Here is a 57,671-nt window from a genome sequence, read left to right as displayed (position 1 = left end):
ACGGCCATGGACACCACTTTACCGGTAATAATAAAAGCCACAGGCAAAGAGTATGCTGTTATTAGTATTTTCAGTGGAATTATTCTTTCAGTATTGGTGCCGGTATTGGTACCCCTTTTACTGGGCAACTAGTTGATCTCTTTGATCCAGTTATCACTTACAATAGATCGTTAACCCCAAAGCTTCGGTATAGATAGGGCCCGCTAAAAAAGTCAAAAGAGCAGAATTTACAAACCGCCCCAATCGAAGGAGTATCTAAATACTTTGAGGTTGGGACGGTAAAGTAAATTTTGTTCTTTTGATTAGCCGTTTACTTGTATACAGGTGTAAAGGAATACGAGTATGCTGTGAAATAACCTTGCGCCTGCTAACTTTTTGATAAACTTTAATATTTTACATAGTTAACGAAATACGCGTTTTTCAGCACGCCCTAGATAAAGAACATGCCATATTGTACTGATAATATGAGCTTCAACCCGAACACATCTTTAATTACAAGCACTTGATATTTAATGCCTTACGCGAGCCCAGGCACGTATTAACAATCAAAGAAGATAAATTTTTTAAGAGAAAACTAAGCGAGTACTTTTTCCTCATTCACAAGATCGCTTTCAATCACACCGTCTCGAAGGCGTACAATCCTTTCCGCATGCTGCGCGATATCTTCTTCGTGGGTTACTAAGACAATGGTATTTCCTTCCTGATGAATGCGATCAAACAAACGCATAATGTCCACTGAGGTTTTACTATCCAGATTCCCGGTAGGCTCATCAGCCAGAATTAATGAAGGATTGTTAACCAGGGCACGTGCCACCGCCACACGCTGGCGCTGTCCGCCGGACAACTCATTAGGTTTATGATCCATCCTGTCAGCCAGACCTACATTTACCAATGCTTCTTTTCCTTTCTCGTTTCTCTCATCCTTCAAAACACCACCATAAATCAATGGCAAAACCACATTGTCAAGTGCTGTATATCGGGGCAACAAGTTAAAAGTCTGAAAAACAAATCCGATTTCCCGGTTCCTGATTTCTGCAAGTTTATCGTCACTCAGATGACTGACGTCGGTTCCATTTAACACATACCGCCCCATGGTTGGTGTATCCAATGCCCCAATCAGATTCATAAGGGTGGATTTCCCTGAACCTGAAGGTCCCATTATCGCTACATACTCGCCCTTTTTGATGGATAAAGAAACACCATTGAGGGCTTTCACGGTTTGAGTGCCTACGGCATAATGTTTTTGAAGATTCTCAAGAAAAATGATTGTTGACTCCATTCAGCAAGTTTTATTTGGCTGTTTTTTTTAGATCGGTGAGACTATAAATGGTTTAACCATCAAGGAAGATAAGATCAACAACACTGCAATGCATCAATGTCTGATAACATAATGCTGTTTGGTACATTCCTTTCTGAAGAATACAACGCCTATACGGTAAAGGTCGAGGGAAACTGTTACTTTTGGATGAGCTGCAATAACATCCCAGGCTTCCTCCATCGCCTCCGACCAGTGAATATCATCAAATACAAAAACGGAATCGTTGTGAACTTTTGAGAGGCACATTTTAAAATAGCTCAAGGTAGGTTTGTAACGGTGATCACCATCAAAAAAGACAAAATCCAGTTTATCTGTTTTGGCCAACTCCGCAGGCAACGCCTTTTCAAATGCTCCGTTAACGACATTAACATTCTTTACCTCCACAGTTTCAAAGAGATTCTGTGCAACACGGCAAAGCAGAGGATTTCCTTCAATGGTGGTTACCCGACTCCGTGAGTCAGGCAAAGCCAGAAAAAGCGTACCGTAGCCCGTTCCTGTTCCTAGTTCAAGAATATTGCGTGCTTCAAAATGATTGATCAACCTGAAAATAAACTGTCCATAAAATGTCGGGATGCTGCCCTGTCGTACAATTTTACAGACTTTCTTCCGGGGACTACTATCAACGGATGATGCACCCATCGTTTTACCCCCCACCTGTTCTTTCGACTTCAGAAGCATTTCCAGGGCAGCGTCTGTTTTCTTAAAAGCGTAAAAAGGCGTCTTCTCGAAAAGCAGTTCGCTAACCACGAAAAAAACAAAGGGAGAATGAATTCTATGTCCCTTCCAATACCCGGATTTAAAGAAATATTTTAAAAGGCTTCCAGCCCGGTAAAAAAAACACTTGATGTCCAACTCTGAAAAAATCTTTGGTTATTAGGCGTCAAAGATTGCAAAAATAAAGGCATGCTGCAAAATAAATTAATCAACCCAGGATACAACCGGGATTTGTTTGCAAAGAAGGATTGGATTATTTTTGGAGCCTCATATGTCAGATCTCGCAACACATAATATAATGTATCTTCAGGGAGTTGGCCCTAAAAGAGCTGAAACCCTGAAGAAGGAACTTAGGATAGTTTCTTATGAAGACCTGCTGTACCACTTTCCCTACAAGTATGTGGACAGAAGCCGGTTTTACACCATCGGGGAAATCACTGGCGATATGCCTTATATTCAGCTTAAAGGTCAGGTCACCTCGTTAAAAACAGTTGGAGAGGGGCGCGGAAAGAGGATGGTGGGAACCTTCAACGATGGCACAGGTATAATTGAACTGGTGTGGTTTAAGGGCATAAAATACATTAAAGGACAAATTAAACCTGACGAGACCTACATCCTTTTTGGCAAACCGTCCCGTTTTAATAATACCATTAATGTGGTACATCCCGAACTGGAGAAAGAACCCAATGGGAAAGGTAGCTTCATTGCCGGTCTTCAGCCTTTTTACAATACCACAGAGAAGATGAAAAGCAGCTATCTGACTTCGCGGGCTATTTTCAAGCTGGTTCAGAATGTTTTTCAATCTTACACTTCAGTCATTCCCGAGACACTTCCTGCTCACATCACCGGGCAACTAAAGCTCATGAAACTTAATCAGGCCCTTCGAACCATTCACATGCCCCCCAACTCGGAAGAACTTCAGAAAGCTTCTTTCCGTCTAAAGTTTGAAGAACTGTTTTACATTCAATTAAACATTCTGAGGCTGCGCAATCAAAGAACGTATAATTTAAAAGGACATATATTCTCAAGGGTTGGAGATTTCTTCAATCAGTTTTACTCGCAAAATCTGCCTTTTGAACTCACCAATGCACAAAAAAGGGTAATTAAGGAGATTCGAAAGGACATGGGCAGCGGGCACCAAATGAATCGGTTGCTCCAGGGAGACGTAGGAAGCGGCAAAACACTGGTGGCATTAATGGTGATGCTGATTGCCATTGACAATAAATATCAAACCTGCCTGATGGCTCCTACAGAGATATTGGCGACTCAGCATTTTGAAACCATCTCGGAAATGCTCAAAGGCATTGATGTAAACATCGGATTGCTGACAGGATCTACAAAAAAGGCCGCCAGAAATCAACTCCATGCAGATCTGCAATCCGGCAAACTAAATATTTTGATTGGAACGCATGCTCTTATTGAAGACAACGTTCAGTTCAACAATCTGGGTCTGGTGGTCATTGATGAGCAACATCGGTTTGGTGTGGCCCAGCGCGCCAGACTCTGGAAAAAGAACCTCTCCCCGCCCCATGTTTTGGTGATGACGGCCACTCCTATCCCACGAACATTGGCCATGACCACCTACGGAGATCTGGATGTATCTATTATAGACGAGTTACCTCCCGGCAGAAAGCCCATTCAAACTTCGCATGTTTATCACAAAAAGCGACTTGGAGTCAATAAGTTTGTCAAAGAGCAAATTGAGGCAGGCCGTCAGGTTTATGCAGTATACCCGCTTATCGAGGAATCCGAAAAAATGGATTTCAAAAACCTCACCGACGGCTATGAGTATATTCAGGAGGTCTACCCCAATTACAATGTTTCAATGGTGCATGGCAAGATGAAACCCGCAGAAAAAGATGCGGCCATGCAGGAATTTGCATCCGGGAAATCACAAATTCTGGTTTCAACAACTGTTATTGAGGTAGGCGTAAATGTACCCAACGCCTCGGTAATGATCATTGAAAGTGCCGAGCGCTTTGGTTTATCTCAGCTACATCAGCTCAGGGGAAGAGTTGGCCGTGGAGCCGATCAAAGCTATTGCATATTAATGACTGGCTACAAACTATCCAACGAGACAAGAAAGCGCATGGAGATCATGACACAAACCAATGATGGTTTTGAAATTGCTGAAGCTGATATGAAACTTCGTGGCCCGGGCGATTTGGAAGGCACACAACAATCGGGATTGCCTTTTGAATTAAAAATTGCCAATCTTGGCAAAGACAGCAGGATTCTTCATATGGCCAGAAATGTTGCTCAAGATGTTCTTAAAAACGATCCGCTTCTGGAAAAACAAGACAATGCTATTCTCAAACGGCAGCTTAAAAGGCTGGCACAACAGAAAATGAACTGGGCCATGATCAGTTAAAACAATACTCTACTAATATTTACAGAAATATTTCCTCAATATTAGATCGTCTAAATTAACAGTTTTAACATCTCCTATCATACAATCCAACAAGATGTTAATTCTTATTTTAATTTGTTCTAAACAAAAAATAGACCCCTTTAATATCCTTTCATCCCCAATTATATACATTTGTGGCCACCAAGGGGGAAAAACCATGTCGGAGAAAAAGCAAATAGAACACGAAGGCATTGTGGAGCAATCATATGGAGATCACGTTACCGTGAGAATTCTTAGCCAGTCGGCATGTGCTGCATGTCATGCCAAAGGTGTTTGTACAGCAGCCGATTTACAGGAGAAGCTCATCGAGGCCTCCTGCGATCGTCCTTACAAACATGGCGACCGGGTGAAATTAATTGGAGAAAGCAAGCTTGGATTAAAAGCTGCCTGGTGGGCTTACATTTTACCGCTGATTTTAATGGTTTTTACTCTTATCCTCACCTTTACCCTCACCAACAATGAAAATCTGGCTGGTCTGCTTGCATTGGGGATTCTTGCCCCCTACTTCCTGATCATCAAGATTTTCAACAACAATTTTTTAAAAACATTTTCTTTTACCATAAAACCATCTACGGAGTAGTGTTATGAGTGTTGTTTTAATAACCATACTGACTTTGGCCGGCCTTGGAGCCCTGGCTGCGGTCATTCTTTATCTGGCTTCCCAGAAGTTCAAAGTATTCGAAGATCCGCGCATCGATCAGGTTGAGGAAGCCTTACCGGCTGCCAACTGTGGCGGATGTGGATTCCCGGGTTGCCGGGCATTTGCGGAAGCGTTGGTTAAGGCCGACGATATTTCAGATCTGAATTGTCCGGTTGGCGGTCCCGATATCATGGAGAAAGTAGCCGATATTCTGGGCAAAGAGGTTGCCAAAACCGATCCCATGGTTGCTGTTGTACGATGCAACGGGACTTGTGAAAACCGTCCGAGAGTCAATCAATATGAAGGAGCTACCTCTTGTGCAGTTGCAGGAGCACTCTACGGTGGCGAAACCGGTTGCTCTTATGGGTGCTACGGACTAGGCGATTGTGTGGAAGCCTGTGATTTTGATGCCATGTATATGGATAAAGAAACCGGGCTGCCTGTCATCATCGAAGATAACTGTGTAGCTTGTGGTGCTTGCGTTGATGAATGTCCCAAGGACATTATCGAACTGAGAAAGAAAGGCCCCAAAAGCCGTCGCATTTTTATCAGCTGTGTCAATCAGGACAAAGGAGCTGTTGCCAAAAAGGCTTGTAGCGTGGCCTGTATCGGATGCGGAAAGTGCGTTAAAATTTGTCCGTTTGATGCCATTACCATGGAAAACAATCTGGCTTACATCGACTATGAAAAATGTAAGCTTTGTCGCAAATGTGTTCCTGAATGTCCGACTAATGCCATTCATGAACTTAACTTTCCTCCCCGCAAACCAAAACCGGAGAAGAAAGAAGCCCCTGCAAAGTCACCAGAGAGTAGCAAATAAATTTGATCATCTTAAAATAAGATATAACCGTGCTTAAAACATTTTCAATAGGAGGAATTCATCCGGCCGACCGCAAATTATCAGCCGGTAAAAGCATTGAAATGCTTCCTCTTCCCAAAAGAGTAGCGGTACCTATAGCTCAACACATTGGCGCTCCGGCAAAACCTGAAGTAAAAAAGGGAGACCTTGTTAAAACCGGTCAGGTAATTGCAAAAACCGGAGGCTTCGTTTCGGCCAATATTCATAGTCCCGTTTCAGGAAAGATTTTCAAACTTGATGAAGTAGTTGATGCCTCGGGATACAGAAAGCCCTCTATCATCATTGATGTAGATGGTGATGAATGGGACGAAAACATAGATCGCTCTGAAACACTCAATACAGACATCACCCTTTCATCCGAAGACATCATCAAAAAAGTGGGTGAAATGGGCATTGTTGGAATGGGTGGAGCTACTTTTCCTGCTCATGTCAAGCTTTCGCCTCCTCCGGGAAAGAAGTGCGATATTCTTATAATAAATGGTGTGGAATGTGAGCCATTCCTGACTTCAGATCACCGTGTGATGCTTGAAAAAGGGGATGAACTGATTGTTGGCATTCGGATTCTCATGAAAGCACTGAAAGTTGACAAAGCAGTAATTGGCATTGAGAACAATAAACCCGATGCCATCCAGCACCTGAAGAAGCTCACGTCACAAAAGTCAGGCATTGAAGTACAACCATTAAAAGTTCAATACCCGCAGGGTGGAGAAAAGCAATTAATTGATGCCGTTATTGGCCGTCAGGTGCCTTCAGGCAAACTTCCTATCGAGGTGGGTGCTGTAGTTCACAATGTTGGTACTGCCTATGCTATCTATGAAGCGGTTCAAAAGAACAAACCCCTTGTGGAGCGTGTAGTTACGGTAACTGGTCCCGGTGTTACAAAACCCGGTAATTTTCTGGCTCGAATCGGAACTCCCGTAAGCCAACTTATCGAAGCCGCCGGAGGTTTGCCCGACAATACAGGCAAAGTAGTAGGCGGAGGCCCCATGATGGGAAAAGCACTGACCAACCTTGACGTTCCGGTAACCAAAGGAAGTTCTGGGATTCTAATCCTCCCTCACGAAGAGGCACACCGTAAGCCTGTTGAAAATTGCATTCGCTGCAGCAAGTGTATCTCTGCTTGTCCTATGGGCCTTGAGCCTTATTTGCTCATGATCGAATCAGAAAAAGAGCTTTTAGACCGCGCAGAAGATGACAACATCATGGACTGCATAGAATGCGGATCTTGTAGCTTTACTTGTCCGGCCAATCGTCCGTTACTGGATTACATCCGACTAGGGAAAGGCAAAGTGGGCCAAATTATTCGAAACAGAAACTAATACAAAGTATCAGATAAAATGAACCAAAAGTTAGTCGTATCTCCCTCCCCGCATGTTCATGGTGGTGATTCAGTGCCCAAGAACATGTATGGAGTGATTATCGCACTCATTCCTGCCCTGGCAGCATCGCTGTGGTATTTTGGACTGGGCGCTTTAATCGTTTCTCTCACGGCCGTGGCCGCTTGTGTTCTTTTTGAGTGGATCATCCAAAAATACCTGATGAAAACCACGCCTTCCATATCTGATGGATCGGCAGCTGTAACAGGTCTTCTATTAGCGTTTAACTTACCAACGAACATTCCCCTGGGATTAATCATCATCGGGGCGGCTGTTGCCATTGGCATTGGAAAGATGACATTCGGAGGACTGGGAAACAACCCGTTTAACCCAGCGTTGGTTGGAAGGGTATTTCTATTGATCTCGTTCCCTGTTCAAATGACCAGCTGGCCGGTTCCGGTTGAGTCCAGATTCCAGTATCTGGACGCATCTACAGGTGCCACACCGTTATCAGTAATCAAAGAAGGAGTAGCCTCGGGAGCATCCGTTTCAGATTTGATGTCAGAAATACCCTCCTATTTGAACCTGTTCCTTGGGAACATGGGCGGAAGTGCCGGAGAAATGGCGGGTGTCGCCTTGATATTGGGAGGACTCTACATGATTTGGCGAAAAATCATTACCTGGCATATCCCTGTCAGTGTTCTTGCTTCAGTAGCTGTTTTTACCGGTATTCTTCATCTTGTTGATCCGGAAACATATGTTGGTCCCCTTTTCCACCTGCTTACCGGAGGAGTGTTACTTGGCGCCTTCTTCATGGCAACCGATTATGTAAGTTCCCCCATGTCGAGACAAGGCATGTTACTATATGGTATCGGAATTGGCGTAATTACCGTTTTGATACGTGTATACGGAGCTTATCCCGAGGGCGTATCATTTGCCATACTCATAATGAATGGTTTCACGCCACTTATCGACAAGTACATGAAGCCAAAAAGATTTGGAGAAAAAGTTAAAACAGCCAAAGTCCAAAACACTAAATAGCAGATTCAATGGGCAAAAAAGTATCATCACTATCCAACATGGCGCTTACGCTCATCATTATCACTATGGTGTCCGGAGCTTCACTTGGATATATCTATAAACTGACCAAGGGCCCCATTACGGCGGCTAAGGAGAAAAAGCAACAACAGGCAATTCAGCTTGTTGTTCCAGACTTTGATAACAATCCCACTCAGGAAATGTATAAGATAGCCGCTGAAGACGGTGATTCTCTTAAAGTTTTCCCGGCCAAAAAAGACGGCGAAGTAGTAGGAGTTGCTATTGAAAGCGTTAGCCACAAAGGGTTTAGCGGAGATGTAAAAATCATGGTTGGCATTCTGCCGGATGGAAGTATCAAAAACTATGATGTTTTAGAACACAAAGAGACTCCCGGACTGGGAACCAAAATGGCAACATGGTTTAAGCCATCCGATGAAGAGGGATCCGGCTCAGCTTCCGGAAATGCTTTCTTTAACTGGATGTTTGGAATAAAGAGTGGAGGCTCAGGCGGCAATACCAGTATTGTTGGTGTTAATCCTGAAAAAACCGACCTTACAGTTTCAGCTGATGGCGGGGACATTGATGCCATTACTGCAGCCACCATCAGCTCAAGAGCTTTTCTGGATGCAGTACAAAAAGCCTGGTCAACATATAACGAAAAAGCAGACTCATATAGTTCTGCAACAACCAAAACTAACAACACAGAGGAAGGAGGTCAGCAATGAACCAGTGGAAAAACTTTTCAAAAGGATTCTTTAAAGATAACCCGGTATTTGTAATGCTGCTGGGAATGTGCCCCACACTGGGGGTAACATCATCAGCCATTAACGGACTGGGAATGGGACTGGCCACCACTTTTGTATTGGTAATGTCCAACATCGTAGTGGCACTTGTAAAGGATTTCATTCCTGAGAAGGTACGTATTCCTTCCTTCATTGTAATTATTGCCTCATTCGTAACAGTCGTTGAAATGGTGATGCAGGCTTACTTACCTGCCTTGTTTGAAGCATTGGGCTTATTTATTCCCCTGATTGTTGTAAACTGCTTGGTATTGGGACGTGCAGAAGCCTTTGCATCCAAAAACACACTCGGCTCCTCTGTAGTTGATGGATTAGGCATGGGATTAGGATTCTCAATGGCACTTACGATGTTAGGCGCAGTAAGAGAGTTATTCGGAAGCGGCAAGATATTCGGTCTTTCATTGTTTTCGGAGAGTTACGGAATGTTGATTTTTGTATTGGCTCCCGGAGCATTTATTGCGCTAGGTTACCTTACTGCTTTCATCAACAAAGTCCGAAAAGCCTAGCCTAATTAATCTAAGACAACAAATTGTGATAAAACATAAAATATCATGACCTATTTTATCATCATAATATCTGCAATATTTGTCAACAATATTGTACTAAGTCAATTCCTGGGTATTTGTCCCTTCCTGGGAGTTTCCAAAAAAATTTCCACCGGAATCGGGATGACCGGAGCTGTGACCTTTGTAATGGTCATTGCTACCATCGTGACATATTTCATTCAGGAGTTTATTCTTGAAAAGTTCGGAATCACCTATCTGCAAACCATCTCCTTTATCCTGGTAATTGCAGCATTAGTGCAGCTGGTTGAAATTGTTCTGAAAAAGGTAAGCCCGCCTCTTTATCAGGCTTTGGGTGTATTTTTGCCGCTTATCACTACCAACTGTGCCATTCTTGGTGTTGCCATTATGACTGTAAGTCGTGACTACAACCTGATCGAAGCCGTAATATTCTCCGCATCCTCAGCTGTCGGTTTCGGTCTGGCATTGATTACTTTTGCAGGAATCCGCGAACAACTTGATCTGGTAAATGTACCAAAAGGCATGCAGGGAGCACCTATTGCCCTCGTGGTTGCCGGATTGCTGGCCATGGCATTTATGGGATTTGCCGGACTTGTTTAAGACTTTCTGAAAAAAGACATAAAATAAAGAAACCCAAAGATGCTTACAGCGTAAAGTTCGTTGTAAGCATTTTTTTTGTCCGCATATTTTTTAAATTTGCGGTAAACAATGAATTTCGAAACGACTTGAAGGGAACCGAATGACTACCAGGAACAAACTCACAGCTTTTAAGTATGTATCAGGTACTGCTTTAGCACTCGCAGCAATTATGGCTTTTGGATTATTTACTTTTTCCTCAGAGCCTAAGACCAAAGAACCTACTCCAACACAAGGAGAACTATTTCAGGAAGAGTACAACATTTTTTCGCTTCCTGTACCCGATAATCCAACCTTTGCAGGTGAACCTGTTCCGGTTGAACGATCGTATATCCGGGAAAGTCTTGACCGTGAATTGCTGGTGAACACTTATTGGCAGTCTCAAACCCTGTTATTCATAAAGCGGGCTGCAAAATATTTCCCTGTTATTGAACCCATTTTAAAAGAAGAAGGTGTTCCGGAAGATTTTAAATATCTGGCTCTGGCCGAAAGTGGATTGATAATGCGGGCCCGATCTCATGCAGGAGCTGTTGGCCCCTGGCAGTTTGTTAGTGGAGCCGGACGCGACTACGGGCTGGAAATAAACAGTGAGATTGATGAGCGTTACCACCTTGAAAAAGCCACAGCAGCAGCCTGTCGTTTTCTTAAAAGCAGTCGTGAAAAGTTTGGCAGCTGGACACTTGCTGCAGCAGCTTACAATGCCGGAAGAAGTCGCATAATTCGTCAGCTTGACCGACAAAAAACCAACAACTATTACGATCTTCTTCTAAATGATGAAACAGGCCGGTATGTATTTCGCATCATTGCTATCAAAGAAATTCTTGAGGATCCTCAAAATTACGGTTTCCATGTAAAGAAAAAGGATCTTTATTATATGGAGCCAACATATACTGTTGATGTAGATAGTACTGTTAGGGACTTTGCAAGTTTTGCCCATGAATATAATCTTTCTTACAAAGAACTTAAGGATCTGAATCCCTGGCTTAGAGACGACAAATTAACCAACTCAAGGGGTAAAACTTATCAAATAAAAATTCCGGAGAAAGGTGCATTTCTGCGAAAAAATTTCCAGGAAACTGATTCTCTGGCAGCAGAAACCCTGGAAGAAGCAAGGCTCCAATAACATATACACTTGGAAAGACTGATTTCGGACAGGCAAAAACCGGAAGTTTGAGGCCAAAAGCAAATAAGAAATGTTGGTTTTAACTCTTCTATACTTTTGCTATCTTTGTGGGTTCCAAAAAATTGATAAGTGAAGCCATTGAAAAACGACACAATACCCATGGAGAGCGACCTGGAGCAGATTGAAGTTTTGGGTGCCCGTGTACATAATCTTCAGAACATAGACATTACAATCCCACGAAATGAGCTGGTAGTCATCACCGGGCTTAGTGGAAGTGGTAAATCCTCACTGGCGTTCGACACCATTTATGCCGAGGGGCAGCGACGTTATATTGAAACATTCTCGGCCTATGCCCGGCAATTTCTCGGAGGGCTTGAACGCCCTGACGTAGATAAGATTACCGGCTTAAGTCCCGTTATTTCCATCGAGCAAAAAACAACCGGTAAAAATCCAAGATCGACTGTTGGCACTACCACCGAAATTTACGATTTTTTCCGTCTTTTATATGCCAGAGCAGGTGAAGCCATCTCCTATGAGACCGGAGAAAAGATGGTCAAATACACTGACCGGCAGATTCTTGATTTGATTCTTTCGCAATTTGACGATAAAAATGTCTACATCCTTGCTCCTATGGTAAAAGGGCGAAAAGGGCACTACAAAGAATTGTTCGAGCAAATTCGAAAGAAAGGGTTCCTTAATGTCCGGGTTGATGGGGAAATAAAAGAAATAAAGCACGGGATGAAACTCGACCGCTACAAAAACCACTTTGTTGAGGTAGTAGTTGATAAACTAAAAGTTTCCTCCAAAGATCAAAAAAGGCTGGAAGAGTCGGTGGCCCTGGCAATGAAACAGGGTAAAAACATTATGATGGTGCTTGAAAAAGATGGCGACAAGCCTCGTTATTTTAGTCGTCAGTTGATGTGCCCAACCACCGGAATATCATACAACGAGCCGGCCCCGCACAACTTTTCATTCAACTCCCCCCAGGGCGCCTGCCCTAAGTGCAAAGGTCTGGGATTTGTTGATGAAATAGACACCGAAAAAATTATTCCCAACGCCAACACCTCCATTCATTCAGGAGGGATAGTGCCACTGGGACGCTATAAAAACAGCTTAATATTCTGGCAACTTGAGGCAATTGCAGAGAGACATGGCTTCACGCTCAAAACTGCCATAAAAAATATACCAGAGGAAGGTTTGGATGAGATTCTTCATGGCACTACCGAACCTCTCAGGCTGAAAAACACCCCGCTGGGAAACTCTTCCGGTTATGCATTAAGCTTTGACGGGGTCATTAATTACATTCATAATCAGCAATCGAACGACACCTCTCAAAAAGCCCGTAAATGGGCCAACCAGTTTATCAGGGAAACAGTTTGCCCGGCTTGTAAAGGACAGAGACTAAATAGAGAGGCTCTCCATTTCATGATTGATGGCAAGAATATAGCCGAAATCAGCAAAATGGATTTGAATGACCTTTTTGCCTGGACACAGGGACTGGAAGACAGACTGTCAAAAAAGCAGCGAACCATAGCCACTGAAATTCTGAAGGAAATTCGTTCCAGGCTGGGCTTCATGCTTGATGTGGGATTGGAATATCTTGCTCTTAATAGAAGTGCAATGACACTTTCAGGTGGAGAAAGTCAGAGAATCAGACTGGCCACCCAGATAGGTTCACAGTTGGTAAACGTTCTTTACATTCTTGATGAGCCGAGCATCGGGCTCCATCAACGCGACAACCACCGACTCATCGATTCATTAAAACAGCTTCGGGATACCGGAAACTCAGTTCTGGTTGTAGAACATGACAAGGATATGATGATGGCCGCCGATCATGTAGTGGATATGGGGCCTCATGCCGGGAGACACGGAGGTGAAGTAGTAGCCCAGGGGACCCCGATGGAAATTCTTAATGCGAAATCCCTGACCGCTGATTATCTGAAAAAGGTAAAAGAGATTCCGTTGCCTGCTGAAAGACGAACCGGAAACGGAAACCACCTTGTTATAAAAGGAGCATCGGGGAACAACCTGAAGAAAATTGATGCCTCCTTTCCTCTTGGAACATTAATTTGTGTCACCGGAGTTTCGGGAAGCGGAAAATCAACGCTAATTAATGAGACCCTTTATCCAATACTCAATCAGCATATTTACAATTCGGTAAAAGACCCTCTTCCCTATAAAAAGGTTGAAGGACTAGAGTTTGTTGATAAAGTAGTTGATGTGGATCAGGCTCCGCTTGGCCGTACACCAAGATCAAATCCGGCTACGTACACAAAGTTGTTCGATGACATCAGAAAGTTGTTCGCCGGCTTACCTGAAGCAAAAATAAGAGCCTACAAACCCGGGCGTTTCTCCTTTAATGTAGCCGGAGGACGCTGCGAAACCTGCAAAGGAGCAGGTGTCCAGGTAATTGAAATGAATTTCCTTCCGGATGTAATGGTGGAGTGCCCTGATTGCCGGGGAAAACGTTACAACCGTGAAACGCTGGAGGTGCGTTACAAGGGTAAATCCATCAGTGATGTTTTGAACATGACCATTAATCAGGCGGTTGAATTTTTCGAAAACATACCATCACTCATTCAGAGATTAAGTGTACTTCAGGAAGTAGGTCTCGGTTACATCAAACTTGGCCAGCCATCGACAACCCTTTCTGGTGGTGAATCGCAACGTGTAAAACTTGCTTCAGAACTGGCTAAAAAAGACACCGGAAAAACCGTTTATATCCTGGACGAACCCACCACCGGCTTACACTTTGAAGACATCAGGGTTCTTCTGGAAGTGCTAAACCGGCTTGTTGGCAGAGGCAACACGGTTATTGTAATCGAACACAACCTGGATGTAATAAAAACAGCCGACTACCTGATTGACATTGGTCCGGAAGGTGGAGCCCGTGGCGGAAAAGTCCTTGTAAGCGGGACACCTGAGGAAGTAGCCAATAGCAAAAAAAGCTTTACTGGACAGTTTCTGAAAAATGACGAAGGTCTGTAATACGGAATTTCCATGAAACGCTTCGATTACAATAGACTGATCCGGCCGAACATTTTTCCGGCCGGTTTTTTTACCCGGTGACACCTGACAACCAAACACATTCTATCTGCCACAATGATGCTTTCATCTATCAACTATTTCATCTCATCCTTTCATCCATTATTGTTTCAAAGGATTTTACTATTTTAGAGACAGTTCAAAATAAAGCACCCCATCAACACTTTTCAAAAACCAGATGAGAAGCGTTTTTTTATACCGGAATCGTTAATGGGGCTTAGTAACCGGACATAAAATAGAGGTTCCGGAATTTCTTTAAAATACTTCAAGAAAATATTATGGATAAATCAGTCAGAATAAAGTGTCTTAATAACGACAATTCATTTTTAGTTAAGCGCGGAACAACCCTTAAAGCAATAGCCAAACAACAAAACATAAAGCTGGAACATCCGGTTTTGGGAGCAATGGTCAACAATAAAGTCAGAGAATTGTCTTTTGAAGTATTCAATCCCAAAACCATTGAGTTCATTGATGTCACGCACAAAGATGGTCTCAGGATGTACATCCGGGGTCTCTCTTTTTTGCTATTTGCAGCAACTAAGGAGTTGTTTCCCAAAAGCAGGTTAAGAATCGATCATTCAGTAAGTAAAGGTTTTTATTGCGAACTGCATCATACCCCGCGGGAATTGAACATTGATGATATTTTTGAACTGGGCAAGATTATGCGGAAAATGGTGGATGAAGACCTTCCTATTGTCCAGCACAAAGAAGAAACAGATGATGTCATTGAATTCTTTGAAAACCGGGGATTGAATGATAAAGTAGACCTGTTACGACACAGAGGTCAATATTACTCCACTTATTACTCAATGAAGGACCACATCGGGAAATTCTATGGTTTTATGGTTCCCTCATCCGGTTACTTGAAAGTCTTTGACCTAAATAAGTACTTTAATGGCATGCTTCTTCAAATTCCCAATCAAAAAAAACCTGATCAGGTTCAAGAGTTGGTGAAACAAAATAAGATGTTTGAAATTTTTCGCGAATTCAGCCACTGGAATGAAGTCCTTGATGTGACAAATATAAGCGACTTAAACAATGCTTCAAACAACGGGGATGCCGAGCGGTTGATTAAAGTAAGCGAAGCTCTTCATGAGAAAAAGATTGCCCAGATTGCTGATGAAATAACCGAGCGCAAAGACGATATCAAGATTGTATTGATAAGCGGTCCTTCTTCAAGTGGTAAAACAACTTTCAGTAAACGCCTCGCCATCCAGTTGCTGGTCAATGGTATATGCCCTTTAAATCTATCACTGGACAACTACTTTGTGGATAGAGAAAAAACACCGCTGGACGAAAACGGTGATTATGACTTTGAAGCCCTGGAAGCATTGGATATCGAACTTTTCAATCAGCATCTTATTGCCCTGCTTGATGGGAAAGAAGTATCCCTGCCCACTTTTGTTTTCGAAACGGGAAAAAGAGTCTTTAACGGGAATAAATTGAAAATGGGCGAAAACAACATTCTTATCATTGAAGGCATTCATGGTCTTAATCCCAGGCTAACGCATCTTATCGACGATAAAAATAAATTCAAAATTTACGTTTCTGCCCTTACCAATATCAACATTGACGACCAAACCAGAATTCCCACAACAGATAACCGGTTGATAAGAAGAATTATCAGAGACTACCGTTATCGCAGTTATTCGGCACTGGATACCATCGCCCGATGGGACAGTGTAAGACGAGGAGAAGAAAAGCACATATTCCCTTATCAGGAAGAGGCAGATTTAATGTTCAATTCGGCATTACTCTACGAACTAGCTGTTCTCAAGCATTATGCAGAGCCTATTCTTCTGGAGGTTCAGCCCAACCAGAAAGAATACTCTGAGGCCAACAGGCTAATGAAGTTCTTTAGCTACTTTAAACCGATGCAGCACCGGGAGATTCCGCCGACCTCCATTCTCAGAGAATTTCTTGGAGGCAGCAGTTTCAGTTATTAAAACCGATAAAAAGGGTGCAGAAATAAGAATCCACATTTTCTGCACCCTTTTTAATCAAGAATAATACTGAATTTTTAATATTCGGTTTTTTCCAATCCTAACAGAAGAAAGGTACTCATTAGTGTCGGTCCATAAAGTACCATTTGCGTCGTTTGGCTTGCAACTGGAACTTTCTGACCAGACACATGACTAATATGTTTAAAAGCTGACTTTATAGACGGGCTGATTAGTGAATCATTTCTTCTTCAGTCCAAAGCATGCAGCCAAATACCTGGTTCTTGAGATGATTCCGATATAGAGCATTGCACAAATCACCAGGCTCCATATTACCAGGAGTATCGATTTTTCTATCACAGTTGTTTGAATTCCAACAACCCAAAATCCTACAACCAGAATGACCGGTTGATGAATCAAGTAGAACGGATAAATAGCTTTATTCAGAGGCTTTCGCAAGGGCTGATCCCTGTTTAAATATTTCCCTCCATATGCGAGGATGGTCAGACAAATGAACCAACTCATCAAAAGAGCAGTTACATCACGGGCCGTTTGAACAGATGAAGTACCTGAAAATCCTGACAGCTCAACCCAGGCAGCAAGTGTAAAAATACTGCCCAACAACCAGATTCGTCTTTGAATTTTGAGATTTTCAACAATCCTTAGGTTGCCCAGTAAAACAAAACCCAAAATAAAATAGATAAAGAACAGAGAAATATATCCCCAATCATTGAAAAAAGCATGTGTCTCTGTGGGAAAGTAAGGTCTCAACAATAGCCATGAAATAAGCATTGGGATAAATAAGATTCCAAGTCCTCCTTTCATGGCAGAAAGCTGCTCCAATCTTGGTTCAATAACATATTTATAGTAACCGGAACGAAACAAACGAATAAAAGGAATAAAGACAATGGATATAAAGTAGAGATAAACAATAAACCACAAGTGATGCCAACTGAAGTTTCCTTCGGGATAAACCCCGTCAAAGAAGTGAGTATAAAAGTCCCAGAGGCTTGAATAGGATGAAATTTTTTCGATGTATACCTGTACCGGAACCAATACAAATATTCCAAAAATCAGTGGTAATAACAATCTTTCAGATCTTTCAACGAAATAATTTCTTTTGGACCTATACCCCAATGCAAACCGGGTCCCTGCCCCTGAAACCAGAAAAAGCAAAGGCATTCTCCAGGCATGTAGCATCGCCATCCATGAGTTTAATGATTCTAGACGAACATCATTCTTAATGTGCCAGTCCCATCCATTAAAAACCATTCCAACATGAAAAAAGAAAACACTCAGAATTAAAGCAATTCTGATCCAGTCGATGTAATAATGTCGCATGTTCATAACGCAGATTGTTTTTCTGCAAATCAAGTCAGAAAAACAAAAAACCACGTATCTTTTGATCGGGAAGGCGTACGAGCCGATAAAACCGAACTGCAAAAACCACACCAATAAACTATCTATGGGCCACTTGAATCTCTGAACCCCGCAGGAGTCAACCCCACCAAATCTTTGAAAGCTTTATTAAAAGAAGACTTGGAATTGTAACCCACCATCTCCGCAACTTCTTCAATTTTATATTTCTCTTTTTCTTTTCCCGAAAGGAGTTGTTTAGCCTCTTCAATTCGGTATGACGCCAGCCAGTAGAAAAAATTCATTTCAAATTTTTCATTTATGACCTGAGAAACCCGGTGAGGTGTTTCTCCAATTCTTTCAGCGACTGATAAAAGAGATACCGTATTTTTGGTAAAATACTTTTCTGATTCCATCAACCCCTTTAGTTTGCTACTAATTTCATCTTTTTGCTGATCGGACAAGCTTGACTTACCATATTTTTCGGAAACTTTTTTAGGACTATCAAAAAAGAAAGTAGATCGGCGAATGATCATAAAACTTGTAAAGTATAGCATTAGGGCAATGTAGCTGGCTATGAAAAAGTCGCCCAAATCACGACCGAAACGAAGCTTAACAACTACAAAAATAATCAGTACAATGGTAAAATGAATCACTGAATTCCGATAACTTCCCAGTTCATGCTCTTTCAAAGTAAAAAACGAAATTCCTCTTTTTGTATACTCAACAAACAGGACCCTCAAAGCAAAAAACAGATAAACCAGAAAATGTAAAAGGAGTATTTCATTGAGATACCTTCGTATATACAACGGGTCTGCATTAAATACCGAATGGCCCTTCCCGTCCCACTGGTCAGGAAAAAAACTAAACAGGTAAGATTGAGCATGAAACTCAAGTGGCTGCAGAAAATAGAAAAGACTGTAGAAGAGATAAAAACCAAAGATAATAAAATGCACCCCCTCCCTGATGCTTCTATCAGGTCTCACCCCGGAATGAATGTACAAATAGAGCAAGGGTGCAATCACAAAAACCAGAGGTTCTGAGAAATTATCAAGAAAAATAACCCGGCTCATCAAACCGGTGTAGTTTAAAAGAATTTCAAGAATAATAGTTGCAAGAGCCAGCACAAACAATCCCAGAAAAAAATTGCGCCTGACCTTGCGGCTTTTTCTATTGAGCAAAAAAATGCTGATGAATAACCCCTGGAAAACCCCCAGTAGAATCAAAACCGCATATAAGTTTACTCTTAACTCTACTTCCTGCATGTAGGCAACAAAAATTTATTTAATGAATTATTTCTTCATTGCTAAATATATCGTAATTTCACGAATATAGAAAACAATGACCTTTCGGGGATAGCCATGAAATACAATTTTCAAAGAAAACACCTGGAAGCCTTTTTCTGGATTGTAGCCATCTTGCTGTTAGCCTTTACCAATCCCGGAGGAGCCGGCCATTGGTCACTTTGTCCTATACAAAATATGGGATGGGACTTTTGTCCCGGATGCGGCCTTGGGCATTCCATTTCATGGCTTTTCAGGGGCCAATTTGCGACTTCTCTGAGTTGCCACCCTTTGGGAATACCCGCCGTTTTTATTTTATTAGCAAGGAGCTTTACGTTGTTAAAATCAGACATTCATATTGAACATAAATTTAACCTAAAACACAAATGGAACGCATTTATAAAATGATGCCGGAAGTAGAAATGGAAGAAGCCTACTATCTGGACAATTTACTTAAAGAAAAGAGCGATCAGCAGGTAAGGGAATTCTTAGCTATTTACAGAACAAGAAGACGTGACCCCCAGTTAACACTTTTGACAGCTTTGATTGGCTTTTTAGGAATATCCGGAGTGCACCGTTTTCTACTTAATCAGATAGGCATGGGAATTTTGTATCTCCTTACAGCCGGTCTTTGTTTTATTGGGACAATTGTGGATTTGGTCAATCATAAAACCTTGACCCTTGAATACAATCAACGGATTGCGGGAGATTTAATGATTATGATGAGAGTTTAATCTGAATCATCAGGATATTCCTTATTAACTCAAAAAAGGCAGAAAGTTGTAGTAAAAAACTCTCTGCCTTTTCTTATTCAAAACAATCTAATACTAATAATTATTGCTAAAGTATTATATAGCGTTTGCAAAAAAACGACAATTGCTTCCCCGAAGGGTCGGGGTAAACTCAATGTTTGTCTTCAATACAGTCATCCCGAAGCATTCGGGACTCCTGCTTTTCAGACATCGCAAGCCTTGCACTTGACGCCCTCTTGCAAAAACAGATGAAAAACATGAGTTTTCTTGCTGGAATTATATATGAATCACCTCATCGTAAGCTGCAGCGGCAGCTTCCATCACAGCTTCTGACATGGTAGGATGTGGATGAACAGTTTTTATAATTTCATGACCTGTGGTTTCGAGCTTACGGGCAGCCACAATCTCGGCAATTATCTCAGTCACATTGGCACCAATCATATGAGCTCCAAGCACCTCACCATATTTATCATCAAAAATCAGCTTCACAAAACCTTCTTTTTGACCGGCAGCACTGGCTTTTCCACTGGCTGAGAAGGGGAATTTTCCTACCTTCAACTCATATCCGGCTTCCTTGGCAGCCTTTTCAGACATACCCACAGAGGCCACTTCAGGAGTGGTATATGTACAGGCCGGAATATTGCTATAATTCAATGGTTCCACCTCCATGCCGGCAATTTTTTCAACACATAAAATTCCTTCGGCAGAGGCAACATGCGCAAGAGCTTGTCCGGGTACAATATCTCCAATGGCGTAAACATTTTTAGCTGTTGTCTGATAATACTCATCAACTTTTACACGGCCTTTCTCTACTTCAACTCCGGCTTCTTCCAGTCCAATATCTTCAATATTAGGAGCAATACCAACAGCTGAAAGAACAATATCTGCTTCAATGGTTTCTTCTCCTTTTTTGGTTTTAACCACCACTTTCACTTTATCGCCAGTTGTATCTACACTGGTCACCTCGGAGCCGGTCATAACCTTAATGCCAGACTTTTTAAATGAACGCCCAAGTTGCTTGGATACTTCTTCGTCTTCCAGAGGCACCACATTGTCAAGGTATTCAACCAAAGTCACCTTGGTTCCGATAGAATTATAGAAATAAGCAAACTCACTGCCAATGGCTCCTGATCCAACAACCACCATTGTTTCAGGTTGTTTGTCCAAACTCAGAGCTTTACGGTAACCAATGATTTTTTTGCCATCCTGTGGCAAATTGGGAAGTTGACGGCTACGGGCCCCGGTTGCCAGAATAACATTTTTGGCTTCCACCGTTTCCTTCTTTCCGCCACTCTTCGTTACTTCTACCTTTTTATCTTTTGTCAGCTTTCCGGTGCCTTCAATAACTTCAATTTTATTCTTTTTGAACAGGAACTGAACGCCTTTACTCATGCCTGCTGCAACATCGCGACTTCGCTTTATCATGGCTGAAAAATCAGCAGTTGCTTTGCCATCTATACTAATACCATAATCCTGAGCATGGTTAAGATATTCAAAAACCTGAGCACTCTTTAACAAAGACTTGGTAGGAATACACCCCCAGTTGAGGCAAACTCCACCTATCTCGGCTTTTTCAACAATACCTACTTTCATTCCCAGTTGCGAAGCCCTTATGGCAGCTACATAACCACCCGGACCACTTCCTATAACAATGAGATCGTAATTCATAATTCTATTTACTTTGATATAAATATTTGAAATTGTAATTATTTCTGCTTAATTGGGTCGTAGGTTAAACAACTGATTGGAATCTTTGTTGAAAGCCCCTTAAAAATAGCAAACAACCTATTGGATCAACCGATGTTAGGCACAAAAACAGGCAGAAAGACCCGGATTCAAAACATCCTTTCTTTTTCAATATTACTAAATATTTGATTAATCCTGAAGTCAAGCAAAAACAATCTCAATACCTCTTACAATAGATCGTTAGATTTTTAGAGACCTGCCTGACGGCAGTCAGGTAAGATTTAAGACAAACCATATAACACTAATAACCAACACTTTAATTAATTATATATGTAATTCTACAAAAGTTGATTTATAGCCTTTTATAATCCCGAACCATCGGGATAACGGAGTATTATCTTACATATCCGATCAAAAAAAGCCGGATCGCTGCAATAACGATCCGGCTTCAATATTATAACAAAAGAGTAAGCTACAAGACTTCTTCCAGTTTTGTCTGTAATGCTTCTCCTCTAAGGTTCATTTCCACAATAACACCCTCTTTATCCAGAAGCAACGTAAACGGGATAGACTGAACGCCATACGTATTGGCAACATCTCCGTCTGGATCATGAACCTGAGTCCAGGTAATATTGTCTTCTTCAACAGCTTTCAACCAAGGCTCACTTGTTTTGTCAAGTGACACACCTACTATTTCGAAGTTTTCACCACCAAACTGCTTATAGGCCTTAACCATATTAGGATTCTCATTGCGACATGGCTTACACCATGAAGCCCAGAAGTCCAATAACACATATTTTCCTTCGAAGTCTCCAAGGCTTATCTCATTGCCATCCATATCGGTAAGGGTAAAGCCGGGAGCCTCTTTTCCAACCTGAATAGCAGTTTCAGCAGCTTCCTGCTTTTGCTTAGGCTCCAACATATCTTTAATTTGCTGAAGATAAGGGTGTCCCGGAATGCTCTCCTCAAATGAAGCCACAAGTTCTTCCAATTTAGCAACTTCAAGTGAATTGGCCATATTCATAGCAAGAAAAGCACCCACAGCATTATCGGTATTATCAAAAACAAAATCACGATAGTAATCCTGTTGCTTCTGCATGATACCCTGGTATTCAGCCGCTAATTGCTGCATCTTCTCCTGATCCCCGCTTTGACGGGCAGCCATAAACTCCTGCTGAAGATTCTGGGCTCTGTCATTAGAAGGAATAGAGTCGTTAAATTCATTAAATTTGGCATTGAGAGCAGCGCCCTGTACTTCGGCTTCCTGCATATTCTCAACATTAGCACTAATGCTTATTTCGCCCTGCTCAAGGAAAAAGGCTATAGGCATTTTGTTGTCATTCACATAAATCAGGTAAAGTTCGGGATGTTCCACAGTTCCTGAAAAATTAAAGGATCCATCCACTATTTCAGCAGTATCGACAGCTACCGGACCGGCAGTTTCAATCTTCTGTAAAACAGCTTCCCCTTCACTTACGCCGTCTAAATTACCAGACACCTTGTACTGGTTGTTTTTCCCGCAAGATGTCAGCATTGCAACGCAAATCAAAAACAAAAAAGCAAATTTTCTCATAAAAAAATAATCATTATAGTTTATCAAAGTATTTATCAAGTAATTCCCGTGCAGCAATGAATGAGCTGGTTTCATCATTAAGAACCTTTTGCTCATAAATGCCTAATTCATTCTTTATTTCTGAATGTTGATAAAAACTGTTTTTCAACTGTTCGTTGATTGTTTCAAACATCCAGTATTTTGATTGTTCTCTCCGGTTAGCTTTGAAAAAGCCATTTTCCCTGGTATTATTGACATACTCCAAAATCATATGCCAAACATCATCCACTCCTTCATCCAAAAGGGCAGAACATGTTTCAACCCGTGGAATCCATCCCGATTGAGTTGGTGGAAACAGATGCAATGCATTTCGATACTCGGTTCTGGCCATCTGAGCTTTCTGGACATTTTGCCCATCAGCTTTGTTGATTGCAATTGCATCGGCCATCTCCATAATACCTCTTTTAATGCCCTGGAGTTCATCACCTGCTCCTGCCAGCATAAGCAGAAGAAAGAAATCAACCATGGAATGAACTGCAGTTTCAGATTGTCCCACACCAACCGTTTCAATAAAAATGGTATCAAAGCCGGCAGCCTCACACAATATGATCGTCTCCCTTGTCTTCCGGGCAACTCCTCCAAGCGAACCGGCAGAAGGGGAAGGACGAATGTAAGCATTTTTTTCGGCTGACAATTTTTCCATGCGGGTTTTATCCCCGAGGATACTTCCCTTTGACCTTTCACTACTGGGATCGATGGCCAGAACTGCTAGTTTTCCACCATCATTAAGAATATGCATTCCCAGGGCTTCAATAAAAGTACTTTTTCCCGCTCCGGGAACTCCGGTGATTCCAAGTCTTACAGATTTCCCTGCATAAGGCACACATTTCTCAATTATTTGCTGGGCCACCGCCTGATGTTCAGGTTTATTGCTTTCGATCATTGTGACAGCCCGGCTCAGGATGGTCACATCACCATCCAAAATGCCTTTAACATAGTCCTCTACCTTCAGTTTGGAGCGCTTACGCCCCAAGAACCGCTTTGCAGCATCAGGATTAACTGAAGGCAAACTCTCCACTCCTTTATTGACATTGAGCCCTTTATAGGCAGGATCGTTTTCTATATGTTTTTGTCCGTCCCAGACATCCATTTTTCAAACTATTTAGTGCCCGTCTATAAAGTCGGGATAGTGTATTTGTTATCTCGTGTCTGATCAGAAAGTCACAGTTGCAAAGCCTGCCCAGATTTTTCTTCGGGGGCTAGCGAAGTCGCCAAAAACGAAGTCCCGATGCTTTGGGATGAGTATTTTGGCGGCAAGCGTAACGACGCAAATGGTACTTTATGCACAGACACTTCTATTTAATTGACATTGCAGGAACCACAAATATAAAAATCTGTTCGGGCAACGTCCAGTCATATTTTTCTTTTTACTCCTTTACAACAGATCCGGTTAATCTCAACAACAAGGTGCTTTTTTTCGGATCGTTGGAGTAAATAGTAACCGATTTATTCTGGCGTCCACTCATGCCCCTTGAATTAAACTGAGCAACAAGCTTGGTGCTTTCACCCGGTTCTATTACTTTTTTCTCAGGCTGAATAGCGGTACATCCGCATGAAGCCCTTATTTTTCTGAGAATAAGTTTAGAGTTCCCGTTGTTTTTAATCATAAAAGCATGGGAGACTTTCTTACCCTGTTCAATCTCACCAAAATCAAAGACACGATCGTCAATCTCAATAACAGGAGCTTTAGCCATCTCCTCGTCTGTCCATTTAGAAAAATCTTCCTCAATGGTAGCACTAACGCTTAGACGGTTTCGGCGATTGCTTTGGCCATTCATTTTAAGATAAACCTGATCCACAACAAAACCCCAGTCATTTTTTATGGAAGCATCGTAAGTAGCAACAATTTTACCTTCCTGTCCCGGGTTTAGAGTTTCAGGAACCATTTTAATTGACAAATGTTCAGGAATCCCCTCAAAGTCGACACGCACTTTTTCGTCAGAGCTGTTAACCAAATCTAATTCTTCAGTTTTCACTTCTTTGGGAGCTATACGGGTAAAAGAGAGATGTGAGGACTTTAAACGGATGTTTCCCATCTTCCTGGGGTAAATATCCTCAATTGTTTTTTCTTTTGGCAATACTTTTCCGGTTATCCGGAGTACAATGGTAGGTTTCTCTCCATTTGTGGTTACAATAACTGATTTATTAAAATTCCCCGGCCTGTTTCGGGGATCAAAAGTAGCTTTAACAAAGCCTTCTTTGCCCGGCTGAACCGGTTGCCTTGTCCAATCCGGACTGGTACAACCACAGGAAGCACGAACATTGTGTACAATTAAAGGCTGACCTCCTGAATTGGTAAAACTAAATGAGTGGGTAACCTTACCCCCATCTTCTTTAATTTCCCCAAAATTATAAACTTCCTCTTTAAATTCGGCCTGGGCCCTATCCTTTTGACTGAAGGCAGAAGCTCCCAAAAATGTAAAAATTAAAACAAGAAATAACTTATTCATTGTGTTTATTTTAATTATTGTACTTAAAAGGATTAAACATGCAACAAATCCCTCTAATTCTGGGCATTTTTATGTGTTTCCTTTCATTAAATAGTTTCGACTAAGTTTTTATTGCAGCCATAAAACAACTTAAAATCAAGCTACCTGAAATAAAACCAAAAATTGAATATTACAGTTTTAGGGTTTTCTGATGATTGCAATACCACAAAGCTAATAATAATTTTAATTCCTGAACATCTCCAAAATCATGCCAAGCCAGAGTCTAACACAGATGATTTTCAATTATTAACAATTATCTTCTTTTTTCTCAGAGTATATAACAATAGATCGTTAGATTTTTAGATATTAGATTTAAGATGAATCATATAGTGTTAATAAACAGGGCCTTAGAGCAATCATGCGTATAATTCCAAAAAGTTGATTTATAGCCTTTTAAAAACGTTTAACGGAGTATTGATATAAAACTCTGGCATTTTAAGCAATCATCAATTAGAGGTTTCTATCCTGATTTATTGAAAAATCAGCTACTACAATGTCCAACTATCTGCAAGACACCAGTGTCCTCATCAAATCAGACTTGAAAACAGGTTACTCTCTCCTGTTCCAAATTTGATTGCAGTTGCTTGTATTTTTTGATATTTGAACATTTCATTACGCAATAGATCGTTAGATTTTTAGATACCTGCCTTACGGCAGTCAGGTAAGATTTAAGACGAACCATATAACACTAATAAACAGGGTTTTAAAACAATAATGCTTATAATTCTAAAAAATTGTTTTATAGCCTTTTACAATCCCGAACCATCGGGATAACGGAGTATTGTTACGAAAACTCATGAATAAAACAAGTTATTCTGATATCAACCATCCATTTTTTTGGCATGAATAAGGCTTTTTATCATATCGTATGAAACCACTACCTTTGTGGTTATTCTTGCCTAAACAAATCATTAACTATCGAAAACATGAATGAAGTTCAGTTTTACCCCGACCTGAATAACCTGCCCCTAAATTGTTTCGGGGAAATTAAACTTTTAAAAAAGTTTTCACTGAAACTTAACAATCTGGGAGAGACAGAATTAATTGCTGAATTATCCGGGCTTAGCAATTTTTTGCCAATTTACTTTTGTCATTAAACAAAGTATTGGTAACAGACCTGAAGCTGACAAGGTCCATTGCCAATAACCCAAAAAAGAAATGCAAACAAGATGGAAGATTTAAAACAATCGATAAAAACGCTCACCAAAGAGAATCTGGAAAAAATTATAGCCCATCGCCGGCATATTCATCAGAATCCGGAATTGTCATTTGAGGAAAATGAAACTTCAGCCTATGTTTCTGCACAATTGACGGAAATGGGAATACCGCACAAAAAAGGCATAGCCGGAACAGGTATTTTAGCTACCATCAGCGGAAAAGGAGAAGGCAGAACCGTGGCGTTGAGAGCTGACATGGATGCTCTGCCTATTCAGGAAGATACCGGCCTTTCATTCTCCTCTCAAAACAAGGGAGTGATGCATGCGTGCGGACATGACGCTCACACTGCAGCTCTTTTGGGTGTTGGACAAGTCTTGAATCAGATAAAAGAGCAATGGAATGGGACAGTTCTGTTGCTGTTTCAACCCGGTGAAGAAAAATTCCCCGGAGGAGCCAGCCTCCTTTTGGAAGAAGGAGCACTTGATGACCCAAAGCCGGATCTCGTAATCGGCCAACATGTTTTACCCGACATGCCGGCAGGACAGGTAGGTTTTAAACCCGGCATGTACATGGCCTCAGGCGATGAGGTTTATCTGACAGTAAAAGGGAAAGGCGGGCATGCAGCTTTACCACACACCCTCAACGACAACATATTGATAGCATCAAACATCATTGTCTCTTTGCAGCAGATTGTTGCCAGGATGGTTCCGGCCAATATTCCCACAGTACTTTCTTTTGGAAGGATTGAGGGACTGGGCGCCACTAATATAATCCCCGAAAAAGTGGAAATTGCAGGGACCCTGCGAACCATGAATGAGGAGTGGCGGTCAAAAATCAAAGATAAGATCAGAGAAATGGCCTCCGGCATTGCAAAATCTATGGGTGCAGAATGTGTTGTAGACATAAAGGATGGTTACCCGGTGGTACATAACCATGAACAATACACCAAGGACGCACTGGGATTAGCAAAAGATTACCTGGATAAAGACTCAGTTGAAGAGATGGATATTCGCATGACAGCAGAGGATTTTGGCTATTACACACACCGGTTCCCATCAGTATTTTACCGTTTTGGTGTGGCGCAATCCGGAAAATCTACCGGGGCATTACACACACCGGGACTGAATATCAATGAAGAAGGCCTGGAAGTCGCTACCGGAATGCTTTCCTGGCTCGCTGTGAATTTCCTGAATAAGAAATAATTTATGAACATTCAATTTTCGATGTTTAATAATAGTCTTTTTTATAACTTTGTATGTTTTAAAACATAGTTATAGAACACAGACAGAAAAATGGGGACTAAAAAAGGGACACTCAGAGAACCTACAATCAAAGATATTCCTCAGCTGTTTAATGTGCTGACGCCCGAGGAACAAAAATATTTATTGACCAATCACACCACACTTCGATATCGTAAAAACCAAATAATTTATCAGGAGGGTGAACGGCCGACAGGGCTTTTATGCATTGGCTCGGGTAAGGTAAAGATTTACAAAGAGGGAATGATGGGGCGCGACCAAATCGTAAGAATGGCCAGTGGTCCCGGATTCATTGGCTACCGGGCTCTTTTTGCTCACGAAACCCACATTGCTTCAGCTGTTGTTTTCGAACCTTGCGTAATTTTCCATGTAGCCAGGGATGTGATCATGAAATTAATGAAGTCGAATAATGACCTCTGCATGAACATCATCCAATCATTTGCCACCGAACTTGGTTTTGCAAGATTCAGAACTGTATCTTTGACTCAAAAGCACATTCGCGGAAGACTGGCTGAGAGCTTATTGGTATTGCGTGACATTTACGGTTATGAAGCCGATGGACATACCCTTGGCATTTACCTTTCAAGGGAAGACCTGGCCAACTTCTCAAATATGACAGCTTCTAATGCCATCCGGACTTTAACCACTTTTGTAAAGGAGAAAGCATTAACTGTAGACGGCCGCATTATAAGGATCCTGGATGAACAGAAACTGGAGCGTATTTCAAGGTTGGGGTAGTTAAACGAAACCAAATAAGAATTAAACCATATGAGGCATTTTAGAGAAAAGAAGTTAGAGGTTAGGACATAGATGTTAGAAATAATTCATTGAACCTTGAATTATGTCCAGACCATTCGACAAAAGGCACAAAAGAGATCATAAGGCTTTTGAACCATATCAGCCTTAAAAGAACATTGAAGGATTGTTTGTGGCATAAGGCTTAAAAAAAGAAGATTGAATAGCTTGGTTACTCTCATCTTTCCCACTCACTCTTTAAAATAAACTCTTGAAACCCTTCTGGATATGCTGGTCAGAATTTCGTAAGGAATAGTATCCAGTTGCCTTGCCAGATTAGTGAGCGGATAATCGTCACCAAAAACAACCACCTCATCTCCTTCATCGGCCTGAATTCCTGTAATATCGACCATACACATATCCATGCAGATATCCCCTACTATCGGGGCCAGCCGTCCATTTACCATCATCTTTCCTTTGCGGTTACTCAAATGGCGATTCAAGCCATCGGCATATCCAACAGGAACAATCCCAATAAAGCCATCCCGGGGTAGTGCTCCCGAGCGGTTGTATCCAATGGTTTCATTACTGGCCACAGGTTTAATTTGTGAAATATAAGATTTTAAGGTCACGACATTCCTCAAATTCTCAAGCTCTCCAACCCCAAATCCATAGAGACCGATGCCAAGCCGGACCATATCGAATTTTGCATCCCGAAACCGCTCTATTCCTGCACTGTTTAAAATATGCATCCAAAAATCTGCATTCAGCTCTGATTGAAGATATTTACAGGCTTGCTCAAACTTCTGAATTTGCTGGAAAGTAAATACATCGTGAGTTTCATCACCACTTCCGGCAAGATGCGAAAAAACTGACTTAACCCTTAAAGCGGGCATTTTTTTCAATCTCCGGACGAGTTCTTCCATTTCACATTCAAGAAAGCCCATCCGGTTCATACCGGTGTCAATCTTTATATGAACCGGTACCAAACCAGGCCCATCAGACTCCACTACAGAATTGAACGCCTCAAGCACCCTGAAATTATAGATCTCCGGTTCAAGATTGTAATCAATCATCTGCCCAAAACTCTTTTCCTCGGGGTTCATTACAATAATGGGCGTAGATATGCCTGCCCGGCGAAGCTCCATCCCCTCATCCGCAAAAGCGACCCCCAGATAATCTACATTTTGATGTTCAAGCGCCGCAGCTATCTCGTAAGATCCACTGCCATAAGAAAAAGCTTTGACCATAGCTAATACTTTGGTTTCAGGGCCCAATTGTTTCCTGTATTGATTCAGGTTATGAACCATGGCATCCAAATTGATTTCCATGACCGTAGCATGACGTTTCAACTCCAGGCGATTGACAACGCGCTCGAAGCTAAACCGCCGTGAACCTTTAAGCAAGATAGCTTCGCCACTAAAATGAAAGGAAGGCAAAGCGTGAAGCAACTCTTCTGTAGTTTCGAAAAAGCCTGCACTTTTTTCAAAAAGAGAGGCATATTTCATTAATGAGGGCCCAACCCCAATAAACCGGTCAATCTGCTTCTCTTCTATAAGTGTTGAAACCAAAGGATAAAGTTCGTGATCCGGAATGCCTGTTTGTAACAAATCTGACAGGATGACGGTACGTGCCACTCCCTTTTTCCGGCTTTGCTGTACCAGGAAATCAAGGGCTACCTCCAGTGAAGTAAAATCTGCATTATAAGTATCATTAATCAACAGGTTATTATTGATTCCTTCTTTCTGCTCAAGCCTCATGCCTACCGCTACCACCGTGGCCATTCGTTCTTTTATAGTTTCTTTGTCATAACCCCTGTAAAGCAAAAACAAAATCACCGGTAAGGCATTCTCAACACTTACCCTGTCTGTGAATGGGATGGCTATTTCAAAATGCTCCTTTTTCCATTTTAGTCCCAACCTCATCTGATCCCCCACCTCAGCTTGGGAAATCAATTGCAGAGCAGCCTTTTCAGCACGCCCCCAGGTTAGCAGCTGTTTTTCAGAAAAACGAGAAATCATTCTTTCATCTACCATCTCCTGATCACAGCCATAGAAAATGACTTCCACACCTTCAAACAGATTTAATTTCTCCTCCAGTTTTTCTTCCAGAGACGAGAAGTTTTCCTGATGTGCAGGACCAAGAGTTGTAAAGAGTCCCAATGTGGGCATAATACTATTTTTCAACCGCTTCATCTCCCCCGGCAAAGAAATTCCGGCTTCAAAAATACCAAGTTGCGATTGTTCGTTTAAATGCCACAAAGAAACCGGCACCCCTACCTGACTATTGTAACTGCGCGGTGATCTGGCGATGAACACATCACTGCCCATCATTTGGGTAATCCATTCCTTAACAATGGTTTTCCCGTTGCTTCCCGTAATTCCTAAAACCGGGATTTTAAACCTTGAACGATGAAAAGCTCCCACTTGCTGAAGGGCATACTTTGTATCTTTCACTTCAATCCAATTGGCTTTTTCGGCTATGTCGGCAGGAATCTTTCCTTCTTCCACAACAAAATTGGGTACTCCCTTTTTGAACAGCTGCAGTATAAACTGATGTCCGTCGTGCCGGTTCCCTTTCAAAGCAAAAAACAAAGTTTCTGAAGCATCGTATACCGAACGGCTGTCAATTAGCAATCGTGACACTAAGGAGCCGGCATTTTGGGTCAATTGACCATTACATGCATCAGCAATTTGTTGAAGTGAGTATGTAATCATTTTTTAAAGTATTTATGATAACAGGCACGGCATACGGCTTCGTATGTGCCTGAAGCGCCGACTTCCACTAACTTATCGCTGGTCGAAGTACGTAAAGAATACTGTGCCAGATCTCCGCAATGCATACAAATGGCATGAACCTTTGTAACATATTCAGCACCAGCCATCAGATTTGGCATTGGACCAAAGGGCTGACCTTTGAAATCCATATCCAAACCGGCCACTATCACCCGGATTCCTTGTCCGGCCAATTGATTGCAAACCTGCACAAGACCTTTATCGAAAAACTGGGCTTCATCAATTCCAATCACATCTACATTGGAACTCAACAATAAAATATTGCCGGAACTTTCCACAGGAGTTGAGCGAATACTGTTTGAATCATGAGACACCACCGCATCTTCGCTATATCTGTTGTCGATCAGCGGTTTAAATATCTCCACCTTCTGACGAGCAATTCCTGCACGTCTCAACCTTCGAAGTAACTCTTCTGTTTTACCAGAGAACATAGAACCCGCAATAACTTCAATCCAGCCACGTTTTTCTGACTTATCGACCTTGTTTTCAAGAAACATTGAAAGAATAATTTATTTTCGCACTGCAATCACTACATTTGCAAATGTAACGAAAAATGGGCCTCAAGCTATTATGGAAAAAGATGCTCTTCTGGAAATATTAAGTCACGACCTCAAAGAGGTAGACAGTCTGATACAATCAGTAAAAGGTAACAAAAACCTTTCACAGGCTTTTTTTAAACTCAGTCGCAACAGAATTAAAAGCATCCTTGAAGAACTGGAAATGCTTGAAGAACTTTCCGGGGTGGAAAAACCAGCTGATGCAGAAATTTCCATTTCAAAAGCTTCAGCAAAGGTTAAGGATACGCCAAAAATTGAAGACAATCAACTTGTGCCAGATGAAGACGTTCCTCCTTTAAAGGAGTCGATTCCGGAAGTAACAGAGGATAAAGAGGCTCCTGAAGAACCAACTCAACCCATAGAAACACCGAAAGACACTGCAAAGGTTGAACCTAAAGAGGAAGAAAGTAAGCCGGGGCCAGAACCTGAGGTGGAACAAGAAACTTCTTCGCCAAAAGAGGAAATCTCAACACAGGAGCCTCCCAAAGAGGAACCCTCAGAAAAACCTCAGCCACAAAAATCCCCAAAGGCACAGGACTCCAAGAAAGAATCAAAAGTCTTGGGAGAAAAGCTAAGTACCGGAAAGTCTTCCTTTAATGAACGAATCGCCCAAAATCAAACCGGCAATGGCAAAAAACGTTCTTTTACTACACCTCCAATTTCAGATTTAAAGAAAGCATTGGGCATAAATGACCGCTTCTTTTTCCAGCGTGAGCTTTTCGGAAACAATACTGATTTGATGAACCAGACACTTGATCAACTGAACGAAATGAATGGCATTAATGATGCCCAGAATTTCCTTTTGGCCAACTTCAACTGGGATCCCGAAAATGAAGCAGTGCATAGATTCATGGAAATTGTGGAACGCAGATATTTCTAACATCCTGTTATGAGCCAATTATACGTTGTTCCTACTCCGATAGGAAACCTTGAAGACATCACCCATCGCGCTGTCCGCACTCTTAAGGAGGTGGATTTTATCTTAGCTGAAGATACCCGTACATCAGGAAAGCTATTGAAACATTTTGAAATCAACACCAAAATGTATGCCCATCACAAATTCAATGAACACGCAGCAGTTGAAAAGGTAGTTGGTCGTCTCGAAGGTGGTGAAACAGCAGCTTTAATCTCTGACGCCGGCACTCCCGCTATCTCTGATCCCGGATACCTTGTTGTAAGAAAATGCATTGATGCCGGTATTAAGGTAGAATGCTTACCCGGACCAACAGCCTTTGTTCCTGCCCTTGTAACTGCGGGATTGCCTAATGATAAATTTTGCTTTGAAGGTTTTTTACCAGTCAAGAAAGGACGCAAAACCCGTTTGGAACTGCTTGCTTCAGAGCCCAGAACCATCGTTTTTTACGAATCACCTCACAGGTTGATAAAAACAATTAAGCAATTGGGTGAAGTTATGGGATCAGGCCGCCAGGCAGCAGTTTGCAGAGAAATCAGCAAGGTGCATGAAGAAACTGTTCGTGGAAGTCTTAAGGAACTGGAAGAGCACTTCTCAAAAAATCCCCCCAAAGGTGAAATTGTTTTAATTGTCAATGGACAAAAAGATTAATACCTTTGTGTAAAGCGTATTGTTGTACTTAAAGATTTTCTTTTGGGGCCAAACAATATTCGGGATATTTTTTGCGTAATCCCATAACATATTTTCCATAAACTTAAACCTGGAAACATGAAAAAGGTAATTTTTATATTAATGATCATTCCTCTTTTCTGGCAATGCCACTCCGGACCGAGCCGTAAAGAGCTGAAAGAGCAAAATGATTCCCTGGCACAACTTTCCGCCAAAAAGGATTCGCAGATGAACCAAATGGTCAATACCATTAGCGACATTGAAGCCACCTTACGCGTAATAAAGGAGAAAGAGCAAATTATTGCGTTAAAGGCCCAACAGGGTGAATCGGGTGAGGAAACGGCCAAGCAAATCAACGAAGACATCAGATTGATTTATGATTTGATGGTTCAAAACAAAGAACGGATTGAAACGCTTGAAAAACAACTCAAACAGTCGGGTGTTGAAACCAGCCGTTTGAACAAATTGGTTTCTAACCTAAACGAAGAGCTCAAGCAAAAGAATGTAGAAATAAGGGAGCTTAATACTTTGCTTAAAGAGAAAAATGCCGAAATCGATGACATGAATTACGTGCTCACGGACATGGAAATTTCTCTGGATTCCATAAAAACGGCCAATGAGGAAGCCCGTTCGCAACTCAAAGAGACTAAAGATGATATGTACACAGCATATTACGCAATAGGCTCAAGACGTGAACTTAAAGACAAGAACATCCTCGACAGGGAGGGATTTTTATTCTTTGGTAAAACCGAATTGCTGAAAGATGACTTTGACAAAGAGTATTTTGCTGAAATAGATATCCGTCAAACGGACAGCATTCAGTTGTTTCAACCTAAAGCAGAAGTTCTCACTTCTCATCCTGCCGGCTCATTTTCAATCACAACGGAGGATTCCGGAAATCAGACTTTGGTAATCAATGACAAAGATGACTTTTGGAGTATTTCAAAGTACCTGGTGGTCGAGGCCAAATAAAAGCTCTTTTCTATACTTATTAAGGCCCCTCCGGAGTTATTCCTGCAGGGGCTTATTTTTTTATACACACAATCATGCCATACAAACATCTCTTTTTTGATCTGGATCATACTTTATGGGACTTCCACACTAACCAGATAGCTACCCTTAAAGATCTTTTTGAAAAGTATAAACTCAATCGAAACTTCAAAGATTTCAACGAGTTCTTCGAAATCTATATGCCCATTAACTTAAACTTATGGCATGAATACCAGCAGGGAAGAATTCCTAAGAAAGATGTTAAAGTAGGTCGGTTTTACCAGACTTTTTTGAAGGCAAATTATGACGATATGGCTACGGCTATTGCTTTTGCTGATGATTTTGTCAAAAACAATTCGCTTCAAACCAATGTAATTCCCAATGCTTTTGAACTACTTGACTACCTGAAGCAAAAAAAATATCATTTGTATATTATCACCAACGGTTTTAAAGAAGCCCAGCACACAAAAATGGAGCGCAGCGGCTTAACCCCCTATTTTGAAAAGACTTTTATATCCGAAGACATTGGAGTAAGCAAGCCGCACAAAAAATTCTTTGAACATGTGGTAAAAACAGTCAATGCCAAAAAATCTGAAAGCCTTGTAATTGGCGACAGCCTGGAAAATGACATCAAAGGTGCACGGGAATTTGGAGTTGACCATGTTTTTTTCAACCCAATGGAAACCGCTCATAACGAAAAAGTCTTTAAAGAAATCAAAGCTCTGAAAGAACTGATTGACTGGTTGTAGGCCCACAATTACCTAAAATGGCGCTTCTTTGTCAAACCCGGATGGCGGTCCGTCAAAACCTCCGCCGGCCGGAGGTTTATTATTTCCTGCAGGCCCTGCATCTTCCTCATTCATTTTAGAACTAAACGTCATCGGAGCCGATTCACCATTACCCGGATCAAAACCTTCACCAGCTGAGGGCAAACTTTGTAATTCAGGATCTTCAAACCGGGCCAATTCCTTACGGAACCGCAACCTGACATCTCCGGTGGCACCATTACGGTGCTTGGCAATAATTACTTCTGCCATTCCTTCAAGCGAATAACCATCGGCATCTTCAAACAAACCGTAATACTCGGGACGGTGAATAAAACACACCATATCCGCATCCTGCTCAATTGCCCCTGATTCACGAAGGTCGGCAAGCTGAGGACGTTTTCCTTCAAGCCCGGAACGGCTTTCTACTCCACGGTTTAGCTGGGACAGCGCCAAAATGGGCACATCAAGTTCCTTGGCAAGTCCCTTAAGCGAACGCGAAATCATACTTACCTCCTGCTCACGGCTACCCGGATTCATCCCTGCGGCACTCATCAACTGAAGGTAGTCAATAATAATAATTTGGATATCGTGCTGTTTTTTGAGACGTCGACATTTGGCCCTTAATTCAAAAACTGAGAGTCCCGGAGTATCATCCACAAAAATAGGCGCACCCATCAATGAGTGAATCTTAGAATCGAGTTGTTCCCATTCATAGGGGGCCAGGTTACCATTTTTAATTTTCTCACCGGGGATTTCCGTTTCCCCCACAATCAAACGGTTGACCAACTGAACATTAGACATCTCCAAAGAGAACAAAGCCACAGGTTGCTCGTGGGCAACGGCCATATTCCGGGCCATGGAAAGTACAAATGCCGTCTTACCCATCGCCGGACGAGCAGCAATAATAACCAGGTCTGAAGACTGCCACCCGGAAGTCATCCTGTCCAATCCTGTAAACCCGGAAGGTACCCCACTCAAACCATCAGTCCGCTGACCCGCCTCGCGAATTCTCTCAATAGACTCGGTAATAACAGGATCGATCTGGGTTACCTCCTTTTTCATGGTCCCCTGCGAAAGCAGATAGAAGCTGTTTTCAGCTTCATCAAGAAGGTCATTCACATCCAGAGATTCATCGTACGATCGGGTTTGAAGATCGCTGGAGATGCGAATCATTTCACGTTGTAAATACTTCTGCCAGATAATGCGGGCATGATATTCGATGTGAGCTGCAGAAGCAACACGGCTGGTGAGCTGAGAAACGTAAAAAGCCCCGCCCACTTCATCCATTTTACCGATTTTCTTAATCTCCTCCGTTACCGTAAGAATATCAACCGGTTGCTCGTGGAAGAACAGATTGGAAATAGCCTGAAAGATGTGTTGATGCGACTCGCGATAAAAGCACTCAGGCTTCAGAAGTTCGGAAACAGCAATAAATGCATCCTTCTCCAAAAGCAAAGCACCCAAAACCGCTTCTTCAATCTCTACTGCCTGAGGGGGCATCTTCCCCATTTCGGCATCTACCTGAGCCGGAGACTTTCCTTTATTGTTATTTCCGTAATTACTTTTCTGAGCCATGACAAATCTAATTCTGTCTTATTATAGAATATTCAATTCTTTTTAAAATGAGTTAGTGCAGTTCAATCACTCAATCTAACATCGCTTTCTCTTTATCTAGGGAGCGCTGAAAAACGCCTACTTTATTAGCGTTTAAAACTTTAAATCATATCAACAAACTCCTAAGTGCAAGGTTATTCCACATCAAACTCGGATTTCTTTGCAATTAATCATAAAAAAACAGCTAATCAAAAGAACAAAATTTGCTGCACCGCCCGAATCTCGAAGTATTTCAATACTCCTTCGATAGGGCGGCTTGTAAATTTTGCCCTTTTGACTTTTTCAGCAGTCCCTATCTAAAGATAAAAACAATCCCATACGAATTCTGCCAAAAGGGGAACAAAGTTAGAAAAAATTGTGTCAGCAAATAGTTTAATAATCTATGAAAATATGGATTTTGATTCTTATCGGCAGACACATAAAAACATACCAATTGATATCGACTACGAAATTATTCAGAGTAAGTTTTCTTATCAACAAGTGATCTTATTTCAGCTTTTTCCTCTCTAATTTTGAATGATCAGTTAAAAATCACTTGGCAGATGAACTAAGAAACAATCAGAATTTGGGAAATAAGGGCAGTAAAGCGGGCAAAATAGGTTTTAGTTCTAAAAATGGGAGACGAAAATAAGCACAACAGCCAATCCGGTTAGGAACAAACCATACCATTTTTTGGGAAGGGGGTATGGCTATTAAGCATTTTGGACCTATTAAAACAAAAAAGTTGCCGCGAAAAAAACCTGGTGTCAAGTCAAGTGTAGAATGTCGGTTAAGCTGCCGCTATTTTTCACCTTGTGCAAATCAACAAAAAAGTAAGCATAGCCGTAGCTATGTGAGTCTTTTTTTTGAGAAGCAAAAGGTAGAAAGAGCAAGGCTTGGGCCGTCAGACTATGCTTGACTTGACACTATCTTAACCTGTTGAATTCATTTTTATATTCAAATAGTCTCCGCGACAACTTTAGATATCAAATTCTACATCGCTTCTTTGAAGAGTTCTCCTGCCCTGGTTGGAGTATAATCCCAGTCTTTGATGAGCTGAGGCGACCAATCGGGATCAAAAACCCAGGCCACCCAGGAAATGCCTTTTTCTTCAAAATATGTGGTGATGGTATTGCCATATTCTTCATCACCCAGACAAGGTATATGGGCTCCTTTTTGCTCAGGATACATATAACCTATTTCTGTGGCAATAAGCGGGTAATTTTCTGCTACAAATCCAAAGTCTTTCTCCCATTTTTCGACCCACGGTTTTTCTCTTTTCTGCGGGTATGGATGGGCCACATAAGCAATATTCTCAGCCGGAATCGGGTTATCACTGACCGGTGTCAAATCATAAGCCCAGTTAAATCCTCCCACCAACGGAATGGCATCGGGACTATTGGCCCGAATCACATTGATAATATCCATCACCATATTACTCCATTGATCCCACGAAAGAGTTCCCAACTGACCATTAAAAGTCGTAGGTTCATTAAACACCTCGTAAAGGGCCACAGCAGGTTCGTCAGCATAACGGCGCGAAACGGTGTACCAAAAGCGAAGAGTTTCGCGCATGGAAGTATCATACATATCTGCCTGATATAGATCGGTTCTGAGGTTCCCAATCGAATGCCAGTCAATAATGACATATAGCCCTTCTGCCTTGGCCCATTCGATACCCTGATCCAGTAACTTCAGGTAATCATCACTCCCCCATTCTCTCCAGGCCCCGGGGTGAACCGGCAAACGTACAATATTGGCTCCCCATCCTGCGAGCTCTTCAAACAATTTCGGTTTCCATTGCCCCTCTTTAACCAAGCGATCAGGGTCGGCAATATTCAAACCTTTAAAAACGATGGTTTCGCCTTCTTCATTGACAAACTTATTGCCATCCACCGAAATGCGTGACAATTCATTTGTCCAGGCAAACGCTGATATGGCTATCACCAAAAGGGACAGAACCATAATAACTTTTGATCTTTTCATAAGGACTTCTAAATTAGTTGAGTGACAATTAAGTGTATCTAAAACACTTTAACAAATATAAACAATTTGAGGGGATAATAAAATTGATTTTTCACAAAAACTTCTATCTTTACTGAACCTAATTCAAATATTATGAAAACTATATTCTTAATTTTTTGCCTGAGTCTGTTTTCCTACGCCAAAGCCCAGGAAGCAAATATTTCTGATAAAAAAGTAGGAGTCTCTTTCACATTTGCCGGTAAAAATGATGTAATCAACACCGAAGTTCTTGATGGCGCCGGATCTACCTATGGGGAGGGGTTCTTCTCCATTGGCTTAAGCTATCAACGGGATATGGCAAAGGACTGGCTAAAATTCAAAACCGGACTGGAATATTCACATCAAAAGATAAGAAGTGAACCTGCTTTTAATCCCAACATTGAGCTAAGACCTACCTTTTCAAGCTTTTCTCTGATAACCATTCCTGCTACTTTTAAAGCCCGGTTTTTAAAATTCCTTTTCGTTGAAGGAGGTGGAATTATGGATGTTTACACCGGCCCTGACGCAAAAATTGACAGTCAGGCAGGCATTGGTTTTGAATTAGGGTACGGCCTTCAGCATGAAATAAAAAGCGGATGGACTTTTACCATTCACCATTATGCCAGAATGCATTCCTTGCTTTCATTTATGGGAAATGGTCAACAGCACGTCTGGGAAAACGGAATAAGACTTGGAATTTACATGCCGTTTTCGGTTTTTCCCGGGAAAGAAAATTAATTCTAAGAGTTACTGACTACAATTCCAATGTAAACACAGCAGGTTAATACTTTCAGCTCCAAAAAACCTCCAACATCCTGTATAATAACTTTTAAGACATAAAAGAGAATGTCTCAAAAGTCCAAATTAGCTGTCATTCTGAGCTTACGAAGAATCAGGTCGTTTGATAAACAGATGTTTCGACTATGCTCAACATGACAAGCTTTTAGGGTTCTATCCTTTTGAGACAGCCACTTTTTTTGCTTCACAGAACTCAAAAAATTAATTCTCCTTCTCAAATGAGAACAACCAGTCAAGCAATCCCGGCTCACTGAAGGCCGGATCCCAACTATTGTGATTGGCATAGGGATAAAAGGTATAACGGGTATCCACATTACATTTTTTCAATACATCATAGACCTGTCGAGAGTAAATTGGGGGAACCACATCATCCTTTCCACCATGGAAAAACCAGACAGGCACATGGCAATAAGTCTCTGCCAAATCCGGATCATGGCCACCGCAAACAGAGATAGCCGCAGCATATTTTTCAGGCCAGCGATAAAGAAATTCAAGGGTACCGATACCCCCCATCGACAACCCCATAATATACCTTCTGTCCGCATCCACCTTGCCCGAAGCTGTTAAATCTTCAACCAGCTGATTAACCATCAACGAAGGCCAGGGAGCAGAATCACCCAAAGGGAACCAAAATTCCCAAACGCCTTCGCTGTTCTTCTTTTTTTCACGGTTGGTCCACATAATACCGGGCGGACACTGGGGAAACAAAACGATGGCCTCACGGGTGGTATTCCAATTTTCATCTACAAACAAATCAGCTCCATGAGTGAGTTGTCTCTCATTTTTTACACCTCTTTCCCCTGCTCCGTGCAAAAACAGCACCAGCGGATACTCTTTATCCTGCTTCATCTCTTCAGGATAGAGAATCCGGTATTTTAAGGTATCACCATTCCGGATAAAATCTTTTCTTTCATATTTGCTATAGTTATCCTGGGCAAGCAAAGTACCTGTACCAGCCAATAGCAAAAGAGCAATAAAATTTGCTTTAAATAATTTCTCCATAGTTCAACATGTTTTTTTTGCTTGTTTTAATTTTCACTCTGTAAACCACAAACTGCCCCCCGTTGCAAAAGGGGGCAGCATCATGGCCCTGCATGAAATGTAAATGTCGCCAGGGCAGATTAATTCTTATATTACTCCTTAATCAGACCACGATCCTTATACTTCTGAATATAGTATTGATCCAATTCTTTGGAGTCTTTGTACTTCTTCCTGGTTTCTTTTAGTTTTTCGGTCAATTCTTTCACCACATCCTGATAATCCGGGTCGTTGTAAACGTTGTTCAATTCCATCGGATCATTCTTGCGGTCGTAAAGTTCCCACTCATCAATGTCGTAATAAAAATGAGCCAACTTGTAGTCTTTGGTTACAATTCCGTAATGACATTTAACCATATGAAAACCGGGGTATTCGTAATAATGATAATACACAGCATCGCGCTTCCATTTTTCAGGCTGGCCGGCCAGCAGGGGCATCAGACTCTCTCCCTGCATGTCTTCAGGTGCTTCAATTCCGGCGGCTTCCAGAAATGTCTGCGCAAAATCGAGATTTTGCACCATTTCATCAGTAACCGAACCTGGTTGGACTTTTTCAGGCCACTTGATCAGGAGTGGAGTCTTGAACGATTCTTCGTAGATAAAACGCTTATCGAACCACCCATGTTCACCAAGATAAAAACCCTGATCAGAGGTATAAACAACAATGGTATTTTCGCTTAATCCATTTTCATCCAGATAATCCAATACTCGTCCCACGTTTTCATCCACAGCTGCAATACATCCGAGGTAGTCCTGCATGTAACGCTGATACTTCCAGCGCATATAGGCAGAGTCGTTCATATTAGGATAGAGTTCACTGAACTCCTCGTTGATCGGGCCATAAACAGCATCCCATTCTTTCTTTTGCTCCTCGGTAAACCGGTTATACTTGCTTTTAAAGACCCTGAATCCCCATTCAGACATCTCTTCAATGCCCAAATCCTTAGCCAATTGGGGATAGATTTTATTATCTGCAGAAACAGTCATATGCTTCAGCAGATTCATTTCAGCTTCCTTGGCAGCTGTTCCACGCCCCGCGTAGTCGTCGAAAAGAGTTTCAGGCTCCGGGAAAGTGCGTTTGGTAAACTCCTTGTAATGACGGGGTGCCGGTAACCACTCCCGGTGAGGGGCTTTGTGCAGGTAGAAAAGCATGAATGGCTTGTCTTCTTCGCGGCGATTATCAAACCAATCTATCGTTAAATCGGTAATGATGTCCGTCACATATCCCATTATTGTAGTATCGCCCTTATCGGTTATAAACCTGGGATTGTAATAATCCCCTTGTCCGGGAAGTATTTTAAACTCATCAAATCCCTTAGGGTTATTGCCAAAATGGAGCTTTCCAAACATGGCCGTCTGATAACCATTCTCATGCAAAATCTGGGGAAACGTTACATTGGTGGTATCAAATGGAAAGACGTTGTCAACCTTGCCATGAATGTGTGTATGCTTGCCCGTGAGAATGGTTGCGCGGGATGGAGCACAAATAGAATTGGTCACTGAAGCATTGGTAAATAACATGCCTTCATCAGCAATACGGTCGATATTGGGCGTTTCAATTAATTTATCACTATAAGCACTTATGGCCTGGTAGGCGTGATCGTCGCTCATTATGAAGACGATGTTAGGCCTTTCCTGTTTGGTTTCTTTTGCCTTACACGAGAACATTAAACTAAGCATTGCTGCAAAGCTAAATACCGTCGTAACTTTAATTAAATTTTTCATCAGTATAAAATATTTTAAGTTATTGGATCCTGAAACTCTCTCTACCCCTCGTTTGCAACGAGGGGTTCATTAACTCTCGTCTTAGAAGAGTAATTATTTAAAATCATAGCACGTTTAGTCTCATGTCAAAACCGGAAATGGACATTTAAACAAACTGTCGTCACTGATGACTTGAAAACACCCCCTCGTTGAAAACGAGTGGGAGTAATGATCCTCTTTAGTCCACCTCAATTTCTTTACCATATCGCTTAAACCCAAGCCTCTTAAGGCCATTCAGAACATCTTTATTCTTCATAAAGTTTTCCCAAAGCAGCCCTGAACGATGGTTCTCAATCATGATGATAATAGGGCCCTGATCAATGCCTATGTATGTCTTGCGCACCTGATCTTCAGGGTTATCCGAGACATTTAGATTTATTCCATCATAAAAACCATAAGGTCCCCACAACTCTTTGCCATAGTTTCGGTAAAGGTTCTTCAGGACTTTCATGGATTCTTCAGGCGTATATGGCATAGAAGAAAGTGCGGCTGTTGGGGTAACCGTTCCCTGATCACGAATATACCCCGGCGCATGGGCAGTATACCCCTCAGGCACACGATCACCTGCTGTGAGCCCCCAGAAATCTTCGCCATAGCCTTTATAGTTATATGGATTATCGATGCAATAAGCACGGTTTATCAAGGTATGCCTGCGGTTTTGCACCCAGTAATTGGCGTATTTATCAGACAACCCCCTGGGATCGAGCCCCAGATAGGAGTAATGGGCAAAAAACAACGGTCCACCATACCAACGCTTGTTGCCTAGTGGCAGTATCATGCCAAAGTATTCGGTGTAATTGGCAAAATTGGGATTATCCCAGCCAGCCCAGCTTTTGTGGTAAGCTTCTTCGGGAATGGGGTGAGTAGGCGAACAAACTCCAAGAATGTAGGCAATAAGACATTCGTTGTAACCACGGATGCCATGATCCTTGGCAAAACCGTAGTCGGGCGACCAGTGCCATATCAACTTATTGCCATCGTTGGTGTACCAGTCCCATTCCATATCATGCCAGAGTTGAGTGATTCTTTCACGGAGCTGCTCTTCTTTCTTATTATCAGCATTAAAATACTGCTTTGCGGTAAGTAGTCCCTGCATCATAAAAGCACTTTCAACGATGTCGCCACCATTGTCCATCTTGCCAAACTCGCGAACAGTGCCAGATTCAGCATTGTACCAATGGGCCCACATACCATGAAACCGAGCGGTATTCTGAAGAAAATCCGTAGCATGCAATAACCGGTCAACGGCCTGCTCACGGGTTATCCAACCCCGTTCTGCAGCTACAATAAGGGTCATTACGCCAAAACCGCTGCCCCCGATGGTAATAATATTACCTTGTTTGCTTTTGGTACGCTCATGTGACAAACCGGTATTGGGCTCACCAAAATCCCAGAAGTAACGAAAAGTATACCTCTGAACCATCTCCAGGAGTTCCTCATCAGTAAAGTCACGTACTGATGCCGACAAAGGTCCTATGGCTTTCCGTTCGCTGCCATTAATTACAGGCACCAGCTTATAGCTCAGTTTTATATTGCGCCCTATATCAGTGACAAAGTCGAGGTAATAATCATCACTGGTCTCCCCTCTTAATTGAAATTCTCCATTTGCCCCTGCGGCTGCATAAATGCGGTAAAGGTCAACTTCATCGTCCTGATCCCAGTTAAGTTCTACATGACTGTCGTAGCCTTTAACCTTAAACTCATCCTGGGCATGGATGCAGGAAAGGGAACCTGCAAAACCCAGTATTATTGTCAGTAAAAATCTCATTGTGTTGATTAATTTGATGATTAAAAATGTTGGCCCCCGTCAGGAACCAGGGGTGTTTGGATCTGGTCTTCCCAGGGTTATCAAGATTTGCCCCCTGCCTACCGGCAGGCAGGCTTTCAGGGACAAAAACAACCTTCCCTTATTCATTTACATTAAACGTTCAAGGCGAGTAACCCGATTCTTCTCTCCTTCTGCCCTCGTTTGCAACGAGGGGTTCTTCAGCTCTCGTCTTTGACGACGGATAATGTAAAATCAAAAAACAGATCATTACCACCCTCACCATTTTAGAAAAACATATTAGTGGTCACATACAGCTACTTAGAAGTCCAGATTTGATGTCATTCTGAGCTTGTCGAAGAATCTTTTCCTTTAATAAACAGATGTTTCGACTACGCTCAAGATGACACGCTCTTGGAGTATTATACTTTTTGAGACACCTCTAAGCTAAGCTACTCAACCTCAATAGCTTCAGTCTTTTCCGAGATTCCGTTTTCGTTAAATGCTTCAATTGAGAAGTAATACTTTGTATCACGGTCAAGACAACGCATAAAATGCTCGTTGACATCATAAACCAGCCATGAGTGATATAATTTATCAGGAGCAATACCCCAGCGGATGTTGTACCCTTGAGCTCCTTTCACCGGCTTCCAGGACAATGAAGCATCGCGGCGGTCCTCCTCGCGATTGACAGTAAAGTCTTTAACTTCTGCAGGCTTTTTACCAAAACCTTTTCCGAATACCCTAATCTCGGACAATGCCAGATTGTTACCCGGAACTTTCACATTGTTGTAGCGGACAAACTTCCCTTCCACAGGTTGATTGAGCACAATGTAGGCATTAGGGGCATCCTTGTAGCTGTCACTTCTGTCAACCACCGTTTCCCAGTTTTCTCCATCTTCAGATACCTCCAGAGTAAAGCGATGGCGCAATCCTTCGACTCGTGTATAGATACCGGATTCATGATCGTGGAAATTCAATTGAAAAGCGTAAATTTTGCCAGGCTCCTTCATTTCAACTTCCACCCATTGCTCATCGTTGTTGGCTTTGGCTACCCAGTATGACTTGGGGCTTTCATCCGTAAGAACTTCCGAAATTATTTCCCCTTCATCATTTTTTTTCAGAGGCATTTCCACTATATCAAACTCCACCCCGTCAGAAGTACTTTTCCGGATCTGCATCTCGGATGAGGACACGGTGGTGCGTCCTTTATAGGAGAGCAACATCCAACCGCAATGCTCACCCGGTTTGGTTGGATGATCAGGTCCAAAACGCGGATAATCCCCATAATGGGTATTCGAATGCATCAGCCCTTCATCATCAAAATAGGTAGGGAACATGCAAAGCCGGCGTTCCCACTGTGAATTGGAAGCCAGGGCCATGGTGGCAAAATGCCAGTACTGCCCATTGGTTTGTTGCATGGTCATGCCATGACCGGCCCCGTTGGTAAAACCACCGGGCTTGAAGCTCATGGGGTTGTTCTTCATATACTCAAAAGGCCCCAGTGGCGAGTCGCTTACATAAGCACCATCGCCATAAACATTGAATTGCGTGCCGGGGGCGGCATATTGAAGGTAATATTTACCATTATGCTTGGTCATGGAGGCGCCTTCCATATAGCCCTCTTTCAGCGTTGGGTGAAAGTTGTTTTGGCCAAACCGTTCCCAACCGTGCTCAGATTCTACCAGGTTGATCAGCTCCTTCGTCACGCCGGTTTCGAGAAAACGGTCATCCTTATCCAACATTTTTACACGGATAGGGTGAACATTGGAGGAACCCCAGTACAGGTAGGTTTTTCCATCGTCGTCGATAAACAACTCAGAGTCCTGGATATTGTAACTGATAGATGCCGTAGGTTGCCACTTCCCGGCTTTAGGATTATCGGTATAGAGGATACTTCCATATCCGGCCGGATCGCCTGCAAAGTAAATCACCGAATCTTTGTAATTAAAGGCAGTAGGTGCATTACAACCTTCAAAGAACCACTTTTCGGGTTTAATAAAGTGCCAATTAACCAGATCGGTAGAATGCCAATAGCCAAACGAGCGGGTAACAAACATGTAATATTCGCCTCTGAACTCAACCACCGCCGGATCGGCACCTGATCTGTAAGATTGATTTTTTGCTGAATTGTAAACCATATAGGTGTAGTCGATATCCAGAGGATTGCAATATGTTTCCGGTATTATTTCCTGGGCCTGCAAAGCAGAACCCAGGAGTAAAAATACCGATGCAAGTATATGACTTAATTGCTTCATCATTTCTTTTTTGATTACTCAACCAATGAAAACTCAAGATGGTTAGATTCATCTGATGAACTGGCTGCCAGCCATGCTTCAAACTCTCCTGTTTCAGCCACCCATTCCATATCGATGTTGTACATCTTCAGAGTTTCTTCGTCGATGGTAAACTCAACGGTTTTGGTTTCCCCTTTTTTGAGGTTTATCTTTTTAAAGCCTTTGAGCTCTTTAACCGGGCGTACTACTGTTCCTACCTTATCGTGGATATACAACTGCACAACCTCTTCTCCGTCCATATCCCCGGTATTGGTAACCTCCACTGAAGCAGTAATGCTGCCACCTCGCTCCAATTGATCAGAACTGATTTTGGCATTGGCATACTCAAAGGAGGTATAGCTCAAGCCATATCCAAAGGGATACAAGGGGGTATTAGGACTATCAATGTAAAAAGATTTATAGTCTGTGGGATTGTTTTCATCAAAAGGACGTCCGGTATTTTTCACATTGTAAAAAATAGGAATTTGACCAACATTGCGCGGGAAAGTCATCACTAACTTGCCTGAAGGATTATAATCTCCTGATAAAACATCAGCCACAGCATGGCCGGCCATTATTCCGGGGAACCATGCTTCCACAATGGCATCTACATTTTTTTCTTCCCATGAGAGGTCTAAAGGACGACCATTAAACAACACGAGCACAATGGGTTTTCCGGTCTTTTTCAATTCTTTAAGCAACTCCCGCTGATTGCCGGGAAGAGTGATATCTGTACGACTGGCTGCTTCACCCGACCAATGAAACTTTTCTCCCATGGCTACCAGAATCACATCGCTATTTTCAGCAATCTCAACCGCCTTTGCAAACCCGCTTTTATCAGGAACCTCAGTTGTAGATACTTTTTGTGTTGAACGGTCAATAACAGGTAATGGGGTACCCTGTGCATAAGTAAAGGTGACCCCTGAGTCTTCATATTTCTCTTCCAGACCTTCCATAAGCGTAACAGACTTGCTGCGATCTCCTTTAATGGCCCATTCTCCGTTAAGACTTTCTCTTTCTTTCACAAAAGGTCCTATAAGTGCAACCCGCTTGGTTTCTTCTTTCTTTAAAGGAAGAACACTGTATTCATTCTTTAACAAGACGATAGAACGCTGAGCTGCTTCCCTGGCCACCTTAAGGTGTTCGGGATTCATGACCACTTCCTTCTCACGCTCTGCATCGCAATATCTGTAAGGATCATCAAATAAACCAAGTAAGAACTTCATTTCAAGAATACGGGAAACAGCCACATCGATCTGCGCTTCAGAAACCTTTCCTTCTTCCACCAACGATTTCAGGTGTGTAACAAACCCCTCACTTATCATATCCATGTCGATTCCGGCATCAATGGCCAACTCGGAAGCATGCTTCAAATCGCGGGCAAAACCATGAGGTACCATTTCCATGATAGCCGTATAATCGGTAAGCACCATTCCGCCAAAATTCCACCGGTCACGCAGTATTTCCTGAAAAAGATATTGGTTTCCTGTACAGGGGACTCCATTCAAATCATTAAAAGAAGTCATAAAGGATGCTACTCCCTCATCTACGGCTGCTTTAAATGGAGGTAAATAGATTTCATGAAGCGTACGATCCGACATATCCACCGAATGATAATCCCTTCCGGCCTGGGCTGCACCATATCCTACAAAGTGTTTGGCGCATGCCATCATGGTATTGGGTTTGGCAAGGTCAGTATAGTCTTCAATTCCCTGAAAACCTCTCACACGAGCACGAGCCACCTGAGTTCCGTAATAGACATCCTCTCCGGCACCTTCCATCACTCTTCCCCAACGGGGATCGCGGGCAATGTCAATCATTGGTGCAAAGTTCCAGGCGACTCCCGATGCAGTAGCTTCTTCTGCTGCAATACGCGCACTCTTTTTCATCAACTCAAGATCCCACGAACAGGCCTCAGCCAAAGGAATTGGAAAAGTCGTCTCCAAACCGTGGATTACATCAGCAGCAAATAGCATTGGTATTTTTAATCTGGAGTGTTTGAGATTTTGTTCCTGCAACATTCGAAGATGATCGGCCCCAAATACATTAAAAGTACTCCCAATCATTCCTTTCTTTAGATATTCTCCGGATTTTGTATCTGCCACCTCGCCAGTTGTGGCAAAGTTCCCGGAATACTGATTCATCTGTCCGATCTTTTCCTCCAGGGTCATCAGGTTCAATAGCGAATCCACTTTTCTTTCTACAACCTGATCCCCACTGTAGCTCTGCCATTGGGTAGCACTGCCCTGACCTTCAACCTTTCCACATGAGACAAGGACCAAAACAAAGCCCAATATTACTATCGACAACTTCACTTTTTTCATAATTATATTTTTTTATCGTTTTACTATTTTAGTTGCTAATTATTAAACATCTACAATTACCTAAAAAGAACAACTATTCAGGTGCATGCTAATATGGACTGACAGGGATTATTAAGTCCTCAGGAAAGCATTCACTTCTTCAAAGTAAATCCATCAATTCCTACCAAATAACCATCGGAATACCCCGCAGACCTGGAATCTTTTCCAATCAGTTCTATCACCAGTTTATTGATTCCTTTCTTTAGCTCCACATTATCAAATTTCACCGGCCCGGTAGGTTCAATGCCATTGTTGTATCCATCAACCAAAGGACCAACCGGCTTGCCGTTTACATGCAACCTGATGATGCCATAATCTCCCGCACGGGTGAAGAATCCTATTAATTCATAAGAACCGGATTGTTTCAATTCCAGAGGAAGGTTCAACCGGTCTCCGGGACGGGCTTCCACCCACCATAGCTGGGCGTTGTTTCCCCATTGTTTTTTCTTTGACGGCATTTCCTGAATCCTTAGGCGTCCCCCTGTAACCATGGATTTATCCATTAAGTTTTCAGCCTCAATTTCAGGGGTTCGGATGGTTCTCACCGTTTTCTCATGGGCTTCCTTCAATGCTGTAATTTTTTCGATTATTTCAGGATGACCTTTTGCCAGGTTTATTTTTTCAGAAGGATCGTGTTCCAGATCATAAAGAAGAGGTGGATTGTGATAATTCAGCGGACCACTTGGGTAAGACGTTTGAGTAATATAATGTGCCTTCCATTTTCCCATTCGGACTGCAAATACCAGGTTTCCCCGATAAAACATAAAGGGGTCATGACTGGATACTTTATTGCCTTTAAGCAAAGGCAGGATGTTTTCTCCGTCTAATAACTTTTCAGGCAAAGAAACATCAGCCAAACTGGCAATGGTAGGCAGTAAATCCAGGGTGGTGGCCACATTTTCGTTAACCACTCCTTCCGGGATATGCTCCGGCCACCTGGCAATCATGGGCACCCTGTGACCTCCCTCCCAACTGGTTCCTTTGCCTTCTCGAAGTAAGCCTGCTGATCCCCCATTTTCCTTTTGTACCAGCCATGGGCCATTGTCGCTGGTGAAGATTACCAAAGTGTTTTCATCCAGCCCAAGCTCCTCCAGGGTTTTAAGAACCTCACCAGCACTCCAGTCAATCTCCTCAAGCACATCACCATATAAACCCCGCCTGCTGATGCCTTCAAAATCTTTTGATGCAAACAATGGAATATGAGGCATGCTATGCGCCAGGTAAAGAAAGAAGGGCCGATCCTTATTCTCCCGGATAAACTTAACAGCTTCTTCGGTATATCGTTCTGTAAGAGTATGTTGATCTGCCGGTCGCTCAATAATTTCTTCATTGCGCATCAACGGCACATTCCAGTATCCCTGTTTTCCATCTTTAGCAGGAACATAGTCCATATCATTCGAATAAGGAATTCCGTAGTATCCATCAAATCCCTGTGCCATGGGCAGGTATTCAGGCAGATGACCTAAATGCCACTTACCAACTGCTTTGGTTGTATAATCCCTTTGTTTCAGAACTTCTGCTATGGTGACCTCCTCATGAGGCAAGCCATTATCGTTGTTGGGAAACAAAACACGCCCCTTCATTATGCCCTGAACCAATCCGGTACGAACAGGGTATCTGCCTGTCAGCAACCCTGCTCTACTGGGTGTACAAACTGGTGCGGCCACATAAAACTGAGTGAACCGCATCCCCTCATCGGCCATCTTATCTAGCCGGGGAGTGCGAATGGTGGGATGTCCATAGCAGGAAAGATCCCCGTATCCCAGATCATCGGTAAAAATGATAATGACATTGGGTGATGAGTTATTATCAAAAGTTCCGGTAGCATGTAGATCAATCCCAGCAGAAACTCCAATCAAAGACACGAAGAAGAAGAATATCCTTTCAATCATTTTTTATTTGTTTACAGGTTCAAACTTCAAATAATCAATCATCATCCTTTTTCCTGAAGAAGAAACACTATCCCATTTGATTTTCAGTTCCTGCTCACCCTCATTCAGGTTAACAATTCCAAGATTTTCTATCTGGGGAGTTTGATCTTTGGCAGACCTGAAACTCACGGCATCATTTAAAAGCCGGTCATTCAGATAAAAAGAAAAACGGCCACCGTCTTTGGTTTGCACCTTATTGACCGATACAGAATATTGTCCACTGTGGGGAAAGTTAAATCCGGTTTTCAGAACACTTTCATCTTTTTCCCTGCCAAACCAGATCAGCGCCTTATGCCCGCTTACCTTGCCGTAGAGCGTTTCTTTTACGAAAACATCATTAGAAGCCCAGCCTCCGGTGTTTTTCAGGATCTTCATTTCCTCTCCGTCCACGGCATTCTTGGCTTTGTAGACATCATAAGGAGTTTCATAACCATATAGCTGGTCAACCGGAGTCGGCCCAATCAGATCTTCTCCTTTACTGTCAAGATACCAGTAAGCGACCGTTGCATATTGAGTAGGCCACTTATTGGGGAAATATTTCTCCATGTAGGCTTCAAAAGACTCCTGAAAGGGAACATTGTCAATAATCTGCCACCGGTTTAAAGATTGATGTCCCATGTTATCCTCAGTATAGTTCTGAGAATGATAAGCGTGCTGGAACAAATTGGGCACACACCATGCATAACCAAAGTAATCTTCTGTACCCGTACCAAAGGTGGAAGGGAAATCTTCGCCATCCACAAAGAACTTTTCATCGCCTTCTCCCCACCAGTGCTGGCCTTCACCTCCATATTGCACACAATGGCCCCCTTTGGGGTTCCAGACAGACAGGAACATGCCAACAAAGCGCCCTTCACCGTGGGTTTTTAAAACAGTCCAGTCGGGCCAGCGCTCTTCCTCTACCGGCATAATATCGCGGTGCCATTTGGCATGAAAATGTCCATAATTGTTTTTTTTGAAAGGATTGTCCTCATGCTTTAACGAAATATCAAGTTCCACCGGAACACCCGAATGGTTCTGAAATTCAATAATGGCTAGAGATTCAAAAGGCATGTACCAGAACGAATACATACCCTCTTCTGTCATGCCCATGGGCAAGGTTTTATAGTGATTATAGCCGGGTGCCGATCCAAAGAAATCGCCCAGCGGAGACCAGATTGCCGGGTCATCATTATTGTCCCAGGTAACACTGAGAATAGTTTTTCTTAAAACCTCTTCCATCAAAGAATCGGGAATATTTTTCATTTCAACATTAAAGGCAGAAATGGCACGCTTGCCTTCAATAACCAAACTTTGTTTTTCCTCAGGCTGAAGCACAACGGTTTCTTCCCTCAACAGAGACGCGCTGCTTTCAGAAGGGCGTTCTCCAAGATCGTTTTCAAAATACTGATTCACTCTTTGAAGCGCTTCTTTGGCTTCATCTGAAAGATTCTTTTTAAACACTTCCACTTCCGTTTTGTCAGGAAATGTGATATAATTGAAATGATAGTACTGTCCCCATTCAGGTTCAGCCACAATTCTTATCGATTCCTGAAAAGTAATGGGCACATAGTTATTAAACCCTCTGGCATTGGTTTCATAAACGAGGTTAGAATACCCGAAGGCCGTTAACTTTGAAGTATTAAAATAATCCCTGAAAGGCATATCAATAAGAGGTTCTTTCTGTCCATCGATAAAAACCTTCACATGCCCTTTTCCCGGGTTGGCGGACCAAATTCTGACAATGGCCCCTGGACCATCCATTTCGGCCAATACCATATCATCCCCCTTTTTACGGATAAATTGAGGCGTCAGTCCGTCATCATTGGCGGACCAGTTATGGTAGGTTCCGGACAGATGGTTGTACTTACTTTTCCGGTCATGACTGGAGAACATACCACTCTCTTCACCTTTTTCAGGAAGTTGGGCAAGTCTTTGAAAGTCGACCATTCTGTGTACCACGTCAGAGTAGCTCAACTCCCTGTTGTTATTGGCACAGGAAGTTAAAGCAACTAAAACCGCAATGATCAGATACCTCTTCATTTTTAGTTTGATTTTAATCCTTCTGTTCGTTTTTCAAAAGTGATTTTAAACGATCGTATGTTTTCATTGCTGTATAAATTTTACTTCACTATTTCACCCTTATTCTTTTGAATTAATTTTCTGACAGGTGGAATCAGAATTTATTTCTATGCAAAAAACCGGAACAAACTATCATTAAACCAGTTAAATAATTGGCCCCTTTCAGGGACCCCCCTGGTACTGATGTTAATCCCCCGGGTTTCACCCGGGGTTATCCAATTTGGACCCTTTCAGGGCCCTTGCGTATGTTAGCCTATATTTCCATTCATCAAACATGCCCCAAAATTGAATTGGGCTCGCAATCCACCGCCCTCCCCCTACTTTCTCATTTCACTTTTTTTTATAGCTTCCAGGCCTTCCTGAACCTCAGGTGCCGACATAAAAAGATCCCAAATCAACCCGGTGCGATGATTCTCAATCATCACGGTCATGGGAGCCTGATTGAGCCCCATGTATATATTGGCACACCAATCCTCTGTGAGGTTAAAGGCATCTCTGAAGCCATACTCACCCCAGAGAAAGTGACCACAATCACGGTAGAAAAACTTCAAAGCTTCCATAGACTCCTCGGGCAGGTAGGGGAATGAGGCAATCGCCCCGGTTGGGGCAATGGTTCCATCGTCCATTCTCAGAATCGGTTCTCGCGCTTTATAGCCCCACGGTCCGTCGCTGGCCGTAAGTCCCCAACATTGTGGTCCATACCCGTAATAATTACCCGGATTCTGACAGCAATACCGATAATTGATTTTTGCAATGGCCTGATTGTTTTTGAAATAATTGGTGTATTGATCCTCCATTTTGCGGGGATCTAACCCCATGAACGAGTAGTGTATAAAAAAGAGTGGTCCGCCATTGCTCACCCCCACATCAAGATTTACCCCGTAGTAGGTATTTCCATTTGAATAAGCGGAGCCATCGGGGGTTTTACCCCAATTGGAACGATAGGCCAGGGCAATGGAATCCTGTGAGGCCCATCCTGAATAATACATTGAGGGATCAATTCCGAATGAAGGAGAAGCAATACCCACAAAATAAGTAATCATGGTCTCGTTCCAGCCAATCAACTTATGATTGATATGCCAGGCATGATCGGGAGACCAGTGCCAATAAAGGAAGGGGCTATCCTCATATTGTTTATACCAGTTCCATTCCACCGCTTCCCATATGGCCGACATCCTTTTCCGAAGAGCTTTCTCCCTGGCATTATCTTTAGAAAGATATTGTCTGGCAACCAATAATCCCTGCATAAAGAAAGACGTCTCTACCAGGTCACCGCCATTGTCGTATTTTCCAAAGAAAGGCTCCACTTTGCCTGTAGGCCCATCCATAAAGTGAGATAGTGCCCCATGGAAGCGATCACCTTTTTCAATAAAAGTCGTGATCTTATCCAATCTGTCAATTAATTCTTCCCGGGAGATAAACCCACGCTCTGAACCAACCACCAATGCCATCAGTCCAAAACCGGAAGCGCCGGTGGCAATCATATCTTTACGCCCGGGGATATTCTCACGTGCCAGACCGCTGTTGGGCTCTGCCCCTTCCCAATAATACCTGAAAGCTGCTTCCTGCACCATATCCATAAGCTCTGAATCACTCATGGAATGAGTTTTGACTTCAACTGCCTCCGACAAATCCGTTTCCTGATAATCGGCATCCAGCAAACTGATTTTGTAGTAGTAAGTTTTATCAGGAACGCCTGTAAAATCGGCATATCGATTGGATGCCATTGGATTTTGAATACCCACAGGCAGGAATTTATCACCATCTTCCGACCGGTAAATTTTCACATACTTAACCTCATCCACATTGACAGGCTCCCATTTCAGATCAACATGACGGTCAAAGCCTTTGGCACTTGTAAGAACAGGAGCAGATAGATTGATATTGCCGGGTATTTCAGGCAGCAATTCCACCTGATCTAAAAAGAGTCTGTGATCCCTGCCATCAGTAGATGCCTGGCGAAACACGATTGAAACAATTTCCTTGCTATGGTCCCATTCCAAAGATTGTCCATCATTTTTTTCAAAATCTGTCAGGGGTATCTGCAAATGCAACCATTCACCCTGATGGAAATTGTCGAGATAATCTGCAAAAGGCAAAAACTCTGAAGAAGATCCATCCTTGAGTGTTATGGCCACTTCAGGCAATTCTGATTCAAGCGTTGGGCTCTCAACAAACACCCTCATGGATAATGCTTCTCCCTGCTGAATGTGATCTTGCCCACGGACTTTCGGAAAATTAAGCCGGGCGCTCCAATCACCTCCGGGAGCTGACTTGTATTTCAACTCCAGACTGTTTCCCGGAGTAAACACAGGCTGTTCCGCCACAGGCAGCTTTCCCGTAACATTCAGCACAAATGATTCTCCATCATAGGAAGATTCACTGTAAAACCAGCTTTTCTCCATCAGACTGTTGTCGAAAAATACCTGATAGTATGATGGTTCTTTTGCAAAAGCATTGAAGCAGCCTGCTGCAATGCCCAAAAGCATTATGAAAATCTTTTGTGTTTTCATTGATACACCAATTGCCTGTTAAAAAAATGCCTAAACGCAGAGACGCAATGACGCAAAGTTCTATTATCAGAGAGTTGATGCACACTTGCATTTTTGTGCAAATCGCTACGCTTTGAGTTCTTATAAAAACTTTAACGGAGTGTTGATAATTACAACATTTATTTTTCTATTTCAAACCCCAACTTATCAAGTCCTTCCTGAACATCCACATCCTGCATAAACAGATCCCAGATGAAGCCTGTACGATGATTCTCAATCATCACCGGAATGGGCCCCTGATCAATGGCCAGATAGCGTTTGGGATACCACTCATATTCTTCACTGAAGGCATCGTAAAAGCCATAGGGCCCCCAGATACTATCACCCAGGTTTTCATAAAAGTGACGAATGACCGGCATAACTTTCTCCGGGGCGTAAGGCATGGAAGACAAAGCTGCGGTGGGCGCAATTACACCCAGATCGAAAGAGGGACGGTGACCGGCATAACTTGTCTGCCCGGAATTCCCGGTGGCCGGTTTCTCATCGGTTTGGCCTCTCACAAAGGCAGCTGCCCCTGGAACGCTGTAACTGGAAGTCAGACCCCATGCATCTTCACCGTAACCTTTGTAGCTATTGGGGTTATTCACGCAGTGTTGACGATTGATTAAAGTATGAGCCACATTGTTGTCCCAATAATTGCCATATTGATCAGAAAGCCCCCGGGGATCAAGTCCCAGCCAGGAATAGTGCGCCCAAAACAAAGGTCCGCCCTTTTGTGGGTCAACATGGTGTTTTAATGTTAAGGTATGACCAAATGTGGTATTCTCAACGGCAATTTCTCCGTTCATGGCCCATCCCTGGTGATAAACTTCAGGACTGATGGGATGTGTAGGAGATGAAGCCGCCAGAACGTACATAATCATACACTCATTGTAACCGGTAACGCCAAAGTCCATTTTCCATTCGTGTTTGGGCGACCAGTGCCAGTAAAGAATGTTCTCTCCTCCTTTGGTGTACCAGGTCCACTTCACTTCGCGCCACAATTGGTCAATCCTTTCAGCCAATTGTTTTTCAGCCTCATTGCCATCTTTAAAATATTGTTTCACGGCGAGTAATCCTTGAACCAGAAAAGCAGTTTCTACCAGATCCCCACCATCATCGTACTTAGAGAAGGGTTTTACTTTTCCGGTTTCCCCGTTAAGCCAGTGTGGCCAGGCACCATGAAAACGATCGGCTGTTTCCAGAAAACCAACGATTTTTTCAAATCTTTGAAGCGCTTCCTCCCTGGCAATGAATCCTCGTTCAACACCAACCAGAATGGCCATCAGACCAAAACCACTGCCACCGGTGGTGACAATGTTTTTATCATCCTGAGGGTAATCACCGTCCAAATGCAGTCTTTCACGAGCCAGACCTGAGTTGGGCTCAGCACCTTCCCAGAAATACTGAAAGGTGCGATACTGAACCAGGGTGAGCAACGAATCGTCAGAAAGTTCGGTGGCATTTGTGGTTGATGAAGCACCCGACTTCTTTTGTCCTGCATTACAGGCGGATAAAAGAAAGGCAGCGAAAATAACTGCCAGTTTTAAAAAGCTTATAGAATTTGTTTTCATGGTACTAATAATTAAAACCTAATTTGGATAAACCTGCCTGAACCTCAGGACTGGACATGAGCAAGTCCCAGATCAGACCGGTTCGGTGATTTTCTATCATCACAATGATTGGCCCCTGGTCTATGGCCAGGTAAGAATCTGCCGTCCAACCTTCTGTAATATTTAAAGCGTCGTAAAACCCATACTCTCCCCAAAGCCGGTCTCCCAGCTGATAATAGAAAAAGCGGATGGCATCCATTGATTCTTCAGGAGTATATGGAATTGAGGATATAGCTGCGGTTGGGGTAATCACCCCCAAATCGTTGGTAGGCGAATGGGCTGAGTACCCTTCATGATTGTCACTGGCTGTGAGCCCCCAGCACTCATCGCTGTAGCTGACATAATTATTTGGGTTTTCAATGCAATGTGCCCGGTTGATGAGTGTATGATTCCGGTTTTGCTCCCAGTAATTAGCATATTGATCGGAGAGATTCCGTGGATCGATTCCCATAAAAGAATAATGCGTGAAGAACAACGGACCGCCATATTGATGTCCGAGGGGCAGATTGATATCGTAGTATTCATTTCCGTTGACCATGGCCCCGTTACGC

General features: G+C 42.5%; 43 protein-coding genes (2 of these 43 cut by a window edge). 21 read left to right on the top strand and 22 right to left on the bottom strand.

Going from position 1 to position 57,671, the window contains the following annotated elements; genetic code table 11:
• Nucleotides 1-132 carry the 3' portion of a lysine exporter LysO family protein gene (locus tag DDZ16_RS15120; RefSeq protein ID WP_109265326.1) on the top strand. Its footprint begins 810 nt before the window's first position, so only the last 132 of its 942 coding nucleotides appear in the window; the start codon falls outside the window, past its left edge; it ends in the stop codon at nt 130-132.
• A gap of 442 nt (nt 133-574) precedes the next feature.
• On the opposite strand, the gene DDZ16_RS15115 is transcribed toward DDZ16_RS15120, so the two are convergent.
• Both DDZ16_RS15115 and DDZ16_RS15110 read right to left on the bottom strand, forming a co-directional pair.
• The gene (locus DDZ16_RS15115) at nt 575-1,279 is read right to left on the bottom strand and encodes an ABC transporter ATP-binding protein (RefSeq protein ID WP_109265325.1); all 705 of its coding nucleotides are present in this window, start codon (nt 1,277-1,279) and stop codon (nt 575-577) included.
• Nucleotides 1,280-1,372: 93 nt separating this feature from the next.
• Nucleotides 1,373-2,170 (bottom strand): O-methyltransferase, encoded by a 798-nt coding sequence (locus DDZ16_RS15110; protein WP_109265324.1) that lies wholly within the window; start codon nt 2,168-2,170, stop codon nt 1,373-1,375.
• Nucleotides 2,171-2,267: 97 nt separating this feature from the next.
• Between DDZ16_RS15110 and recG the strand changes: the two genes are divergently transcribed.
• From recG to DDZ16_RS15055, 11 genes are all read left to right on the top strand, one after another.
• Nucleotides 2,268-4,403, top strand: a complete 2,136-nt coding sequence (recG, locus tag DDZ16_RS15105) for an ATP-dependent DNA helicase RecG (protein ID WP_232526735.1) — start codon at nt 2,268-2,270, stop codon at nt 4,401-4,403.
• 196 nt (nt 4,404-4,599) lie between these two features.
• On the top strand, nt 4,600-5,022 hold the full coding sequence (locus DDZ16_RS15100; protein ID WP_109265322.1) for a SoxR reducing system RseC family protein: 423 nt from the start codon (nt 4,600-4,602) through the stop codon (nt 5,020-5,022).
• A 4-nt stretch (nt 5,023-5,026) separates the two neighbouring features.
• Nucleotides 5,027-5,902: a Fe-S cluster domain-containing protein gene (locus tag DDZ16_RS15095; protein WP_109265321.1), complete on the top strand. Its 876-nt coding sequence runs from the start codon at nt 5,027-5,029 to the stop codon at nt 5,900-5,902.
• A gap of 29 nt (nt 5,903-5,931) precedes the next feature.
• Nucleotides 5,932-7,260 carry an electron transport complex subunit RsxC gene (gene rsxC, locus DDZ16_RS15090; protein WP_109265320.1) on the top strand — a complete coding sequence of 443 codons (1,329 nt, stop codon included), beginning with the start codon at nt 5,932-5,934 and terminating at the stop codon, nt 7,258-7,260.
• Nucleotides 7,261-7,278: 18 nt separating this feature from the next.
• The gene (locus DDZ16_RS15085) at nt 7,279-8,298 is read left to right on the top strand and encodes an RnfABCDGE type electron transport complex subunit D (RefSeq protein WP_109265319.1); all 1,020 of its coding nucleotides are present in this window, start codon (nt 7,279-7,281) and stop codon (nt 8,296-8,298) included.
• An 8-nt stretch (nt 8,299-8,306) separates the two neighbouring features.
• The gene (locus DDZ16_RS15080) at nt 8,307-9,020 is read left to right on the top strand and encodes an RnfABCDGE type electron transport complex subunit G (RefSeq protein ID WP_109265318.1); all 714 of its coding nucleotides are present in this window, start codon (nt 8,307-8,309) and stop codon (nt 9,018-9,020) included.
• On the top strand, nt 9,017-9,601 hold the full coding sequence (locus DDZ16_RS15075) for an RnfABCDGE type electron transport complex subunit E (protein WP_109265317.1): 585 nt from the start codon (nt 9,017-9,019) through the stop codon (nt 9,599-9,601). Before DDZ16_RS15080 ends, DDZ16_RS15075 begins: the two co-directional genes overlap by 4 nt.
• Before the next feature lie 45 nt (nt 9,602-9,646).
• Nucleotides 9,647-10,219, top strand: coding sequence for an electron transport complex subunit RsxA (gene rsxA, locus DDZ16_RS15070; protein WP_109265316.1), 573 nt, complete (start codon nt 9,647-9,649; stop codon nt 10,217-10,219).
• A gap of 139 nt (nt 10,220-10,358) precedes the next feature.
• On the top strand, nt 10,359-11,378 hold the full coding sequence (locus DDZ16_RS15065) for a lytic transglycosylase domain-containing protein (RefSeq protein ID WP_109265315.1): 1,020 nt from the start codon (nt 10,359-10,361) through the stop codon (nt 11,376-11,378).
• 159 nt (nt 11,379-11,537) lie between these two features.
• Nucleotides 11,538-14,366 (top strand): excinuclease ABC subunit UvrA, encoded by a 2,829-nt coding sequence (gene uvrA, locus DDZ16_RS15060; RefSeq protein ID WP_109265314.1) that lies wholly within the window; start codon nt 11,538-11,540, stop codon nt 14,364-14,366.
• 335 nt (nt 14,367-14,701) lie between these two features.
• Complete coding sequence (locus DDZ16_RS15055) at nt 14,702-16,369, top strand: nucleoside kinase (protein ID WP_109265313.1); 1,668 nt, start codon at nt 14,702-14,704, stop codon at nt 16,367-16,369.
• Nucleotides 16,370-16,603: 234 nt separating this feature from the next.
• Here the strand turns inward: DDZ16_RS15055 and DDZ16_RS15050 are convergent, their stop codons facing one another.
• Nucleotides 16,604-17,710: an acyltransferase family protein gene (locus DDZ16_RS15050; protein ID WP_109265312.1), complete on the bottom strand. Its 1,107-nt coding sequence runs from the start codon at nt 17,708-17,710 to the stop codon at nt 16,604-16,606.
• Between the two features lie 116 nt (nt 17,711-17,826).
• On the bottom strand, nt 17,827-18,984 hold the full coding sequence (locus DDZ16_RS15045; RefSeq protein WP_109265311.1) for an AraC family transcriptional regulator: 1,158 nt from the start codon (nt 18,982-18,984) through the stop codon (nt 17,827-17,829).
• Between the two features lie 96 nt (nt 18,985-19,080).
• Between DDZ16_RS15045 and DDZ16_RS21045 the strand changes: the two genes are divergently transcribed.
• Nucleotides 19,081-19,410 carry a DUF2752 domain-containing protein gene (locus tag DDZ16_RS21045; protein ID WP_109265310.1) on the top strand — a complete coding sequence of 110 codons (330 nt, stop codon included), beginning with the start codon at nt 19,081-19,083 and terminating at the stop codon, nt 19,408-19,410.
• Complete coding sequence (locus DDZ16_RS15035) at nt 19,389-19,736, top strand: TM2 domain-containing protein (RefSeq protein WP_232526733.1); 348 nt, start codon at nt 19,389-19,391, stop codon at nt 19,734-19,736. Before DDZ16_RS21045 ends, DDZ16_RS15035 begins: the two co-directional genes overlap by 22 nt.
• Before the next feature lie 294 nt (nt 19,737-20,030).
• Here DDZ16_RS15035 and lpdA read toward each other — a convergent pair whose 3' ends face one another.
• From lpdA to DDZ16_RS15015, 4 genes are all read right to left on the bottom strand, one after another.
• A complete protein-coding gene (lpdA, locus tag DDZ16_RS15030) occupies nt 20,031-21,422 on the bottom strand; it encodes a dihydrolipoyl dehydrogenase (protein ID WP_109265309.1) in 1,392 nt (463 codons plus the stop codon).
• 490 nt (nt 21,423-21,912) lie between these two features.
• Nucleotides 21,913-23,013 (bottom strand): TlpA disulfide reductase family protein, encoded by a 1,101-nt coding sequence (locus tag DDZ16_RS15025; RefSeq protein WP_109265340.1) that lies wholly within the window; start codon nt 23,011-23,013, stop codon nt 21,913-21,915.
• Nucleotides 23,014-23,026: 13 nt separating this feature from the next.
• Entirely contained in the window at nt 23,027-24,142 is a 1,116-nt protein-coding gene (gene meaB / locus DDZ16_RS15020; RefSeq protein WP_109265308.1) for a methylmalonyl Co-A mutase-associated GTPase MeaB, read from the bottom strand.
• Between the two features lie 277 nt (nt 24,143-24,419).
• Complete coding sequence (locus tag DDZ16_RS15015; RefSeq protein ID WP_109265307.1) at nt 24,420-25,502, bottom strand: DUF1573 domain-containing protein; 1,083 nt, start codon at nt 25,500-25,502, stop codon at nt 24,420-24,422.
• Between the two features lie 1,208 nt (nt 25,503-26,710).
• Here DDZ16_RS15015 and DDZ16_RS15010 point away from each other — a divergent pair.
• Nucleotides 26,711-27,901: a M20 metallopeptidase family protein gene (locus tag DDZ16_RS15010; RefSeq protein WP_109265306.1), complete on the top strand. Its 1,191-nt coding sequence runs from the start codon at nt 26,711-26,713 to the stop codon at nt 27,899-27,901.
• A gap of 90 nt (nt 27,902-27,991) precedes the next feature.
• Nucleotides 27,992-28,696, top strand: coding sequence for a Crp/Fnr family transcriptional regulator (locus DDZ16_RS15005; protein WP_109265305.1), 705 nt, complete (start codon nt 27,992-27,994; stop codon nt 28,694-28,696).
• A gap of 248 nt (nt 28,697-28,944) precedes the next feature.
• Here the strand turns inward: DDZ16_RS15005 and DDZ16_RS15000 are convergent, their stop codons facing one another.
• Nucleotides 28,945-31,410, bottom strand: a complete 2,466-nt coding sequence (locus DDZ16_RS15000; RefSeq protein WP_109265304.1) for a bifunctional UDP-N-acetylmuramoyl-tripeptide:D-alanyl-D-alanine ligase/alanine racemase — start codon at nt 31,408-31,410, stop codon at nt 28,945-28,947.
• Complete coding sequence (locus tag DDZ16_RS14995) at nt 31,407-31,985, bottom strand: thymidine kinase (protein ID WP_109265303.1); 579 nt, start codon at nt 31,983-31,985, stop codon at nt 31,407-31,409. Before DDZ16_RS14995 ends, DDZ16_RS15000 begins: the two co-directional genes overlap by 4 nt.
• A gap of 73 nt (nt 31,986-32,058) precedes the next feature.
• Here DDZ16_RS14995 and DDZ16_RS14990 point away from each other — a divergent pair, with 73 nt between their 5' ends.
• From DDZ16_RS14990 to DDZ16_RS14975, 4 genes are all read left to right on the top strand, one after another.
• Nucleotides 32,059-32,925 carry a hypothetical protein gene (locus DDZ16_RS14990; RefSeq protein ID WP_109265302.1) on the top strand — a complete coding sequence of 289 codons (867 nt, stop codon included), beginning with the start codon at nt 32,059-32,061 and terminating at the stop codon, nt 32,923-32,925.
• A gap of 9 nt (nt 32,926-32,934) precedes the next feature.
• A complete protein-coding gene (gene rsmI / locus DDZ16_RS14985) occupies nt 32,935-33,609 on the top strand; it encodes a 16S rRNA (cytidine(1402)-2'-O)-methyltransferase (protein WP_109265301.1) in 675 nt (224 codons plus the stop codon).
• Between the two features lie 117 nt (nt 33,610-33,726).
• Nucleotides 33,727-34,599 carry a Cbp1 family collagen-binding glycoprotein adhesin gene (locus DDZ16_RS14980; protein ID WP_109265300.1) on the top strand — a complete coding sequence of 291 codons (873 nt, stop codon included), beginning with the start codon at nt 33,727-33,729 and terminating at the stop codon, nt 34,597-34,599.
• A 74-nt stretch (nt 34,600-34,673) separates the two neighbouring features.
• Nucleotides 34,674-35,366, top strand: a complete 693-nt coding sequence (locus DDZ16_RS14975; protein ID WP_109265299.1) for a YjjG family noncanonical pyrimidine nucleotidase — start codon at nt 34,674-34,676, stop codon at nt 35,364-35,366.
• Between the two features lie 12 nt (nt 35,367-35,378).
• Here the strand turns inward: DDZ16_RS14975 and dnaB are convergent, their stop codons facing one another.
• Together dnaB and DDZ16_RS14965 are read right to left on the bottom strand one after the other, a co-directional pair.
• Complete coding sequence (dnaB, locus tag DDZ16_RS14970) at nt 35,379-36,959, bottom strand: replicative DNA helicase (RefSeq protein ID WP_109265298.1); 1,581 nt, start codon at nt 36,957-36,959, stop codon at nt 35,379-35,381.
• A 1,011-nt stretch (nt 36,960-37,970) separates the two neighbouring features.
• The gene (locus DDZ16_RS14965) at nt 37,971-38,963 is read right to left on the bottom strand and encodes a glycoside hydrolase family 5 protein (protein ID WP_109265297.1); all 993 of its coding nucleotides are present in this window, start codon (nt 38,961-38,963) and stop codon (nt 37,971-37,973) included.
• A 132-nt stretch (nt 38,964-39,095) separates the two neighbouring features.
• On the opposite strand from DDZ16_RS14965, the gene DDZ16_RS14960 reads away from it, so the two are divergent.
• A complete protein-coding gene (locus tag DDZ16_RS14960) occupies nt 39,096-39,719 on the top strand; it encodes a hypothetical protein (protein WP_109265296.1) in 624 nt (207 codons plus the stop codon).
• Nucleotides 39,720-39,980: 261 nt separating this feature from the next.
• Here DDZ16_RS14960 and DDZ16_RS14955 read toward each other — a convergent pair whose 3' ends face one another.
• The 10 genes from DDZ16_RS14955 to DDZ16_RS14905 all read right to left on the bottom strand — a co-directional run.
• Entirely contained in the window at nt 39,981-40,781 is an 801-nt protein-coding gene (locus tag DDZ16_RS14955) for a carboxylesterase family protein (protein ID WP_109265295.1), read from the bottom strand.
• Between the two features lie 131 nt (nt 40,782-40,912).
• Nucleotides 40,913-42,541 carry a sulfatase family protein gene (locus tag DDZ16_RS14950; RefSeq protein WP_109265294.1) on the bottom strand — a complete coding sequence of 543 codons (1,629 nt, stop codon included), beginning with the start codon at nt 42,539-42,541 and terminating at the stop codon, nt 40,913-40,915.
• Between the two features lie 217 nt (nt 42,542-42,758).
• Nucleotides 42,759-44,348: a glucoamylase family protein gene (locus tag DDZ16_RS14945; protein ID WP_109265293.1), complete on the bottom strand. Its 1,590-nt coding sequence runs from the start codon at nt 44,346-44,348 to the stop codon at nt 42,759-42,761.
• 449 nt (nt 44,349-44,797) lie between these two features.
• Nucleotides 44,798-46,606: a family 43 glycosylhydrolase gene (locus DDZ16_RS14935; protein WP_232526731.1), complete on the bottom strand. Its 1,809-nt coding sequence runs from the start codon at nt 46,604-46,606 to the stop codon at nt 44,798-44,800.
• Nucleotides 46,607-46,617: 11 nt separating this feature from the next.
• Nucleotides 46,618-48,945, bottom strand: coding sequence for a beta-glucosidase BglX (gene bglX / locus DDZ16_RS14930; RefSeq protein ID WP_109265290.1), 2,328 nt, complete (start codon nt 48,943-48,945; stop codon nt 46,618-46,620).
• Nucleotides 48,946-49,076: 131 nt separating this feature from the next.
• Nucleotides 49,077-50,876, bottom strand: a complete 1,800-nt coding sequence (locus DDZ16_RS14925; RefSeq protein ID WP_109265289.1) for a sulfatase family protein — start codon at nt 50,874-50,876, stop codon at nt 49,077-49,079.
• A 3-nt stretch (nt 50,877-50,879) separates the two neighbouring features.
• Nucleotides 50,880-52,937 carry a glycoside hydrolase family 172 protein gene (locus DDZ16_RS14920; protein ID WP_109265288.1) on the bottom strand — a complete coding sequence of 686 codons (2,058 nt, stop codon included), beginning with the start codon at nt 52,935-52,937 and terminating at the stop codon, nt 50,880-50,882.
• Between the two features lie 356 nt (nt 52,938-53,293).
• Nucleotides 53,294-55,489 (bottom strand): glucoamylase family protein, encoded by a 2,196-nt coding sequence (locus DDZ16_RS14915; protein WP_109265287.1) that lies wholly within the window; start codon nt 55,487-55,489, stop codon nt 53,294-53,296.
• Nucleotides 55,490-55,647: 158 nt separating this feature from the next.
• Nucleotides 55,648-57,081 (bottom strand): glucoamylase family protein, encoded by a 1,434-nt coding sequence (locus DDZ16_RS14910; RefSeq protein WP_109265286.1) that lies wholly within the window; start codon nt 57,079-57,081, stop codon nt 55,648-55,650.
• Between the two features lie 4 nt (nt 57,082-57,085).
• Nucleotides 57,086-57,671, bottom strand: partial view of a glucoamylase family protein gene (locus DDZ16_RS14905; RefSeq protein WP_109265285.1) — the end only. The gene runs 1,388 nt beyond the window's last position; 586 of the gene's 1,974 nt are visible here — the last part of the coding sequence; the start codon falls outside the window, past its right edge; it ends in the stop codon at nt 57,086-57,088.

The sequence above is a fragment of the Marinilabilia rubra genome, from assembly GCF_003121985.1.
In the GTDB taxonomy this organism is placed as follows: Bacteria; Bacteroidota; Bacteroidia; order Bacteroidales; family Marinilabiliaceae; genus Marinilabilia; species Marinilabilia rubra.
This window is presented reverse-complemented; position numbering and strand designations above follow the sequence as displayed.

Coding starts and splice junctions, on each gene's coding strand:
- DDZ16_RS15115 (WP_109265325.1), bottom strand. CDS start 1,279: ATGGAGTCAACAATCATTTTTCTTGAGAATCTTCAAAAACATTATGCC.
- DDZ16_RS15100 (WP_109265322.1), top strand. CDS start 4,600: ATGTCGGAGAAAAAGCAAATAGAACACGAAGGCATTGTGGAGCAATCA.
- DDZ16_RS15095 (WP_109265321.1), top strand. CDS start 5,027: ATGAGTGTTGTTTTAATAACCATACTGACTTTGGCCGGCCTTGGAGCC.
- DDZ16_RS15085 (WP_109265319.1), top strand. CDS start 7,279: ATGAACCAAAAGTTAGTCGTATCTCCCTCCCCGCATGTTCATGGTGGT.
- DDZ16_RS15080 (WP_109265318.1), top strand. CDS start 8,307: ATGGGCAAAAAAGTATCATCACTATCCAACATGGCGCTTACGCTCATC.
- DDZ16_RS15075 (WP_109265317.1), top strand. CDS start 9,017: ATGAACCAGTGGAAAAACTTTTCAAAAGGATTCTTTAAAGATAACCCG.
- rsxA (WP_109265316.1), top strand. CDS start 9,647: ATGACCTATTTTATCATCATAATATCTGCAATATTTGTCAACAATATT.
- DDZ16_RS15065 (WP_109265315.1), top strand. CDS start 10,359: ATGACTACCAGGAACAAACTCACAGCTTTTAAGTATGTATCAGGTACT.
- uvrA (WP_109265314.1), top strand. CDS start 11,538: ATGGAGAGCGACCTGGAGCAGATTGAAGTTTTGGGTGCCCGTGTACAT.
- DDZ16_RS15055 (WP_109265313.1), top strand. CDS start 14,702: ATGGATAAATCAGTCAGAATAAAGTGTCTTAATAACGACAATTCATTT.
- DDZ16_RS15050 (WP_109265312.1), bottom strand. CDS start 17,710: ATGAACATGCGACATTATTACATCGACTGGATCAGAATTGCTTTAATT.
- DDZ16_RS15045 (WP_109265311.1), bottom strand. CDS start 18,984: ATGCAGGAAGTAGAGTTAAGAGTAAACTTATATGCGGTTTTGATTCTA.
- DDZ16_RS21045 (WP_109265310.1), top strand. CDS start 19,081: ATGAAATACAATTTTCAAAGAAAACACCTGGAAGCCTTTTTCTGGATT.
- DDZ16_RS15035 (WP_232526733.1), top strand. CDS start 19,389: ATGGAACGCATTTATAAAATGATGCCGGAAGTAGAAATGGAAGAAGCC.
- lpdA (WP_109265309.1), bottom strand. CDS start 21,422: ATGAATTACGATCTCATTGTTATAGGAAGTGGTCCGGGTGGTTATGTA.
- DDZ16_RS15025 (WP_109265340.1), bottom strand. CDS start 23,013: ATGAGAAAATTTGCTTTTTTGTTTTTGATTTGCGTTGCAATGCTGACA.
- meaB (WP_109265308.1), bottom strand. CDS start 24,142: ATGGATGTCTGGGACGGACAAAAACATATAGAAAACGATCCTGCCTAT.
- DDZ16_RS15015 (WP_109265307.1), bottom strand. CDS start 25,502: ATGAATAAGTTATTTCTTGTTTTAATTTTTACATTTTTGGGAGCTTCT.
- DDZ16_RS15010 (WP_109265306.1), top strand. CDS start 26,711: ATGGAAGATTTAAAACAATCGATAAAAACGCTCACCAAAGAGAATCTG.
- DDZ16_RS15005 (WP_109265305.1), top strand. CDS start 27,992: ATGGGGACTAAAAAAGGGACACTCAGAGAACCTACAATCAAAGATATT.
- DDZ16_RS15000 (WP_109265304.1), bottom strand. CDS start 31,410: ATGATTACATACTCACTTCAACAAATTGCTGATGCATGTAATGGTCAA.
- DDZ16_RS14995 (WP_109265303.1), bottom strand. CDS start 31,985: ATGTTTCTTGAAAACAAGGTCGATAAGTCAGAAAAACGTGGCTGGATT.
- DDZ16_RS14990 (WP_109265302.1), top strand. CDS start 32,059: ATGGAAAAAGATGCTCTTCTGGAAATATTAAGTCACGACCTCAAAGAG.
- rsmI (WP_109265301.1), top strand. CDS start 32,935: ATGAGCCAATTATACGTTGTTCCTACTCCGATAGGAAACCTTGAAGAC.
- DDZ16_RS14980 (WP_109265300.1), top strand. CDS start 33,727: ATGAAAAAGGTAATTTTTATATTAATGATCATTCCTCTTTTCTGGCAA.
- DDZ16_RS14975 (WP_109265299.1), top strand. CDS start 34,674: ATGCCATACAAACATCTCTTTTTTGATCTGGATCATACTTTATGGGAC.
- dnaB (WP_109265298.1), bottom strand. CDS start 36,959: ATGGCTCAGAAAAGTAATTACGGAAATAACAATAAAGGAAAGTCTCCG.
- DDZ16_RS14965 (WP_109265297.1), bottom strand. CDS start 38,963: ATGAAAAGATCAAAAGTTATTATGGTTCTGTCCCTTTTGGTGATAGCC.
- DDZ16_RS14960 (WP_109265296.1), top strand. CDS start 39,096: ATGAAAACTATATTCTTAATTTTTTGCCTGAGTCTGTTTTCCTACGCC.
- DDZ16_RS14955 (WP_109265295.1), bottom strand. CDS start 40,781: ATGGAGAAATTATTTAAAGCAAATTTTATTGCTCTTTTGCTATTGGCT.
- DDZ16_RS14950 (WP_109265294.1), bottom strand. CDS start 42,541: ATGAAAAATTTAATTAAAGTTACGACGGTATTTAGCTTTGCAGCAATG.
- DDZ16_RS14945 (WP_109265293.1), bottom strand. CDS start 44,348: ATGAGATTTTTACTGACAATAATACTGGGTTTTGCAGGTTCCCTTTCC.
- DDZ16_RS14935 (WP_232526731.1), bottom strand. CDS start 46,606: ATGATGAAGCAATTAAGTCATATACTTGCATCGGTATTTTTACTCCTG.
- bglX (WP_109265290.1), bottom strand. CDS start 48,945: ATGAAAAAAGTGAAGTTGTCGATAGTAATATTGGGCTTTGTTTTGGTC.
- DDZ16_RS14925 (WP_109265289.1), bottom strand. CDS start 50,876: ATGATTGAAAGGATATTCTTCTTCTTCGTGTCTTTGATTGGAGTTTCT.
- DDZ16_RS14920 (WP_109265288.1), bottom strand. CDS start 52,937: ATGAAGAGGTATCTGATCATTGCGGTTTTAGTTGCTTTAACTTCCTGT.
- DDZ16_RS14915 (WP_109265287.1), bottom strand. CDS start 55,489: ATGAAAACACAAAAGATTTTCATAATGCTTTTGGGCATTGCAGCAGGC.
- DDZ16_RS14910 (WP_109265286.1), bottom strand. CDS start 57,081: ATGAAAACAAATTCTATAAGCTTTTTAAAACTGGCAGTTATTTTCGCT.